The organism is Affinundibacterium fentianense (genome assembly GCF_018139545.1).
GTDB classification, from domain to species: Bacteria; Pseudomonadota; Gammaproteobacteria; order Burkholderiales; family Burkholderiaceae_D; genus Undibacterium; species Undibacterium fentianense.
On the sequence record NZ_JAGSPJ010000003.1, the window covers coordinates 1 to 57,671 of the forward strand.

Genomic DNA, 57,671 nt, shown 5'->3' on the forward strand with positions numbered 1-57,671 from the left:
GCGTGAGCTTGGTCGGTAGCAACTTGATCGTCCCAGCGGGCGTGTCCAGCTTCACGGTCACGGTCGCGACAATTAATGACACGATTGTCGATAGTGCGTCACCAGAAACCTTGCCATTGGTAGTGGGCGGTGTGACAGGCAATGGTGGCATTATTGATGATGACCAACCAACGATTAGTACAGTGGTCAGTGGTGGTAATGTAGTGGAAGGGAATAACCTGACGTACACCGTGTCCTTGACATCGGGTACCACAATTGCGTCGACCTACGCCTATACCTTGGGTGGCGGTACAGCGACTGCAACGAGTGACTACAACACCGCCCCAACGTTCAGCAATGGCGTGAGCTTGGTCGGTAGCAACTTGATCGTCCCAGCGGGCGTGTCCAGCTTCACGGTGACGGTAGGAACAGTCGACGACACAATCTTGGAATCGGCGACAGCAGAAACGGTGCCGTTGGTGATAGCAGGTGTGACAGGGACAGGCGGCATTATCGATAACGACAAGCCAGCGGTTTCCACAGTTGAACCAGGCGCACCGGGTGTGGGTGACAATAATGTGGTCGAAGGTAATAACTTGACCTATACGATCACGTTGACAGGAACGACATCGAATACCTCGACCTATGCCTACACCTTGGGTGGCGGTACAGCGACAGCAACGAGCGACTACAACACCACACCGACATTTAGCAATGGTGTGAGCTTGGTCGGTAGCAACTTGATCGTCCCAGCGGGCGTGTCCAGCTTCACGGTCACGGTTGCGACAATTAATGACACGATTGTCGATAGTGCGTCACCAGAGACCTTGCCATTGGTAGTGGGTGGTGTGACGGGCAATGGTGGCATTATTGATAACGACCAACCTACAATTAGTTTGGTTGAGCCGGGCGCTCCTGGTGTTGGCGATAACAACGTGGTTGAAGGTGCAAACTTGATTTACTCAGTGACGCTGTCTTCAACCACGACGATTGCTTCGACCTACGCCTATGCCTTGGGTGGCGGTACAGCGAGTGCAACGAGTGACTACAACACCACACCGACATTCAGTAATGGCGTGAGCCTAGTGGGTAGTAATTTGATCGTGCCAGCGGGTGTCTCCAGCTTCACCGTGACGGTCGCGACGATTGATGACACGATTCTGGAATCTGCGACTGCGGAGACTTTACCATTGGTTATTGGTGGTATCACCGGTGCAGGTGGCATTTTGGATAATGAGAAACCTGCTGTATCGACTGTTGAACCGGGCGCACCTGGAGTGGGTGACAACAATGTGGTCGAGGGTAGTGACTTGGTTTACACGATTACTTTGGCTGGAACCACATCGAATACGTCAACCTACGCTTACACCTTAGGTGGTGGCACTGCGACGGCAACAAGTGATTACGCGACAACACCGACTTTCAGTAATGGAGTAAGTCTTGTTGGAAGTAATCTGATTGTCCCAGCGGGTGTGTCAAGTTTTACTATTACTGTGGCAACAGTTGACGATACGCTCTTAGAATCATCGACCGCTGAGACTTTGCCATTGGCGGTGGCAGGCATCACTGGTACAGGCGGCATTCTCGATAATGACAAGCCAACGGTGATTTCTGTTGAACCGGGTGCCGCAGGTACGGGTGACAATAATGTGGTCGAAGGTAATAATTTAGTCTACACAGTGAGTTTGTCAGCTGCAACCTCGAATGCCTCAACTTATGCCTACACTTTAGGAGGAGGTACAGCAACGGGAACCAGCGACTTCAACACGACGCCCACATTTAGCAATGGTGTTAGTTTGGTCGGAGGTAATTTGATTGTGCCAGTTGGTGTAAGCACTTTCACTGTGACTGTAGCGACAATTGATGACACGATTCTCGATTCAGCAGCGACAGAAACCTTGCCGCTAGTGATTTCAGGGGTAACGGGCGCTGGCGGTATTACTGATAACGAATTCGCACCAGTCGCCACCTCGAAAGCGATCACAATTACCGAAGATGCGGCTTCAGTTATAACAGGTGGCGGTAGCGTGAGCGGTGCAACTTATCGTTTGGGCTGGGCTGACTTTGGTATCACGGACGCGAACGCTGGGGATACGTTGAGCGTGAAAATTTTGACTGCCCCGACGGCCGGTGTTTTGCAGTTCTTTAATGGAATATCTTGGGTGAGTGCTGTTGGCTTGACGATCACTCAGGCTCAAGTGGTCGGGAATAACTTACGATTTGTTCCTGGTGCGAATGAGTCAGGTGATAGTAGTTTCGCGACACCAGGCGTCGGCAATAAGTTTAATGATTATGCAAACTTCACATTCCAAGGTGTGGATAATGGAGGAAATCTAAGTAATACCGGTACATTGACGATCGACGTTCGGCCAGTCGTGGACACCGCAACCTTAACTGTTACTAATGTTACGGCAAGTACGAAATTCTCTACATCTTGGGAAGCGACCGATGCAGGGATTGGTTTGACACAAGATCAATTAAATATCGATAACTCGTCGACTGGTGTGGATCAAACAATACTTAGTGGATGGACACGTATCGATACGCCAGATAATTATGGTGCAGGAAGCAATCGATTTGAAATATGGTCAACTGGCGACACGATGACATCACAAAGCGGCACGACACCCACAGTCAATGCCATGACTGGCAATGGGACCAATTGGCTTGAACTAAATAATGCAAATTCTATTGTTCAAACATTAGGGATCGAGCGAGCTGTCACAACGGTTGCTGGTCGTGCTTATGATCTAACTTTCGACTATGCGGGTCGCAACGGATATTCGAATGACTTTACTTTTATTACGGTGTTGGTGGATGGTGTCAAAGTGGCGTCCTATTCAAATATAAGTACACAAGGATCATTAAATTGGCAGAGTTTGAAATTTAGTTTCATAGGAACGGGTGGATCGCAGAATATCACGATCATCTCAGACGCAACACAGTATGAAGCGGGTGGTCGTGGTGCGATGATCGACGATATTGTATTGACCGAACGGCAAGGTGTGATCGCTGGCAACGCAGGATCGGGAAGTTTGACTCAACTTTCTTTGGCCACCTATGTTAGTGCGACTCTCGCCGATACCGATGGTTCCGAAACTTTGAGTTATAAATTCTCAAGTTTGCCTGCGGGATCAACGATCGTGACCGATGCCCATCCCTCTGGAATTGCTGCGGTGGGTGGCGTAGTGACTGTGCCGGCAATTGAGTTTGCCTCTGCTAAGTTGCAAATGTTGGCTAGCACGGTTGGGGATATTTCAATCGGGGTCACCGCGACGACAACAGAGACCGGTGGTACGACATTTACAAGCGCGTCACAAAATCTGAACTTCACCGTTCTGAATGGAATGAGTACTAACGGTTATAGTCAAGTAATTGGTAATGGTAATCCCAACACGATGAATGGAACTGTGGACAATGATTCGATGCTTGGTGGCGCTGGTAATGATTCTTTGGCTGGTGGTAGTGGTGCAGATATTCTTACTGGAGGCACAGGCTCGGACACCTTGACTGGTGGGGCAGGTGCCGATACATTCAAATGGGCTTTGAACGATAACGGAACGACAGGTGCTCCAGCAATTGATCAAATTACTGACTTTGGAAATGGTTCATTTGCAAGTGGAGGCGATCGCTTGGATTTACGTGATCTCCTAGTTGGCGAATCGAGCGCGACGCTTGACAAGTTCTTGCACTTTAACTGGGATGGCGCGAATACAACCGTGTACATCAGCACGAGCGGGGCATTTACTGCTGGCAACGTTGTTGCAAGCAATCCGACTAATGTCACTAGTAATGATGTTCAGCAAATTGTCATCGCTGGTGTGAATTTAACTACAGGATTCACGACAGACTTGCAACTCATTAACGACTTGATTGCGAAAGGGAAAATTGTCACTGACTAATTGACTTCAAGTTAGGAAGACCTATTCAACGTTTTTGATTTGGTGAAATCATGAGGTTGAAGATTTAAAAAAATTTCCCTCCAGAGATCGTTCGTACTCTGGGGGGAATTTTTTTAGGAATAGATTTTTCTGTGTCGCTCGTCTATCGAGCTACTAGTAGGCCAAAAGACAAAAAGAAGTTGCTACATCGCTGGCATTAAATGCTGGGTGCAGCTTGCCCTCATCGAGTAACGCGAAATTATTTTCGATTCTTGGGAGACTCAAGGAAATTGGAGGAAAAGAGGATCTGACTTCAATTGAATTCAGCCCCTCTTTTTAAGTGTTGTTGAATGGATTGTTGACGTGGAGTGATCGAGGTTGAGTCTTCAGGAATTTTCTGAAAAATCGAATGAGCTCAGCAAGCCCCGACCTATTTTCACTTTTCAAGAAGAGGGAATTGTCTACCCACCTCAGGCCCCGTTGCTGCATCGAGTCCGAGTTGACTCAGAGTTCTGAGTTCTGCTGGCGTTGTGACACCCTCCGCAAAGCATTGCAGAGCAAGTCGATGGACAATTGTACATACACCTTTGATGAACGCTTGGTTCCCTTCATTGCTATCAATATTGCGAACAAATCCACTATCGATTTTTACGTAATTCAATTTAAGATCGTGCAGCAAATTAATTTTGTCGAATTGACGCCCAAAATGTTCTAGTCCGAGATGGCAAGAAGTCGGTGCTAAGTCTGCATGGAATTGGCGGAAAGCGTCAATATTCGCGAACACGCCATTTTCAGGAACCTCTAGCCAAAGGTGTTTCGCTGCTGCTGGTTTGCTCGATAAAATCGCTCGCAGTTTGTTACGAAAATCGACGCTTTGAATAGATTGTGCCGATAGGTTGACAGCAATATCGATACTAGAATTTGATTTGCTTAGTTCGTCTAAGGCTAATTTAGCTGCGATCAGATCGAGCTTTTCAGTTAAGCCTAAACGTTCTGCAATCGGCAAAAAACGCGCTGCTGGAAACCATTCTCCACCAAACATAAGACGAAGGGCAGACTCTTTGTGCACGCATGTGCCATCATTTTTGATGACAGGGAAATAAGCTAGCTTGACCCAATTCTGTTCAATTGCGCGCAGGATGAGTTTGGACCATTCTTCTGCACTGCGGGGGGCGTGTTCAATGTTGAGTGGAGCAGATTGACGAACCTCGCTAACTCCCACTGCTTCAGCACTCGCAACAGCGGCATCGACTTGTGCGAGCAAACTGCTGGGTGCAATCCCAAAGTCGAAATGACCAAAACCAATCGATACGACAAATTGCTCTGTCGCGCTGACAAATATCTTCTGTATATCATTCAGTAATTTTTGTGCAATCGGCGCGGCGTCTTCGCGGCGGAATAATAGTGCAAAATCAGTACCATTTAACCGCGCAGCTAAACCATCATTGAGGTGTTTTTGATGGATAAGTAAGAGTTGTCCAACTTGCTTTAATAAATCATCTGTTTTATTTCGTCCTAATCCTTTATTGACAGCAGCAAGTCCACTTAGCCGGATGATAATCAAACTTCCCGACGGTGCGTTTTCTTCCTCAACACTAGCTTGTAATTGGCTAATGAAATGGGTGCGATTTGCTAGGCCGGTGGTTGCATCAGAATTTGCCTGTATTCGCAACGTTTCTAGTCGTTCTGCTTCTTCGGAGAACATCGACTTCAAGAGCAAAACTGTGGAATTCATCGCGGACGATAGCTGCTTTAACTCTGGAACTGTGGACTCCGGAGTAATGATAAAACGGCGTTCAGTCATACCTTTTGCTTGATCAATCACAGCGCGCAGAGGTTGTTTGATGCGACGTAAAATAAGTGCGCCTAAATAACATGCGATGAGCCCAGAAAAAGTAAGTGCTGCGGCCATTTCTTTCACTGATTGCCATAAGGTGGCGTAAGCACCACTACTGTGGCTCACGAGTGAAATTGTTCCTATCTGTTTCCATCCACTGCTTATCTGGGCCTGCCCAGGTGTCGATTGAATAGGAAATAGATCCCTGAACCATGAAGGGACATCAATTTGTTCATTGTTTGCACGTCTATCAATCAACGTCTTTCCATTTGGGTCGGTGACCTTGATGGAAGCGTAATGTCCATTGTCGAAAAGTGATGCGACGATTAATTCCAGTTCAACTGGTTCGATATTCTTTTGACTTAAGGACAATGCAAGTACTGTTGCATTGTCGGAATTTTTCATTCTCAGTTGTTCATTCAAGTACGCTCGGGAGCTCATCGTCGACGCAAACAAGCTTCCGACCAAAGCGATCAGTGTGCTAAGAATAATGGCGAACCAAAGTTGGCGGTACATCGACATGGTCATTCCTTTAATTATTTTGAATGCTTTCTCGAACTGTACTTCGAATAAAGCGATTCATTTTTCAATTGATACTAATACTTACTGTTTCTAAAGGCAGGTATTTGCCTAATCAAAACCTTCTTTTTTCGCGCGCTCGAGCAGATCCTGCCAACGCGATAGACGGCTGGTGCCACCAGGCCCTAAGGTGGCGTTGCTCGCCGCGCCTGCAAAAATACCTTGACCATTAAAACTAAAGATCGGCGATAGGTCTGTGCGTCTTGATGCAGGGCGAATATCTGTAATTAAATTATCTAGAATTAATGGTTCACCGTCCGCTGTCGGATAATATGCGAGCACCATGTGTGCCTGCGTAATAGCGCTGTTACTACCACCAATTCGTGCTTTGACGTAAATTAATCGCAGTTGCGTGTCGGGAATGTTGAGATTGCGCAAGCTAAAATATTTAGCAATCACGAAATCTTCGCAATCACCTTTTTTCTTCGAAAGACTTTCTAATGGTGTTGCCCAATAATCTGACTGTCCCCAAAGTTCTATGTCTTCCGTATAAATTAATTTCCTATTGAAAAATTGATTCACTCGCTGAAGTTTTTGATCTGTACTTGTATCAAGATTGTTGTTGATGAGATTCGTCCATTCACTGAATATTTGTTCATCGCCACCTAGGCTACGCATACTGATTCTCAATCGATCCCAATTGATACCATGAGACACAAAAGAGAGTAAGCCTAGCGCACAAAGCAAAGCGATCTTTGCGATCTGAATGGATGTGCGTCGACCGAAGAATGAAGCAGAGTGCAATCTGAGCTCGACTGTAGAATGTTGAGAAAACTGAACGCCTTGTGCCTTGCCTGTACTGAATGACTAAACGTTGATTGAAGTTTTCGTTAGCCTAACAATGCTGATAAACGAAGTAAACTACGTTCTTGCGATTCCATTCATTCTACAAGAAAATGCTTCTTGCGAGAAACATTCAATATCTTTGTTCCTACTTCAGTCACAAAAAAACCCGCTAGGGACGCCAACGGGTTTCTTTGAATTTAGCACCTCAAATGCGATTGTTTAGATCACCATTGTTTTGCTTTTGGTCCTGACACTGATTCATTAACAATCTGCCATTTTCCATTTGTTTCCTCCCAATAAAGTGTTTTTTGGAGGCTATCCTGATAATTTGCAGAGCGGTAATCTTGTTGAAAACTCGTTGTCGCGTGCTTGCTGTCTTGCATTGTAAATTTAATGTCTGACAGATCAAGACTAATTTTTTGCGCATTCATTAAGCGTGCACGCCGTGCTGTTTTCCATGACTCTCTCGATGTGTATTTTTGAGAATAGAAATTAAAGTAGGCGTCAGCATTCATATTTACCCAGGCATCGCGCCAGCTCTTCAATGAATTTAGAATCGCGGTGCGTGAAACAGCGACATGATCTTTCGTTGGTTCGCTTGCTTTTGCAACTGGGACATTATTTTCAAGCGGTGTTACTTTTGTGGTCGGCTTAATCGGCTCAAGATTAACTAGACCCTCCATTGCTCTTTGATCCAATTGTGCTTTATTGATCGTATAGATTTCTGGCGCTTCAATTGGGCAATTTGCTGCCGCAGCGTTGGCATTTGAGTCGAGTGATTTTAAACTTCCAGCACCATCATCGCGGCGCTCTAGTCCCAGAGCTGCATATAACTTGCCCATACCTGCTTGAGTTCGAGCGTAGGCTAGAAATAAGTCAATTTCTGCATTTGCGAAAGAGCGTTTAGCTTGGAATAGCTCATTTTCGGTATCCAATAAATCTAATAGTGAGCGCTGTCCGATATCAAATTGTTGGCGATAAGCATCGCGCGCCTTCTCAATCGAGAGTTGGTGTTGATCTAGGAAATTCAATTGCTCCGATAATTTCTTTGTATCGTTAAATGCTATAGCAACCGTTTGTCGAACATCGCGGCATGTTTTATCACGTAAATCGCGCGCCAAGTTCAACTGATTAGCCGCCTCTTGTACTCTTGCCTTATCCGAACCGCCGTTAAATATGTTCCACGACATGACGACTTCGGCTGTGTTGTTATTCGTTCGACCTGACACATAGTCAATATTGTTCCCACGCTCAGCTCGGGCTTTGAAATCGAGGCGTGGTTGATAAGCTGATTTGCGTGAGTTAACGCCAAAGTTCACAGATTCTATGTTTTCCAAGCTAGCCATGATTGCTGGGTTGCTGGTGAATGCGGTATTCAGCGCATCTTTGACTGAGCTAGGGCTTGCTTTGATTAAAGTACTCAGGTTTTCTAGGTCTTTTGCTGGCATCGCGCCCACTAAACGTTGGAAGCGCGCACTGACATCATGCAAATTCGATGTTTCCGTAACGAGATTTGCCTCTGCTAAAGCCAAGCGACCTGAAATTTGTTCAAGATCCACTCGGCGACTAACCCCGGCTTTTGACTTCGCTTGGATTTGCTCAAATACGGCACGATGACGGACGTAATTGTCCTCAGATAGACTAACCAATTTACGGAAACGAACCACGTCAGCATAGGCTCGAACCACTTCCAAAGTAATATTTTCTGAAGTGTCTTGAAGTTCAAAGAAACGAACCTGCTTGAGATGGTCCATTTGCTTAACTTGGCTGCTGGTTAAAAAACCGTCGTAAATCATTTGGTTTAAACTGATCGCAGTCGAATTCCGCGTCATTTCTGACTTGCCAAGGCGATTGTCTCGATTATCACGCCCAGCATCCGCGCTAACTGTGACGTTCGGAAGGTAAGCACCAAAAGCTGCGTCGCGGCTGGAACTAGTTGACTGGAAGGCGTGCCATTTAGCTTGAATTTCAGGGTTAGTGAGAATTGCCTTCTGAGCAGCTTCTTTGAGAGTCTGCGTTTGTGCCTGAGCCCAGACTGTCGTTGACGCTAAGCTAATTGCTAGACTAATTTGCTTTAGATTTAGTGACATGTTTTTCTCAAATAGTTCAAGATTAAGTTGATGCGAAAGATAGCAGAACATTATCGACAAGTACAAGAAATCCTTAGTGTATTAATGTCTATTTTTCAAAAGTTCACACATTCAATGCTGTGCGGCAACTTCAGTGAGACTAATTTACATGTCAATTCTTTGTGCTAATTTCCAACAGGGCTTCACGTGCTGCAGCAATGGTTGTTTTTATCACGGATTCAGAGTGGCTTGCTGAGACAAATCCAGCCTCAAATGCAGAAGGAGCAAGATATATGCCACGATCCAACATGGCATGAAAGAATTTCTTAAAACTCTCTGCGTCACACTGCATGACTTCCGCGAAACTAGTTGGTACATTCTTTGAGAAATAAATGCCAAACATACCACCGATGGCATCAGCGCAGAAATCAATACCCAGCTCTTGTCCTAAGCCATTCAAGCCATCTGTCAATAATTTGGTGTGATGGCTGAGCTTGCTATAAAAATCTGATTCTTGAATTAATTTTAACGTTGTTAAGCCACATGCAACCGCAACCGGGTTGCCGGACAATGTTCCAGCTTGGTATACGCCGCCAAGTGGGGCGAGGTGAGCCATGATGTCAGACCTACCCCCAAACGCGGCTACTGGCAAGCCTCCACCGATCACTTTACCCAAGGCAGTCAGATCAGGTTGAATGTTATATATTTCTTGCGCCCCACCTAGTGAGACCCGAAATCCACACATTACTTCATCAAAGATCAAAATACTACTGTGTTCAGTGCATAGTTTACGCATCGTTTCTAAGAATTGTTGCGTAGCACGTATCAGATTCATGTTGCCAGCGACGGGTTCGACAATGACACAGGCAATTTCACTACCAAATTGAGCGAACGCAGCCTCAAGTTGTTCGCAGTTGTTGTAATCCAACACCAATGTGTGTTTGGTAAAGTCATTCGGCACACCAGAGGATGTCGGGTTACCAAAAGTCAGTAGGCCGCTGCCGGCTTTTACGAGCAGTGAATCGGCATGACCGTGGTAGCAACCTTCAAATTTTACAATCTTGTCACGTTTCGTTGCTCCGCGTGCGAGCCGAAGTGCGCTCATCGTCGCCTCAGTGCCACTTGAAACGAGCCGCACCTGCTCAATAGAGGGAACGAGTCGACAGATTTCTTCTGCCATTAAAACTTCCGCCTCGGTGGGGGCGCCAAAACTTAAGCCAAGTGCAGCAGCTTCCTGAACCGCTTCGATAACACTTGGATGCGCATGCCCAAGGATGGCGGGTCCCCAAGATCCAATATAGTCGATGTACTGCTTGTCGTCGGCATCCCAAATATAAGGACCATTTGCTTTTTTTATAAAGCGAGGTGTTCCTCCTACTGAATGGAAAGCTCGAACTGGTGAATTGACACCACCAGGTGTGGAACGTTGAGCACGTTGAAATAAAATTTCATTGGATGACATACTAGGGTACTCGCTACAGAAATGAATTGAATGAATAGAATTAGGGGTAAAAAAGATTTTATTTTTGTGTTAAGTATTATCGTTTCGCCGGCATTGTCGATGTTTGTCTTTTATAAAAATAGCTTCAATCCGATATAAAGAACGCTCCGAAACCCTGGCATTTTTAGTGGAATAAATTGATAACTTTGTTTATTCTTCGATGTTTTCGAAGGAAGAGTGCCGATTACGCTTCTAAATATATTTCGAGAAAAATATAATGCTGATATTAACTCAACACCTATTTAAAGTCGTTATCTAAAAGGAATTTATTTCGTGGAATATAAAACAATGATGTGTTTGATTTGTGGTTGGATTTATGATGAGGCCGCCGGGATGCCAGAAGATGGAATTGCTCCAGGGACAAAATGGGAGGATGTTCCATTGAATTGGACTTGTCCAGAATGTGGCGCGCGGAAAGATGATTTTGATATGGTGCCGGTCTGATCGCAAGTTTGTCTAAGTCCCGGATTGAATGGCAAGGATTAGGGGATGGACTCTATTTTTGCTGAGGTTTTCAAAAGCAGACTCTGGAATTGTTGTTTCATCGTGAAGAAACACTTAAAAATTGGTGCAAGCTTGATAAATTTTGATACAGTGCGATGTAGTAAAAATTCTTCTACTCTGAGATAGTCACATGTCAACTTCCATTGGTAATGAAAATTTAAGAATTATGGTAATCGATGACAGTAGTACTATCCGTCGATCTGCCGAGATTTTTTTGGGGCAAGTTGGATATAAAGTGGTTTTGGCAGAAGACGGGTTTGATGCATTGGCAAAAATCAATGACACGCACCCACATTTGATTTTCTGCGATATTTTGATGCCCCGATTAGATGGCTACCAAACTTGCGCTCTGATCAAAAAAAGCGCCAAGTTTCGTGACACGCCAGTCATTATGCTGTCTTCGAAAGACGGCTTGTTTGATCGGGCGCGCGGTGCCATGGTCGGTTCGGAAGAATATCTCACTAAACCGTTTACAAAGGATAGCCTCTTAAAAACGGTGCGTAAATATACCTCTGAGGCAATTTCAAACACTATTTAAAAAAACTTTTTCGAGGTTGAAAATGGCAATACAAAAGATTTTGATCGTTGACGATTCTCCAACGGAGCGTTATTTCCTCACCGATATTTTGGTAAAGAACGGATTTTCAGTTTCAACAGCAGAAAATGGTGAAGATGCGCTTACCAAGATTAAGGCAGATAAACCTCAATTGATTTTGATGGATGTGGTCATGCCAGGTCAAAATGGATTTCAAATCACTCGTGCGATTTCCCGTGATCCTGAAACGCAAGACGTCCCTGTCATTATTTGCACCAGTAAGAATCAAGAAACGGACAGGATTTGGGGGTTACGCCAAGGTGCTCGCGACTATTTGGTGAAACCGATCGATCCGCAAGAGTTACTGGCGAAAATTGCAGCACTTGGTTAAGTGATTGAGTTTATGACAGAGAAATCGAGTGAGAAGTTAGTCGTTCAGGAAACAGAAACAGGAGTTTCCGCATCAGTGGGAAGACGTGCGCGTCTACGTGATTTTCAGTCACAATTGATGGAACGCATGCAGGCGGCAAAGGCGGGCTCACACGTACGAGCTAACCAGCTTGGCGTCTTAATAGGCAAGCAACGTTACTTAATCGATTTGCGCGAAGCCGGTGAAATCGTGACTTCGGGCAATTTAACAAAAGTGCCTTTGACCAAACCGTGGTATTTGGGCTTATCAAACGTGCGGGGTAGTTTGACAAGCGTTATTGACTATTCACTATTCGAGGGAAATGAAGCAACTTTTCTCGACGCATCGTGCCGTGTTCTGGCATTCTCGAATTCTCTGTCATTCAATAGTGGATTATTGGTTTCTAAGGTCCTCGGCTTGCGAAATGCCGATGAGATGGATTTGATCGATGAAATGGCAAGTTCAGATGAGCCTCAAATTGGGGCGAGAAAGCCTTGGGTATTGAATCGATTTATTGATGCAGATGGACATATTTGGTCGCAATTAAGCTTGTCGTTGCTGGTGCAAGATCAGGAATTTTTGCATATAGGCTTGTAAATAAAAAAAGAAGTGTTTGACGGATAAGTAAAACTGAAAAAGCCTCGCTTTTCAATCGTTTAGGAGATTTTGTAATGGCATTGAATAACCAACCACATTCGTCTGAAGACCAAGAAGTCAAAGATTTAGACTTTGCGAATCAGCCTTCAGAGACATCGACAACGTCGATTGAGAATGAGATTCATCAGCCTGCGGAGACGATAGAGGAGGCGCAAAACGTCAGAATGTTAGAAGAGATTGAAGTTCAAGCAGGTGAGCCCGAGGCTTTGCCATTTGCTGAACCAGAAAAAGAAATTAATTTTGACAGCACGATCAATCGCGTCGATGCAACGATTTTAGGCGATACCCTGGATAAAGGGCGCGACATTCGCTTGCCTTTGATCGGTCATCTTTCTCTGCAAAAACAAATCCGATATTTATTGATTGCGATGGGTTTGTCGCTTGGACTTAGTGCATTGTTCGTTTATTTGAATGCAAGTCAGTCGACTTTGATTTCCACTCAGGCACAAATTTCTGGTGAAATTTTGATGCACTCGCAGCGTATCGGTAAAGCTGCACCGAATGCGATTTATGGAAAACCAGCGGCATTCTCACAATTGGAAGAAAGTCAAAAGACGATCAACGCGAACTTGAAAGTGTTAATGGAAGGCGGAGAATACAAGGGGCGTTCTATTTCGAAACCAAGTTCATCAGTTGAGCCGATTCTGAAAGCAACAAAAGCTGCATGGACTAACTCGAGCAATGCGGCGTCGATTATTACGAAGACAAAAAAAGAATTGGCGGGCTTCCGTGAAGACTTGGAGAATATGAACTTATTGTCATCCGAGTTAGAAATTTTAACGAGCGATATTTCGACTCGCGAAGTGCAAGGTGGCGCCTCAGCGCAAGCGATTTTCGCATCAGGTCAGTTAGTGATGTTGACGCAACGATTAGCACGAAGCGCGAGTGAATTTATGACGACAGAAGGTATCAATCCAGAAAAAGCCTTCTTGTTAGGTAAAGATGCGAATACTTTTTACGAGTTGATTGAAGGATTTTTGAACGGTAGTGAAATTAATAAATTGGCTGCGGTGAAAGACCCTGCAATTCGTGCTTTGCTGACGACATTACAAAAAAAATTCGTAGACTACAAAAAGAGTGTTGATAGTATCTTGGCGAAAAATAATGAATTTATCGAAGCGAAAAAATCAGAACAATTGATTTTTAATGAAAACGAAGAATTAAAGCAAAAAATTTCAACCCTAGAAAAAACATATACAGCACAGCAAGACTCAACCAATCTATCTTTCTGGTTTTTGATGCTGTCAGCTACCTTAGCTTTGGTTTCTGCTGCAGGGATTGCGGTGGTGTTGTTGCAAGACAGTCGTAATCGTGCGAAAGAAGCGAATCAACGTCGTCTAGAGGCCGATGCGCAAATGCAATTGGCGCAGAAACAAGAGGAACAAGCGAACGCCGTGAACGAACAAAATCAGGCCGCGATTTTGCGCTTAATGAATGAATTGCAAGAAGTGGCGGACGGTGACTTGACGGTACAAGCGACGGTTTCCGAAGATATTACTGGTGCGATCGCCGACTCAGTTAATTACACGGTGGAAGAGTTGCGTGGTCTGGTTGGTCGTGTTACGACAACTGCGGTACAAGTTACAACAGCGTCGTCCCAAGCGCAAAATATTTCAGACGAATTGTTGGAGGCTTCGCATCAACAAGCGCGTGAGATTGTGGATGCGGGTAAAGCGATTACCACCATGGCAAACGATATTACAGAAGTTTCCCGTTCTGCGAATGAATCTGCAGAGGTTGCGCGTCAATCAGTTGCTGCGGCAGAGCAAGGTGCATTAGCGGTGGAAAACACGATCAAGGGCATGAACGAGATTCGTGAACAAATTCAAGAAACGTCTAAACGTATTAAGCGTCTCGGTGAATCTTCACAAGAGATTGGTGAGATTACAGAACTGATTTCCGATATTACTGAACAGACCAACGTTTTGGCGTTGAATGCGGCGATTCAGGCGGCATCTGCGGGTGAAGCTGGTCGAGGTTTCTCCGTTGTTGCGGAAGAGGTTCAGCGATTGGCGGAACGTTCCGCTGAAGCGACCAAGCAGATTGGTGCGCTGGTTCGTACGATTCAAACGGATACGCATGATGCGGTTGCCGCGATGGAAAAGTCAACTCAGGGTGTGGTTGAGGGAGCAAAACTGTCAGATGCGGCGGGTACGGCATTGTCTGAAATTCGTAGTGTTTCGAACCGCCTAGCGGAGTTGATTCAAGGTATTTCACTTTCAACCGAACAGCAAGCAACCTCAGCGAATGGTGTTGCACAAAATATTCAACACATTTTGACAATTACGGAAAAAACGCAAAACGGAACGCAGCAGACCTCACTCTCTATTAAAGACTTGTCAAAATTGGCGGAAGAACTGAAAAACTCAGTATCGCGATTCCGCGTGACTGCCTGAGCGTTAGCCACAAGTTAAAGCAGGAAATATACTGCTTTTAAATGCAATGCGGGAAACAAGGTTTCCCGCTTCCAGAGTTTGCGGGGTTTAAGAATGACATCAGGTTCTTCTAAATCGTTGGATTCAGGACATGAGCAATTTGATATTGCACCATTGTCTTGGGTGATGACGGAATTGCGGGAAGCCCTCACGAGTGCGGGCAAGTTGCTGAATGACGCTGTCGGTCAAGATGCAGATACTCAAACAACATCTTTGCTTCAAGCGAAAACTTATTTGCATCAAGCGCATGGTGCTTTGCAAATTGTTGAGGTAGAGGGCGTTTCGATTGTAACGGAAACGGTCGAAGAGTTAATTGAAAGAATTCAGGCCGACAAGCTAGAGATATCAGCGGATGTCGTTCAAAAAGTGACAGAAGCGTTTTATGCCGTACAGCGCTATCTCGAGGATTTGCTGGCAGGTAATCCACAGCAACCCGTACGTCTTTTTCCTGAATACCGAGCCTTGCTTGAGTTAAAGGGGGCAGAACGTATTCATCCAGCGGATCTATTTTTTCCATCGTTATCTGTTCAGGAAAAAATCCCTGAATTAGCTTTGTCGTTGACCCCTGTTGATATTAATTACGGCGCAATTCGATTGCGTTTTGAGAAATTGCTGTTGACAGTATTGACGAGTAAGGATGGCAATGCCAAGAGTGATGCCTGCCTGAAAATGAGTGGGCTGATTCGTGAGATTGAACAGGCGCAGACAACCTCGCAAACCAAAGCATTTTGGTTGGTGATGCGTGCATTTGCAGAGTCGGCTTCTTCAATTGATGCGCGCGATGAGCGGCATATCAAACAAATTTGGGGACGTATTAATCTCCAGATTCGTCGCTTGGTTGAAGGCAATACGAGTGTTCCTGAGCGCCTTTTGCGCGACGCTTTGTTTTTTATTGCACAGGTACGTGAGCCTTCGCCATTTGTAGCGCAAATTCGAAAGGCATACCAACTCGATAATCATGTGCCTGAGGACTATGATCAAAAACGCTATGGTTTGATTGCGCCACAGGTCTTGACTAACGTTAAAGAGCTGCTGGGAAATATTAAAAATTTGTGGGGCAGAATCTCCAACGGTGATCTTGGATTAGCAGAAAAATTTTCACAAAAAATGAAAGATTTGGCGGAGGTCGGTGCTTCATTGCATTCAGCTCCGTTGACGAAGCTGTTGCGCGAATTAAATGGAATCGCAAGTCACGCAGTGCGTGCACAAGACAAGGAGCGGATGGGACTTGAATTGGCAACTTGCTTGTTATTTCTAGAAAATTCATTAGACCAGATTACCCATTTACCAGCGAACTTTTCGGCTCGCGCTGATGAAATTTCAGCACGATTGCTTTCCGTCGTTGGCGGTGAAGTTCCTGATAATCAAGCGACTTGGATCGGTGAAATATCGCGTGAAGCACAACAGCGACAAACCATGGGTGTTCTCGTTGGTGAAATGCAGTTGAGTTTGAAACAAGCCGAAAAAGCACTGGATGAACATTTTAGGGACGTTTCAAACACCGCGATCTTATCGCCGGTAGATGGTATTTTGGCGCAAATTGGTGGTGCGTTGGCGATACTTGATCAGGACGATGCGCTTGCTGCCGTTTCGCATACACGTGAATTGGTGAAGCAGTTTATCGATGGTGAGCATGGTTTAAGTTCGGCAGAGTTAGGTGGCTTACATCAAAAAGTAGCGCAAAATGTTGGCGCCTTGTCATTCTTTATTGAAACGTTGCAGAGTCAGCCAGAATTTGCAAAAAAACGGTTTAGTTTCGATGGTGCAGCGGGTACCTTTCAAACGCGTCTGCTAGAAAAAGCGCCAGAAAAGGAGTTGTTGCCTTCGATACCATTGGAAGCTGATCCTCGCCAAGTGCATGTCGCTACGGCGGAACAAGATTTGATTGAACAGCAAAAAGAATCAGAGCGCTTGCTCGCTTCCTTGGTTCATTCTCCTGCTGACTCGGCATTGCAAGCGAAGTTGAAGGATTCCTTGGATAGTGAACGATCGTTCGCTGCTTTGCTTGACGACACCGAAGCCAGTACTCGGGCAAAAACGGCCATTGATTTGCTAGCACATGCGGATTTGTCGCAAGCGACCGCATTGGATGGCATTGTTGCCGCGACCTCCCATGTGGAAACGACTCCTGAAATTCAGTTAAGTCAAGAGTTACCGGAAACTGAGGAAGCAATTGATGCCGAATTACTTGAAATTTTCTTAACGGAGGCAGATGAGGTTCTTGGCGCAGTTCGTGAAAATATCCCGTTGTCCCGCCATGATTCTGCCAATCAGGAATATCTAATTCGCTTACGTCGTTCTTTCCATACTTTGAAAGGCAGCGGCCGAATGGTCGGCCTGACAGTATTTGGTGAAGGTGCTTGGAATATCGAACAAGTGATGAACTTGTGGTTGTCAGAGTCGCGCTCTGGAACGGAGCCGCTTTACCAATTGCTCGAATACGCGGCAGAGGAAATGTTTGCTTGGGTCGAAGAGTTAAAAGGTAAAGGAAGTTCGAATAGAAATTCTGACGCGATTATTGCAGCAGCGGTACGAGTGAAGGAGGGTCAAGCCTTCAGTCTTGATCAACCGGCTATTGAAGTCGTAACGATCAACGACGAACCTGAGCTTGCTTTAGAATTGGCGCAGCAAAAAACCGAAGTCGCTCCCGAACCACAGCATTCAGATATTGGTGAAACGCAATTAAGTGAAATAATCGAAGAAATACCAGAATTGCCGCTCGGCGAATTTGTTGATGAAGGTTTTGAACTTGAGATTCCAATATTGGAAACTGAGCAGTTCGAGCCTGAATTGGATTCGGCTGTTGGATTGACTCTCGTTGAGCCAACGACAAGTACCAATGTTTTACCAACTGATCCGCATGATGATTTGATTCAATCAGACTCTGCCTTGAATGGGAACAGCAGTGTTTTTGATGATGGAGACGAAATTCTTGATCAGAAGTTTGGTGAACCAGATTCATTCTCTGAGCAAAGTATAGTCGTCGAAGAAACGGATACATTAGATGTTGAGCCAAGTCAGGCGACTGCAAAGATTATTGAGTTCCCTGATTTCTCCATGCCGGTTTCCACCGATTCTGACAATACGAAACGGATTGGCGAAATTGAAATTAGTCTGCCGCTTCACACGATCTACATGGCGGAAACCGATGAAATTGTACGTTTCTTGGCACAGGATTTTGCTGAATGGCGTCATGAGCCTTCTCGACAAGTTTCACGTCACGCTGTGCATGCAGCACATTCATTGGCGGGAAGTTCCGCGACCGTTGGATTATTCCCTGCGCAAGAGTTAGCCCACAGCTTGGAAAATGTTTTGCAGCGATTGGAACGGCATCCGGTTGAACTCGAAAGTACGGAATTTGATTTACTCGATCACGCGGTTGAATGCGTGAAAGCGATGCTGTTGAAGTTCGCTTTGTCTGAAATGGCGGAGCGCGTTCCGCATCAAATTCAAGAGTTGAGCCAGCTACTCGCCGCAGTCATTGCACGTTCCAATGTTGGCGATGATGAGGAGTTCATAACGTCCACGAATGAAAAGCTGGATCCTGATTTACTGGATATCGTGGCGCCACAGAATAGTGTTGACTTTGATCCTGACGTTGACTCCGAACTTGCGCACCAAGAATCGCTAGAGCTGGGTGAGGTCGAGCTAGGTAATAACGCACTGCCTGAACTGAGCGTGACGACCGAATCGTTGCCTAATGACGGTGAGACGACTGCGACTTTGACGGTTGACCATGCAGGCGATAAAGCACTAGATAATTCATTGGAGTTGACTGATTCTGAGGTCGCAAATGCAGCGCCTGCAAGTATTGACGAAGATAGCTCCGCCCCTATTTCTAAAGATGCTGAGTTGGTCGCGGGAGAACAAGCGGATGTAGAAGTAGACCTGACGCGGTCACATGATTCGATATCCGATATGTCTCAGGTGCAGACATTGAATGGGCTAGACGAACCGGCGATCGCAGAGTTGGAATTGGAAAGTGTCGAGACACCTGCTTTAATTGTTGAACGTAGTAGCTCTGAAATTGAGCTGAAAGTTAGCGATGAAATCGACCAAGATTTGTTGCCAGTTTTCCTCGAGGAGGGGAATGATTTATTGCCGATGATAGGTCAATTGCTGCGTTCCTGGCAGCAAAGCCCTGAAGATGATGCTATTCCGCAATCGATTTTGCGGCTCATGCATACAGTGAAGGGTAGTGCACGTATGGCCGGTGCGATGCAACTGGGTCAGCACACGCATGATATGGAAACTCGTATCGAAAACTTAATGCATACCGGGAGTGCGATCCGTCAGCCTCTATTGGAGGATTTGATCGCGCGCCACGATTACGCGATGCATTTATTTGAACGTTTACAAAATCCGGAATTAGCGGCGCAGCTTGCTCCGGAAGATGATTCGAGTAACTTAAGTGCGACTGAAGAATTAAACCGTTATGTGGCGACAGCAGTTTCGGTTGAACCTGAAGCTAGTGCGAAGCCGCAGGAAATCGAAATTGATTCTATTTCTCGTGATAGCTCACCTTCGGAACAAGTTAGATCAGAAGCAGCGAATGATTTAGCTGACTCCGAAAACTCACGCTTGATCCCATCGCCTAGGGATGTGTCTGCGGTCGAAACGTCGGTGAATAAGCCGGCGATTGTCGCGCGCGCTTTAAGGCAAGTTGCACCGCAAGTGGTGACGCAGGCTAGTAATGCACCAGTGCCCTTGGTTCGTGTGCGCGCGGATATTTTGGATCGATTAGTCAATCAAGCGGGTGAGGTTTCGATCTCTCGATCGAAGCTCGAAAATGAGGTCGATACATTAAAGGCATCGTTATCAGAATTAACTGAAAACGTGAGTCGTTTGCGCGATCAATTGCGCGAAGTCGAGATTCAAGCTGAAACGCAAATCACTTCACGAATGGCATTTTCAGGTGATCGTGAATTTGATCCATTGGAGTTTGATCGATTTACGCGCTTACAAGAATTAACACGAATGATGGCAGAAAGTGTCAGCGACGTGGCAACGGTTCAAACTGCTTTGAACCGTACGATTGAAGGGGCGACGAGCGATTTGAATGCGCAAGCACGTTTGACGCGTGAGTTGCAACAAGATTTGATGCGCGTTCGTATGATTCCATTCTCAAGTGTGTCGGAGAGGCTCTATCGAATTGCTCGTCAGACCGCAAAAGAAGTCGACAAGCGTGTAAATTTGGATATTCGTGGTACATCGGTCGAGATTGATCGTAGCGTTTTGGAAAAAATGGTCGCACCTTTCGAGCATATGCTGAGGAACGCGATTGTCCATGGTATCGAATCGAGACAAGATCGAATTGCACGTGGGAAGAATGAAGTTGGTCAGCTGCTAATCGAGATTCGACAAGAGGGTAACGAAGTTGTTATTCATTTCAATGACGATGGCCAAGGATTGAATATCGAGCGCATTCGCGACAAAGCCAAGAACGTTGGCTTGTTGACTGATGAAACTTTCATGCAAGAGTCTGATGTAGTGAATCTTATCTTTGAGGCTGGATTTTCAACTGCGAATGAAGTCACAGAATTAGCAGGGCGAGGCGTCGGCATGGACGTGGTTCGGTCTGAGGCTGCGTCACTCGGTGGTCGTGTGTCGGTCAGTACCGTCGAAGGTCAGGGAGCACATTTCACGATTCATCTGCCTTTGACACTGGCGGTCACCCAAGTTGTGATTTTGAATGCGGGTGGAAAGACATTTGCCGTACCATCTGTTTTGGTCGAGCAAGTGCAACAACTGAAATCGGCGGCATTGGCAACAGCGTATAACGACGGTGCAATTATGTGGCAGGGAAATCGTGTCCCATTGCATTACTTGCCGAGTATGTTGGGTGAGCGCGATGCAACGCCTGATACACAACAATACACACCGATTCTGATTATGAAGAGTGATAACGAACGTGTCGCTATTCATGTTGATCAAATTATTGGTAATCGTGAGGTTGTGGTGAAGAACGTCGGACCTCAGTTAGCGCGGATGATCGGTATCGCAGGTGCGACAGTCTTAGGGTCTGGCAATATAGTTTTGATTCTCAATCCGGTTCCATTGGCGCAAAAAATTGAGTACGAGCGCGCGAAATTGCCCGATACGACGACTGATGCACTATCATTGGAAATGGGCGCGGTTGCTGAAATGGTGGCGCAGGAAAGTGCTCCATCAAATGTAGCGCCGGTCCAAGGCTTGCGTTCCCACCATATCGTTATGGTCGTCGACGATTCATTGACGGTGCGTCGGGTTACACAGCGCTTATTGGTACGCGAGGGCTACCAAGTCGTATTGGCAAAAGATGGCATTGATGCATTGGAGCAATTGCAATCCATTACGCCCGATGTGATGCTCGTCGATATTGAAATGCCACGGATGGATGGCTTTGATTTGACTCGCAATGTTCGCAGTGATACCCGCACACATCATATTCCGATCATTATGATTACCTCCCGAACCGCAGATAAGCATCGAAATTATGCGGCCGAGTTGGGTGTGAATGAGTATTTCGGTAAGCCGTATCGTGAGGACGATTTATTGGCTGCGATTAGTGGATTTGTGAACAAAACCGCGGACCTACCTATTTAAACTGATCTCGATCCGTTTAAAGATAAAAAAGCCCCGACTTATCGGGGCTTTTTTATTCTACGTCGGTTTTTTTACTATGCTATAACGCTCTAATGTTTTTTTTCTTGCGATGTCGTGATCAACGATAGGATAAGGGTAGGTAGATCCGAGTCTGACTCCCGCAGCTTGTAGCTCAAGTTGCCCCAGTTTCCATGGCGCATGGATTTGTTTTGAATTTAAGGCGTGGAGTTCAGGAACATAGCGGCGGATAAATCTTCCTTCCGCGTCAAATTTTTCTGACTGCGTAATCGGGTTGAAAATCCTGAAATAGGGTTGCGCATCGCAACCCGTGGATGCCGCCCATTGCCACCCCCCGTTGTTCGCTGATAAATCGAAATCATTTAAATGTCGTGCGAAATAGTGTTCGCCCCAACGCCAATCGAGTCCCAAATCTTTCACCAGGAAGCTTGCAACGACCATTCGTAGACGATTGTGCATATAACCTGTTTGAATGAGTTGGCGCATTGCTGCATCGACTAAAGGATAGCCCGTGCGTCCCTCGCACCATGCTTGAAAAAGTGATTCAGCAGGCTCGCCGTGTTCCCATTGAATTGCATCGTATTCCGGTTTGAAAGCCTTTTGTATGACTCTGGGATGATGGTGCAAAATCATAAAATAGAAATCGCGCCAAATTAATTCAGATAACCATACGGTTGCGCCATGCGAGTCGCTTGCTGTCCGGATATGTTGAATCGCTTGTCGCACAAGGTAACGAATAGAGACGGTACCAAAACGCAGATGGACTGATAAATACGATGGACCTTTCACAGCGGGAAAATCTCTCGCACTACCATAGAGACTGATGCGTGTTAAAAAATCGGTGAGTAGTTGCATTCCCGCTTGCATGCCACCATTTAATTTCATCGCATCGGATGCGACTCGCTCAAAACCTATTTCTTCCAGACTAGGAATCCTTTGATTTGTGAGCGCGCGTAAGTGATGTTGGTACTTTTCGACTGGATAGCTCTCAAAGAAAAAATCAGGCGGGGCTTCAAGTTCTGACGATAATTTCTTTAACCACGCATTCTTGTAGGGAGTGAAAACCGAAAATGGCTTGCCGGCAAGACTCATGACCTCATCCATCTCAAAAATCACTTGATCTTTGAATGTATGAAAATCACAAGCGAAGCTAGTTAAAGCGTCACGAACGTCCCTATCACGTTGTATCGCAGCGGGTTCATAGTCATGATTAGTAAAAACGGCTTGGGCTTCTAATTCTGCTGCAAGCCGAGGAATTTCATCGCGCGGATCTCCATACCTAACGATGAGATTGCCGCCCATTTTTTCGAGTTCATGGTTGAGTTCAATAATGCTGTCGTGAATGAACTGCACCCTTCGATCTTGTCGCGGTAGATGTTGCAAAATACCATGGTCAAAAATGAAAACGCAGTAACACTTTTGCGATTTTTTTAGGGCATGAAACAACGCAGCGTGGTCAAAGTGTCGGAGATCACGACGGAACCAGACGAGACTTGTTGAATAGTTCATATTTTCTAAAGCGGTTAAATTCTTCGAATCATAAACCGAACCTAAGTTAAATTGGATGAAACTGTTGGGTCACTGGACTCTCGCAACATGGCTCCAGAGTGTTTCTTGGGTAGGCGTCAAGCGATAATCTTGTTCCAAAAATGATAAAATACTGAAATGAAGAAGCAAAAAATAGCCCATATCGAAACGGATGACCTCGACATTGAGGAAATCGAACTGACCGACGAACTCGAGTCGGAAGATTTAGAACGGACAATCAAATTAAGACTGCGTTCCAATGACGGGGATACGTTCGATCAAAAATTCAGTCTGAGCAACCATTTTTTGATTGCAATGCCAACCATGAACGATCCGATTTTCGGTGGAAGTGTGGTGTACATTTGTGAGCACAATGCCCGTGGTGCAATGGGGATGGTGATTAATCGCCCGACCGATATGACAATCGCAGATTTATTCGAAAGGATAGATTTGCAATTAGAGATTATTCCTAATTCGCATCCTTTGGGACAACGAGCCGTTTTGTTTGGTGGTCCAGTACAAAGTGATCGTGGTTTTGTCTTACATGCAAATGCCGGCAAATATTCGTCTTCGCTTCAAGTTAGCGAAGACGTTGCATTTACAACTTCTCGTGATATTTTAGAATCGCTGGCTGCGGGTGAAACTCCCGAACGTCTCTTATTGAGTATCGGGTATGCAGGGTGGGATGCTGGTCAACTTGAGAAAGAGATTTTGGCGAATGGTTGGCTTACTGTGCCTGCCGATTTACGCGTGATGTTTGATATTCCGGTTGAGGATCGATTTGATGAGGCAATGAAGTTATTAGGCTTTGATCCTTTGATGCTTGCTAGTGTTGCGGGGCATGCCTAATCGTGGGACCTGATTTCGCGCAGATTGAATCGAGTATTTTGGCCTTTGATTTTGGTTTGAAGCGAATTGGTGTTGCCGTCGGCAATACCCTGATAATGCGTGCGCAGCCTCTGAAAATTATTCAGGCAGCGAGTAACGATGCGAAGTTTGAGGCGATCAGCCAATTGATACGAGAATGGCAGCCAACGATTTGTGTGGTTGGCTTACCGATGCATCCTGATGGTGCCCCACACGAGATGACGATCCGTTGTCAGCGGTTTGCAAATCAATTACATGGTCGATTCGGCGTTAAGGTCGAATTGGTCGATGAACGCTATTCTTCGGCAGTGCTTTCAGGAAGGCAAGGCGAACGAATCGATGATCAAGCCGCTGCTATTATTTTGCAGCAGTATTTTGACCAAATGGCAGGGTGAGAGCGACGGTTTGTTGGAATGGAGATCAATTTGATCACAGGAATATTGATATAGCGCTGCACAAAACGCGATGACTGAATGAACCGAAATTTCGCTAAATTGAGGGCGAAAGATCAACGATAAAATAAAGAGCGATGATGAAAAATCCACAGTTAAATAAAAACGGCGAGCTTCAACATTTATTGGGAATTGATGGTCTGCCAAAAAAGATTATCAGTCATATCCTAGATACAGCCTCGTCATTTGTTGATATTGGTGAGCGAGAGCTAAAGAAAGTGCCTTTGATGCACGGAAAGAGCGTCTTTAATTTATTCTTTGAAAATTCGACCCGAACCCGCACAACATTTGAAATCGCGGCGAAAAGATTGTCTGCTGATGTGATCAACTTAAATATCGCGGCATCAAGCGCCAGCAAGGGTGAATCTTTGCTCGATACGATTGATAACTTAGCTGCAATGCACGCAGACATGTTCGTCGTACGTCACGCAACTTCGGGTGCGCCATTCTTAATTGCGCAGCATTTAAATGACACGAATCAGCATCATGTGCACGTCGTCAATGCAGGTGATGGCCGGCACGAACATCCAACCCAGGGTTTGTTGGACATGTATACGATCCGACATTACAAAAAAGATTTTTCAAATCTTACGGTAGCGATTGTCGGTGATGTACTGCACAGCCGCGTTGCACGTTCAGATATTCACGCCTTGACAACCTTAGGTGCTGCCGAAGTTAGGGTAATCGGACCAAGAACCTTGTTGCCCAGTGGCTTGGAGCAAATGGGCGTGCGCGTTTTTACTGATATGAATGCGGGCTTGAGAGATGTCGATGTCATTATCATGTTGCGCTTGCAAAATGAACGCATGAATGGCGCCTTGCTGCCATCGACGCAAGAGTACTTCAAACAATATGGACTAACGCTTGAGCGTCTCGCGTTGGCAAAACCAGATGCGATTGTGATGCATCCCGGACCAATGAATCGCGGTGTTGAAATTGACTCTGCTGTTGCAGATGGCCCACAAGCCGTCATATTGTCTCAAGTGACTTTCGGGATTGCTGTGCGGATGGCTGTGATGAGTATCGTGTCGGGTTCGAATACCTAGGTTGTATTTGAATTGATATCGTTGAATACCAATCGAATTTTTTGAAAGTAGTGTGATGAATCTTCATATTAAGAATGGACGCGTGATAGATCCAGCTAGTGGCATCGATCAGATTCAAGATGTATTTATCAGTAATGGACATATTCTTGCATTTGCTGCGGCACCAGTTAATTTCGTCGCAGAACAAACGATTGATGCAACAGGCTTAGTCGTTGTACCGGGTTTAGTTGATCTTAGTGCTCGTTTGCGTGAGCCAGGTTTTGAATATAAGGCGACTTTGGAGTCGGAATTGCAAGCCGCGATGCGAGGTGGCGTGACAAGTTTGATTTGCCCACCCGATACCGATCCTGTATTGGACGAGGCGGGCTTGGTTGAGATGTTGAAGCAGCGAGCGAAAATGCAAGCTAAGGCAAACGTGTATCCACTAGGCGCTCTGACGATTGCATTAAAGGGTGAAAATCTGACCGAGATGGCAGCACTCACGGAAGCAGGCTGCGTTGGATTTTCACAGGCAGAAGTCGCCATTGTCGACACCAATGTCTTGCAGCGCGCTCTTTCGTATGCAGCGACTTTTGGCTACACGGTATGGTTACGTCCCCAAGATCCTTTCATTGGTAAAGGTGGCGTCGCGCATAGTGGTCCACTTGCGTCGCGTCTCGGCTTGTCTGGTTCTCCTGTCATGGCGGAGACGATTGCCCTACATACCTTGTTTGAATTGATGCGATCGACGGGCGCCAAAGTCCATTTGTGCCGAATTTCATCCGCCGCCGGGCTTGAGCTGATTCGACAAGCTAAGCGAGAAGGATTGCCATTAACTTGCGATGTCGGCGTTCATCACGTGCATTTGACAGATAATGATATTGGGTATTTTGACTCAAATGCACGCTTGACACCTCCGTTGCGTAGTCAGCGTGATCGCGATGCAATTTGGGCTGCGCTCGCGGATGGAACCATCGACGCAATTTGTTCAGATCACACTCCAGTTGATGATGATGAAAAAGCTTTGCCCTTTGCAGAGGCATCTCCTGGCGCGACTGGTCTGGAATTATTGCTCTCGCTCGCGGTGAAATGGTCAGAGGACAGTCGTGGTGCGGTTAGTCTTAGTCATGCATTAGCAAAGATCACTGCTTCACCAGCGCAAATGGTCGGTTTGACTGCTGGCCGTTTAGATGTGGGCGCCCCAGCAGATTTGTGCATGTTTGATCTGGACGCTCGTTGGTTCGTTTCGCGTGATGCTTTAGTTAGTCAGGGCAAACATACGCCATTCCTCGGTTATGAGCTTCCGGCAGTGGTCAAAGCGACAATCGTCAATGGACGAGTTGCTTACATTGCCGAGTAGGATAATTAGGAATCCTATTGGTAACTCGATGCAGCAATCTCTTTCTTTGAATATTCCTGTTTGGTTTTTGGTGATGCATGCCTAATTTTCGATTGATACGCGTGCTTCTGCATGTTTTCCAAGGTGTTTTGACTTGTGCGTTAGTATTTCCCTTTAGTTCGGATGCAAGGCGAGCCTCATTGGTTCGCGCATGGTCCACAAAACTTTTGGGTTTATGTCGCGTCGAAGTCAGATTCATCAATCGCAGTGGAGTAGAGAGTACCGAGCATGCTCTGATTGTTGCCAATCATGTTTCATGGATGGACATCTTTGTTATTAATTCATGGCAGGCTTGTCATTTTGTCGCAAAATCAGATATACGCGCTTGGCCTATCGCAGGTTGGTTAAGTGCACAGGCTGGTACGATCTTTTTGGCCCGTGGAAAGCAACGAGATGTACGTCGCATCTATGAAGGCTTGGTTCATCAATTGCGTGAAAATAAAAGAATAGCATTTTTCCCCGAAGGGACGACTGGTGCACAAGGAAGCTTACTTCCCTTTCATGCCAATTTATTTGAAGCCGCGATCGAAGCCAAAGTGCCTGTTCTGCCATTCGCCTTGCGTTATGTTGATCGTCAAGGACGCTTGCATTCGGCAGCGGACTTTATTGGTGAGATGAGTTTTGCTGAGAGTATGAGACTAATATTGAAGCAGGATCACATCATTGCAGAATTGATTCAATTGCCGCAAATATCGGTTGTCGGTATGCATCGTCGCGAATTGGCGCAAGCTGCACACGCAATTGTGGCGCAAGCCCTAGGTCAAAGTGAGGAAGCAAGCATTTCCCCATGTTAAAAAGGGCACTGATGTTGTGGGCTATCAACCTGTAGAATCAATCGATCTTCTAAACGTACTGCACTGAGTTTTCCGCCCCAAACGCAACCTGTGTCCAAACTGATTAGCTTGTCGCGCATTACCAAACCTAAAGTCGACCAATGACCAAAGACGACGGTGCAATTTTGGGTTTGACGGGTTGGAAGATCGAACCATGCATGTAAATGGTCGGGCGCTTTTCCACTACCTTCTTTTAGTTCAAAATCCATTGCACCATTTGCGTTGCAGAATCGCATGCGTGTCAGTCCATTGATGATGCAACGGTAACGATCGTTTGCTTGCCAGTCGTCGCGCCATTCAGCGGGGGAGTTGCCGTACATGGCGCTCAATATTTCACGAAAGTTTTCGCCTTGTAGTTGCTGTTCGACTTCATGCGCTAAACTTAAGGTCATCGCTTTCGTCCAATTGGGATAGACTCCAGCATGCACTAGTAAATGTCCTTTGATATCTAAGGCCAAAGAACGATGGCGTAACCACTCCAATAGTTCATCACGATCGGGTGCATTGAGTATGTCATCTAAGGTATCGCTATGATGCTTCGGACGAAGTTGCTGTGCAACCGCAAGTAAATGTAAATCATGATTACCTAAAACGGCGTTTGCTTTCGCACCTAGATCTCTGATCAATCTGAGTGTGTCGAGTGACTTGGGACCTCGATTCACTAGATCACCAGCAAAATAAAGTTGAGCTGTAGGGTCGACTTGATTGATCCGCTCGATTAATTCTAGCAATTGATCAAAGCAACCCTGCACGTCTCCGATCACAAAGGAATTCGCCATTTTAGTTTTCAGCACCAAGGCGTTTTGCCTCTGAACGACTTATCATGGCATCTTGTTTCAATTGTTCACGTAAACCAGCGGTCATCATGGTTGGCCAGCCAATGAGATGTTGTTCGGCTATCTCAGCGAGCGCGCGCAAACCCTCAGCTGACTCGTTTAAACAAGAGATATAGTGAAATGATTGGCCGCCAGCAGTAAGGAATGCTTGACGCACTTCAATTGCGATTTCCTCCAGGGTCTCAAGACAATCCGCAAGAAAACCTGGGCAAACCACGTCGATTCTCTTTACACCTTGTTTGGCAAGTGCTTGTACCATTGGTTCGGTATATGGCTGTAGCCACTCCGCACGTCCAAGACGAGACTGAAAGGTGACGAGATACTCTTCTTTACTGATTCCTAGCTGTTCCGCTAGCAATCGTGCTGTTTTATAGCATTCGCAGTGATATGGATCTCCACGTACTAAAAAAGCTTTTGGTAAGCCATGAAAACTCATGATAAGTTTCTCGGGCTTTCCATTGATTTCCCACGATTTTAAAATGGAGCTCTTGAGCGCTTGAATGTAGGCGGGATGATCGTGGTAATGTTTGATGAATCGTAGTTCAGGTATGTTTCTAGTTTCTTGATAGTGACGCACGACCGCATCGAAATTGGACGCCGTTGTTGTTGCGGAATACTGTGGATAAGCAGGCAAAATCACAATTCTCTCGCACCCATCTTGCTTTAATTGCGTCAACACACTGGGAATGGACGGTGATCCATACCGCATAGCGTGCACGACACGGACTTCGTGTCCACGTTCGCCTAAGTAACCTTGAAGAAGAAGAGCCTGCTTTTTTGTGTGAACTAGCAGTGGCGATCCTTCATTGGTCCAAATGGATGCGTATTTTTCAGCTGATTTCTTGGAGCGGAAGGGCAAAATGATTAGATTCAAAATCATCCACCAGATTGCTCGTGGTATTTCGACGACACGTTGATCCCACAAAAATTGTTTCAAGTAGGCTCGTACGGCTGACTTGGTAGGCGCGTCAGGTGTACCCAAGTTAATCAAGACGATTGCGGTTTTCGTGATCTTTCCATGCGAAAAATCAGGTTCTTTTAGAAATGCCATTCTATACTTTCATTGTCAATGGTGCTGCCTCTATGGGTTCGCACCAAGCTGTAAGAGATCTCAGGTGCTGTGTTGTTTACAAAGCCAGTAGCTCACGTGCATGTTTGCGCGTGGTTGCAGTAATTTCCAAACCTCCGAGCATTCGTGCAATTTCTTCGACCCGTTGTTTTTGATCGAGAACGGCGATGTGTGATTGCGTTTTTCCATTGGATTGCGTCTTGCTGACTTCGAAGTGTTGGTTTGCTTGACTTGCCACCTGTGCTAAATGGGTAACGCATAAAACTTGACGATCTTGGCCAAGTTGCTTGAGTAATCGACCGACTACCTCTGCAACACCGCCGCCGATTCCACTATCAACCTCATCAAATATTAACGTTGGTGTCGCTGTTGCGCATGAGGTGATTACTGAAATTGCTAGTGCAATTCGGGCCAACTCACCGCCCGATGCAACTTTTGCCAAGGGGCGGGTTTGCACTCCAGCATGTCCCGCTACCATAAACTCAATTTGTTCGAGTCCTGTTGAACTCGGCGTGCAATCGATCAATTCAACTGCAAATCGACCGCCAGTCATGCTGAGATCTTGCATCGCCGCCGTGACCGCCACGCTGAGATCATTCGCGACAGTTTTGCGCTGTTCACTCAGGCTAGTTGCGGCCTTGAGGTATTCTTGCTGTGCCAAGTTTTCTTGAATTTTGAGTGATTCGATGTCAGTTGCACCAGACAGTTGCAACAAGCGTTCGCGCAGTCCTGTCAGTTCATCGATTAGTGAAATAGGTTCGACATGAAAACGTCTCGCTGCACTATGCAAAGTTTCGACGCGTTGTTCGACCTCACGTAACCGAGTGGGATCGAGTTCCACTCTTCCCATATAGTCGCTTAATGTGTAGGAACATTCTTGTAGGTTAATGCGCGCTGAATCGAGTGCTTCAACAACTGGCTGCAATTTAGAATCAAACTCCTCAAGTTTCCTTAACTTATTCAAAAGTCCTGTGACCTGCGACAGTAGTGGTTGTTCAGATTCGGAAATTAATTCGGCCGCCTCTTGCGCACCTTCTAACAAGCTAGCTGCATGGGCAAGACGGCTGTGTTCTTGATTAATTTCATCCCATTCCCCACGTTTTAATTGAAGTTTCTCCAATTCGCCAACTTGCCATTCGAGACGTTCACGTTCTTGCAATATATTCTTTGCGTTGAGTTCGAAATCTTCGCGTTGTTTCACAAGGACACGCCATTGCTTAAAAAGTCTTCCAACTTTTTGCGACTGGTCTTGTAATCTACCTTGCAAGTCAAGTAAATTGCGTTGAGCGTCATTCTTTAACAAGGACTGATGAGCATGTTGACCGTGAATATCAACTAATAATTCTCCAAGCTCTCGTAATTGTGCGGCAGTTGCTGTTACACCGTTGATATAGGCCTTGGATTTGCCTGTATGGTCGATGACACGTCGAATAATCAATTGTGCGTCATCGTTGTGAAAATCGCGGGATTCCAACCATGAGCTGACAGCGGCGTTGCAAGAAAATTCTGCTGAAATGTCGGCTTTTTGCGCGCCTTCCCGCACCATGCTTGCGTCGCCTCGTCCACCTAATGTTAAGGTTAATGCGTCAATCAATATCGATTTCCCAGCACCTGTTTCTCCAGTAAACACGGTAAATCCGGCTGAAAATTCAAGCTCGATGGATTCAACAATGACAAAATCGCGGATAGCAAGCGTACGAAGCATAGGATCTATTCAATAGAATTGAAGGAATGCTTTTATTTTACCCTAGCAGCATGGGTTTTTAGTATAGAACTACTGTATTAATTCACAGGTTTTTTCGGTTCGGCGGACTTGCCAACTGATTCCATTGTGAAAATTAATTCAGCGCACCTTCGACCGATGGGTATTCATTCCAATGAAGTTTTTCGCGCAAGGTGTGGTAGTAGTTCCAATCTTCAGGATGTAGAAAGGTAATATGGTGGGCGGAACGACTGATAATAATTTTATCTTTGTGATTTAAATTGGCAAACGACTGCATGTCGAAATTCACGCTAGCATCGCGTCCAGCAACGATTTCAACACTGATCACGCTTGTTTCAGGTAACACAATGGGACGGTTTGACAATGCGTGTGGCGCGATCGGTACCATTGCGATCCCACCTAAACTGGGATGCAGTAGAGGGCCGCCAGCCGATAGTGCATAAGCGGTTGAACCTGTGGGTGTTGATACAATCAAACCGTCGGAACGTTGGTTATACATAAAGTGTTCGTCGACCTCAACGCGGAGTTCTATCATCCCAGAACCAGGTCCACGTGATAGTACGATATCGTTGAAGGCAACCCCACTAAAAATTTGTTCGCCATCTCGCACAACGATGGCCTGTAACAGACAGCGCTGTTCGGCAATATGTTTGCCTGCGAGAATATTTGCGATTGCTGGGATCATTTGATCGCGCGGAATGTCGGTAATAAAGCCGAGGCGACCTTGATTGATTCCAATCAATGGCACGTCATAGGGAGCGAGTTGTCGCGCAATACCGAGCATGGTGCCATCGCCGCCGAGAACAATCGCAACATCTGCAGTTCTTCCTATATCTGCCACTGACAATGCTGGGAAATCATCGAGTCCTAAGTTTTGTGCAGACTCGTGATCAAATACGACGGCATGGCCAGAATGAGAGAGAAACGTTGCGAGTTCTTGTAAAGATTCACCCATGCCTAAAGCATTAAATTTGCCAATTAGTGCGATGGTTTTTGTCGATGTCATATAAGAACTGCAATGTAAAGAAAATCTAAGATTACACTATTCTATGGGAATTGGATGTATGCCATAGAGGAATGCGTGCTGATTCTTGAATTCCGTCTCAATTTTTATACTTTTCCCAAGCGCAAATGATCGCGGCCTAAAGTGATCTTATCGACTCTACATCTTGTTAGATAGGAAAATGGGGTTGGTTTCGTAAGTCTAAAAAATAATAAAACTCTGGGTTGCGACGGTAGCCCAACGATTCATACAAGGATTGCCCTTCAATATTGTCATGCGCAGTTTCCAAAAATAGGCCTTTGGCATTGTCCGCGATTGCGAATTCTTTTGCACAATTCATCAAACGTTTGGCGATCCCTTGACGGCGTGCCGATTGGGTGACATAGAGATCATTTAAAATCCATAAACGTTGTGCGGAAACAGACGAGAAACTTGGATAGAGTTGTACGAAGCCGAGACCAACTTGGTCATCATTTTGGGCCAAAAATAGTATTGATTCTTGACGGTTGATGCGTTCGGTTAAGAACGATTTGGCCAACTTTAAATCCGAGGTTTGCTGATAAAAGCACCGATATGCATCGAATAAAGGTGCAATCGTATCGATGTCATGCAGATTTGCGCGCTGTATTGAAATGTTCATTTTTTTAGCTTAGTCATTGAAGTCACGGGTGATGGCATTGTAAAACTGTTAGGTTGCTTCAGGTGACTTTAAAAAAATTGGACGTATTCGTCGTCACTTCTTAATGAGGTACTGTCTGAATTACCTTCGCAATTGCTGAACGCCAAGTTTGTCGTCGTCGGTATAATTAAATATCTTTCTATTCGCAAACTTACTATGCCTCATTTTGTGATCGCAGGTGCGGGAATTGGTGGCCTTGCTGCGGCAATTTTTCTGGTTCGCCAAGGGCATCAAGTAACAGTTTTTGAACATGTTGCAGATCCGACGCCGGTTGGCGCAGGGTTACTATTGCAGCCCAGTGGTCAAGAGATGCTGTTTGAATTGGGTTTGCTTGATTCAGTTCGACGTTTAGCCGCAGTGGTGCATAGTTTGGAAGGCTATTCTGGTCGACGCAAAACCTTGGACTTGCATTACCATTCCGTGCATCCTGACTGGTCCGGTTTAGGTGTACATCGGGCCCAATTGCACAGGACGCTTTTGTTTGCCGCGCGAGAGTTGGGAGTGTCAATCAAATTAGGGAATGGTATTGATGATTTTAAGCAGTGTTCCACCCATTTGATCGTTTCTCATCAGCAGGGAGAATGCAATGCAGACGCGTTAATTATCGCGAATGGAACGCGCTCTAAGTTGCGTGAAAATTTGAATGTTAAGCAATCATATCGCCCCTATCCATGGGGAGCCTATTGGGCAGTATTAGATCACGATAGCTGGCCATTTCCGCATCAATTGATGCAACGTTATCGTGGTTCAAGGGTGATGCTTGGGGTATTGCCAACCGGTGTCAATCCCAACACAGGAAAAACATGTTATTCGCTATTTTGGAGTCTACATCGGTCTTTGTTTTCCATTCGCCAAAATGAAGGCTTAGCAGGCTTGGTAGAACAGATTCGGCCAATTTGGCCGGAAGTGGCGGATTGGTTAAGTCAAGCACCGAAAACAGAAATTGCGATTGCAGAATATGCTGATGTCAGAATGTCGTCCTACCATCAGGATCGAGTGTTGGTAATCGGCGACGCTGCACATTCGATGAGTCCACAGCTTGGACAGGGTGCAAATATGGCTTTAATTGATGCAAAAATTCTTGCTGAGTGTGTTGCAGGCAATGCGTCGATCAATCTACACAGCGCGTTTGCACGATACTCAGAGCGACGGCGAAAACATATTGCGTACTATCAAATGGCGAGTCGCATTATGACACCCTTGTATCAATCCTATTTTCCTTATGCGTGGATACGTGATGCGGGAACAATGCTCGGGCGACACCTGCCGCCAATTTATCGTCAATACATGTTGACTTTATGCGGAGCAAAACAAGGAGTTTGGGATCTAAAAGCGCATATTGATGCACTCTAATTGAGAGCGAGCAAGCGGTACCAAAGCCGCAAATTAGAGTAAACTGAAATCCAACACATTCTTATGGCGCGACATGACTATAAAAGCCTTAATTTTTGATCTTGATGATACGCTTTGGCCGGTCGCGCCCTTAATACAAAATGCGGAACGAGTGCTGCATTCTTGGATGGGAGAGCAATCGCGAAGTATCGTTGAACGTTACACGATCGAAAAGTTGCGTGAGCGGCGCCTAGCGTTAGCAACAACAAATCCGCGTTTTGCATACGATTTGTGGGCGCTTAGACATACATTGCTCCAGCAAGTTTTCGCTGAATTTGAGTTTGCGGGCAAATTTGCGCAAGAGCTTGCTGATGAAGGGATGCAGGTTTTTGCAAATGCCCGCAATCAAGTGAACTTCTTTCCTGATGTCCTGCCCGCTTTGGAACGATTGAAACATGAATTTATTTTAGGTTCGATTTCGAATGGCTTTGCCGATGTCAAAGCAATTGGACTCAGCAACTATTTTTCGGTCTCATTGGCGGCGCATACTTTTGGTTGTGCTAAACCCGATCCAGAGATTTTCCGCGCTATGTTAGGGCACTTGAATTTAGCGCCAACGGAAGTCATGTATATTGGTGATGATTTGCTGTTGGACGTTGGTGGGGCTAAAGGGGTGGGAATGGTGGGTGCATTGGTCGATCGCTATGATAAACACAAAACAAATAACGCCCATCAAGTTTTTCAACCAGATCTTATCGTGAAAGACTTGCAAGAGTTGTTGCATGAATTAACATAAGCGTCAAAATGCCTCAGGATAGCCAACAAAAAACGGTGCGTTTCTACGACAGCTAGCCTAAAATTAAAATATGCAACTTGATAATCGCGCTCAAACATTATTAAAGGCTTTGGTCGAACGGTATATTTCCGATGGACAGCCAGTAGGCTCACGGGAGCTTTCCAAAATTTCAGGACTCGAATTGTCGCCGGCGACGATTCGTAATGTCATGTCTGATCTGGAAGACATGGGTTTTGTGACGAGCCCACATACGTCTTCCGGACGTATTCCTACCCCTCGTGGGTATCGTGTATTTGTCGATCAATTGCTGACGGTTCAGGATATCGATGAGTCAGTTTTAGAGTCGACCTTGGGGGCGCGTTTGCAACCCTCGATTATCACTGGCTCTTCCCAGAAAATTATCGCCAATGCAGCACAGGTGCTTTCGTCCTTGTCTCAGTTTGCAGGTGTCGTCATGACGGCCCGTCAGGAGTCGGTCTTCAAGCAGGTGGAATTTCTCCGTTTGTCTGAAAAGAGAATTTTGCTTGTTGTTGTTGCCCCAAACGATGAGGTGCACAATCGTTTGCTATTGACGGATGTGGACTATACCCCGGCACAGTTGGTGCAAGCCGCAAACTATTTGAATCAGCATTTCGGTGGGCAAAGTTTTGAACAAGCTCGCATGTTGATCAATCGAGAGTTGCGTGAATTGCAAGGCGACATGAATCGTTTGATGCAAGCCGCGCTTCAGGCTGGAAGTGAAGCCATTGCCGAAAATACCGAGGAAGTTGTTATTTCTGGTGAACGGAACTTACTGAATGTCAGCGATTTGTCGTCGAATATGCATTCTCTACGTCGTATGTTTGATCTTTTCGAACAAAAAAGTGGTTTAATGCAATTGTTGGACGTCACCAGTAATGCGTCAGGCGTGCGGATTTTCATTGGTGGGGAATCTCAATTGGTGCCAATGGAGGAGATGAGTGTCGTTACGGCGCCATACGAGGTAAATGGCAAGATAGTTGGCACTTTAGGCGTCATTGGTCCGACTCGGATGGCATATGAAAGAGTGATCCCTATCGTGGATATTACCGCTAAACTTCTGTCGAATGCGCTGAACCACTCATTGTAAAGAATACATTTAGAGAATTTTGGAATATTGAATATGGCTGATAATAAAGACATCTCTGTATTGATTGTCGATGACAATGATATGACGCGCGAAACACTCAGAGTCATCTTGCGACATGATGGGTACAACGTGATAGGTGAGGCTCTTGATGGCGATGGTGCATTGGAAATGGCAACACGTCTCAAGCCAGATATTATCTTGCTTGATGTGGTGATGCCGAAAGTCAGTGGGATAGAAGCTTTGAAGAGCATTCGCATGGTGATGCACGATGTGTTTGTCCTGATGGTGACTGCTAATAAAGATCAAGAAACAGTGACAGAGGCGGTCAAAAGCGGGATTAGCGGCTATATTGTGAAACCATTTAATGCAAAAAAAGTTTTGGACACGGTACAAAGTGTCGTGACGAAAGTTCGCGCAGGTCGAAATGCAAAAGCAGCAGCGGCCAATCCACCTCCCGTTGCTTCTTCAGCAACGGTGAACGACGACCCAGTTAAGCCGGTAAATTAAGAATCGTATGATTGTTAGATTTTGTGAGAAAAAGGCGGAAATTTCCGCCTTTTTGTTTATTTTGCAAATGATGAGTGTGACAATTGCGGGTGTGTAACGAGAATTATTTGCGATTTGCGCAATTCGTCTTGGTGCAATTGCCATAAATTGCGAGTGAGTGTTCCGCAATTGCGAAGCCGCGTTCCTCTGCTATCGCATGTTGGCGTTTTTCGATTTGATCATCAAAGAATTCTTCAACGCGGCCGCAGTCGAGACACACCAAGTGATCATGGTGTGAGCCTTCATTTAACTCAAAAATCGCTTTACCAGACTCAAAATGATTGCGGTGCAGAAGGCCAGCTTGTTCAAATTGGGTTAAAACACGGTAGACGGTGGCGAGTCCAACGTCCATATTTTCAGTCAATAAAATCTTATAGACGTCCTCAGCTGTCAGATGGCGAACCGAGCTATTTTGGAAGATTTCAAGAATTTTTAGACGTGGCAAAGTCGCTTTGAGTCCGCTTGCTTTCAGGTCAGGCGTGTTATTTGTCATGTTTTCAGTCAAAAGAAGGCTAAGTGCTTTATGATATAGGGTTTTAGAGCCCAGTTAAGATTTTCTGTTATCTTATCTGAAGTTGGCGGGTTCGACATTCTTGCATGAAAAAATAGAGGTTGTTTATGGCTTTAACTGTGTTTAATAGAATTCCTAGCAAATTGGCATTGTTCAGTTTGGTTTCTTGTGTTGCATTAACTTCGGGGTGTGCCTCTCAAAAGGCCATGGTCGCTGAAACAGAAGCGGCAAGTGCCACGAGTGGTACGCAGATCGTAAAACCAAGTGGTTTCGAGAAACTGTTTGGATTGATTTCGCCGTATCGTATTTCCATTCAACAAGGTAATTTCGTATCGCAAGAAATGGTTTCCCAGCTAAAAGAAGGGATGACTCGTGAGCAGGTGCGTTTTTTGCTGGGTACTGCACTGTTGACGGATATGTTCCACGAAGATCGATGGGATTATCCTTTCCGTATGTTAAAACCTAATGGTGAAGTGATTTCTAGCCGACTTGCGATCTATTTTAAAGACAATACTGTCGCCAAATTTGAAGGAGGTAATTTACCGACTGAGAAAGAGTATTTGGCACACATCACGAATTCAGCGATCGCTTCGCGTTTGGAATCGATGCCAACTGAAACCCAAAAGAAAAAGTAAGTCGAGTTAAATTATGTCTGGTATGAAAATCGCAGTGGCAGGTGCATCTGGCCGCATGGGAAAAATGTTGATTGAAACAATTACGGCGGCTGACGATGCGCAACTTGTTGGTGCGCTCGTTACACCAAAGTCAGCGTTTTTAGGCACTGATGCCGGTAGTTTTTTAGGGAAGAATACAGGGATTCAAATTGAATCAGAGTTTGCCTTAGGTTTGGCTAATGCTGATATTTTGATCGATTTTACGCGCCCCGAAGGTAGTTTGGAACACCTCAAATACTGTGCTGAACATGGCATTAAAATGGTCATCGGCACTACCGGATTTGATGATGCTGGCAAAGCAGCAATTGCTGCTGCAGCAGAGAAGACGGCAATTGTGTTCGCGCCGAATATGAGCGTGGGTGTGAATGTGACCTTGAAACTGTTAGAGATGGCAGCAAAGAGTTTTTCGCACGGTTATGATATCGAAATCGTGGAAGCACATCATCGTTATAAAGTCGATGCTCCTTCAGGTACCGCATTGAAAATGGGTGAAGTCATTGCAGACACTTTAGGCCGAGATTTAAAACAAGTGGGTGTGTTTGCTCGAGAAGGGGTTACTGGTGAACGTGATCCATCTTCGATCGGTTTTGCCACTATACGCGGGGGGGACATTGTGGGCGATCATACTGTGTTATTCGCGGGTATTGGGGAACGCGTTGAAATTTCACATAAGTCTTCCAGCCGCGTGACTTATGCCCATGGCAGTTTGCGCGCAGCACGATTTCTTGCTGACAAATCGACAGGGCTATACGACATGTACGATGTATTGGGATTCAATGCAAAATGACTCGGAATAGTGACATTCAATAATCAAAGAGAATAATACATGCCAATTACGATTAGCCAATATTGGTTGCAACTTGATGATTTGGGTCGGGCGGTCGCTGTAGGTTTGATTTTTATGTCTTTGCTGAGCTGGTTTACGATACTCAGTAAAACTTGGTCGTATTGGCGGATTCGACGCAATCCGTCTGCGCTAAACACATTTTGGAACGCGCCAACCATCGAAGATGCGGTGACGATTTTGGATGTACTTGACCTAGAAGGTATTTACACTCCGTTAGCCAAGCAAAGCTGGTCAGCGGCAATTCCACAACCATCACGACACTCCATCATGGCTAAATCGGAGCTAACTGACGTGCTGACGCGGGTCTTGCGTGAAGAGCTAAACCGAGTGACTGTGCGATTGGAATCGGGGCTCACTTTATTGGCGTCAATTGGTGCGACAGCGCCTTTCGTCGGTTTATTGGGAACGGTTTGGGGAATTTATCATGCGTTGACTGCTGTCTCAGGTTCCAGTGCGATTCAGATTGATTTAGTTGCGGGACCTGTTGGCGAGGCTTTGGTGATGACAGGCTTAGGTTTGATCGTCGCAATCCCAGCCGTACTGGCGTATAACGCATTTAACCGGATGAATCGAATTATTCTTGCCGAGGTAGATGGATTTGCATTTGACTTGCATGCCCATTTCACCAAAGCGAAGCAAGTTTAGGTGTTCTGATTTCTATGGGATTTGGTCAATTTAAGAGTTTGGGAAGACGTTCTGAAGCGTCGCTGGGGTCGATGTCAGAAATTAATGTCACACCGATGGTGGATGTGATGTTGGTTTTGTTAGTTATTTTTATTTTGGCGGCGCCGTTACTCAATCACGCGATTCGGCTCGATTTGCCCGAGGCGCAAAGTGATGCGTTGCCTCAGGATGCAAAACTCATTAGCTTGTCTTTCGATGTCGAAGGACGATTATTTTGGGATACCGAGCTGATCGATTCCGAGATTTTAAAGCAACGACTACTCCTCAGTGCAAAGCAAAAGCCACAGCCGGAAATTCTCATACGTGCTGATAAGTCAACACGTTTCGAAAGAATTGCTGAGGTGATGGCTGCAGCGCAAGAGCAAGGCCTGAAGCAGATTGGTTTTGCGACAGACACTAAAATCAACGGCAAGGCAACAAAAAATTCCGTCGATCATTCCGCTTTAGCCCCTAAAAAGTAAGTAAAAGCTGGCTTTTTGTCCTAGTCTTCCCTCAATTTCCCTGCCTTTAGCCTTATAATCTAAGGCTGTGATTTGCTTCAATGAATTGCTCGCTCGACCTTGAGTTTGCGAGTCTTATGCAAACAAACTAATTTAAATTTTCCTATTTCTTCAATCGAATTGTCATGCAAGAAAAATATAGCCCAGCAGAAGTTGAACAAGCCGCCCAACAACATTGGACCGAGTCTAATGCGTTTAAAACGGTAGAAAACGACCCACGTTTCCCTAAAGGGAAATATTACGCTTGCTCGATGCTGCCATATCCATCTGGCAAGTTACACATGGGCCACGTGCGTAACTACACGATTAACGATATGCTCGCGCGCCAATTGCGCATGAAGGGCTATAACGTCTTGATGCCTATGGGTTGGGATGCGTTCGGTTTGCCCGCAGAGAATGCGGCGATTGCTTACAAAAAATCGCCAGCAGAATGGACTTACGCCAATATCGAAGACATGAAATCGCAAATGCAGCCTTTGGGTTTGGCATTTGATTGGTCACGTGAAGTGGCAACTTGTGATCCAGATTACTACCGTTGGAACCAATGGCTGTTTTTGAAGATGCTGGAAAAAGGCATTGCTTACAAAAAAACCCAAGTAGTGAACTGGGACCCGATCGATCAGACCGTATTGGCGAATGAACAGGTGATTGATGGTCGCGGTTGGCGCTCGGGTGCGATTGTTGAAAAACGTGAAATCCCAGGCTACTACTTCGGCATCACGCAATATGCGGAAGAGCTCTTGTCTAGCATCGATCAACTTGATGGTTGGCCAGATCAAGTTCGTACCATGCAACGTAATTGGATCGGTAAGAGCGAAGGTGTGCGTTTTGCGTTCAGCCACGAGATTAAAGATGACACAGGCGCTTTGGTGCAAGACGGCAAGATGTATGTCTTCACTACACGTCCTGACACCATCATGGGTGTGACTTTCTGTGCCGTCGCTGCAGAGCATCCCATCGCTACTGTCGCTGCGAAGAACAACGCAAAATTGGCTGCATTCATTGAAGAGTGCAAAGCTGGCGGTACTACAGAAGCAGAAATGGCGACCAAAGAAAAAGAAGGTTTGCCAACAGGTTTATTTGTGACGCATCCGTTGACTGGCGAGCAGGTGGAAGTCTGGGTCGGCAACTACGTCTTGATGAGCTATGGCGATGGCGCTGTGATGGGCGTTCCGGCGCATGACGAACGTGATTTCGCGTTTGCGAAGAAATACGGTATCACGATCAAACAAGTCGTCGCGGTGGAAGGCGAAAGTTTCACGACCGATGCTTGGGCAGAATGGTATGGAGATAAACAAAAATGTGTGACGGTCAATTCTGGTAAATACGATGGTTTGAACTACAAAGCCGCTGTCGACGCAGTTGCAGCTGACCTAGTCGCCAAAGGCGTAGGCGAGAAGAAAACTACATGGCGTTTGCGTGATTGGGGTATTTCCCGTCAACGTTATTGGGGGACGCCAATCCCTATCATCCATTGCGATGACTGCGGTGATGTGCCTGTGCCTTACGAAGATTTACCGGTGGTATTGCCGACCGAATGTATTCCAGATGGCTCTGGCAATCCATTGAAAACGCATGCGGGTTTCTTGAACGTTCCTTGCCCGAAATGCGGCAAATCAGCGCATCGTGAAACCGACACCATGGATACCTTCGTCGATTCCAGTTGGTACTTCATGCGTTATACCTGCCCTGATGCGACAACGATGGTTGATGAACGTAACGACTACTGGATGGCGATGGATCAATACATCGGTGGTGTCGAACACGCAGTCTTGCACTTGTTGTATGCACGCTTCTGGACTAAGGCGATGCGTGATATGGGCTTGGTGAAAATTGATGAGCCGTTCAAAAACTTGTTCACGCAAGGCATGTTATTGAATGAGTCTTACTACCGTGAAGATGCGAGCGGCAAAAAAGTATGGTTCTACCCGAACGAAGTGGAAGTGCAGCATGATGACAAAGGTCGTCCAATTTCCGCCAGTTTGAAGAGCGATGGACAGCCTGTGCAAATGGGTGGCATTGAGAAAATGTCCAAGTCCAAAAACAATGTGGTTGAGCCAAAAGATATTATCAGTCAATTTGGTGCAGATACCGCACGTTTGTTCACCATGTTCGCAGGTCCACCAGATCAAAGTGCCGCATGGAGTAGCAGCGGTGTTGAGGGTGCATCACGTTATCTGCGTCGTCTGTGGGCGACGGCGTTGAAATTCTCTGCAACGATTGCCGCTGGCGTAACACCTGCAGCGAACTATGCAGCGGATGTCAAAGCTTTGCGTTTTGAAGTGCATAGCACCTTGAAGCAAATCGATGGCGATTATGATCGTTTGCAGTACAACACGGTGGTTTCTGGTGCGATGAAATTGTTGAATACAATTGAATCGTTTAAATCGGAAGCGGAAGGTTCAGCTACCGCAATGCGTGAAGCCTTCGGCATTTTGTTGCGCGCTTTGTATCCTGTTTGTCCGCATATTACGCATGCTTTGTGGAATGAGCTTGGCTATGCAAAAGACCTCGGTGGCATCATTGACGCACCGTGGCCGCAAGTCGATGCAGCAGCCTTGGTGCAAGATGAAATCGAATTGATGGTGCAAGTGAACGGCAAATTGCGCGGTAGTATCAAGGTGGCTAAAGATGCTGACAAAGCGACGATAGAAGCGGCAGCTGTAGCGAATGAAAGTGCGGCGCGTTTCATCGAAGGTGCACCGAAGAAGATTATTGTGGTGCCGGGTAAATTGGTGAATATTGTTGTTTGAGTTTGCATAGTATTGCAGACGCAAAGTACGTGGATGTCTTGTAGACTAGTTCCCTCTCCCGCAAGCGGGAGAGGGTTAGGGTGAGGGTGGTTCAGAAGTGATAAAGTCGTCGAAAGGCATAGGATGGCGGAAAGCCCCTGTCATTTGTTTTCAATAATTTTATTCGAAGTTGAACCACCCTCATCCCCGACCCTTCTCCCGCTTGCGGGAGAAGGGAGTTTGAAATTCCAAGTTGTTAAGTAGAGTGAAAGCCTCATGAGCATAAAGCGTTCTCTAAAAATTGTTAGTTATCTTGTTTTTATCATGGGTCTTAGCGCTTGCGGATTTGCGCTACGTGGCGCAGTCGCGTTTCCGTTCCAAAGCATTTACGTTGGCTTGCCAGATAGTTCTGCTTTAGGTGGCGAACTTAAACGCAATCTACGTGCTAATGGCAAAACGGAAGTCACTGCTCAAGCAACGACGGCGGATGTGATTTTGGATGTATTAGGTGAGTCGCGTGATAAGTCGATCTTGTCTTTGAACAGCCAAGGTCGTGTGCGTGAATTCAATTTACTGTATAACTTAAAATTTCGTTTGCGCGATAAAGCCGGACGTGAAGTTTTAGAGCCAACCACGATTAGTCTGAAGCGCAATCTCAGTTTTAAAGAAAATGAAGTCCTCGCGAAAGAAGCGGAGGAAGCTTTGTTGTATCGCGATATGCAATCGGAATTGGTACAGCAAATTATGCGTCGTCTCGCCGTCGTGAAGATGGATGCACCTGCTAAAGCAGACTAAGCACACTAAGCACACTAAGCAAACAAAGGTCAAAACTGAATATGCAATTACGCTATGATGCTATTGATGCCCATCTCGCCAAAGGTTTGGCGGCGATGTATGTCATCTCCAGCGATGAGCATTTGCTAGTTCAAGAGACCGCTGACAAAATTCGTAAAGTCTCGAAAGCACAAGGTTTTTTAGAGCGTGAAATTCTCACGGTAGAACGCTATTTTAAGTGGGGCGAACTGCTCGCTGCGAACCAATCGCAATCCTTATTTGGCGATAAAAAGCTGATTGATTTGCGTATTCCGACCGGCAAACCAGGCAAAGACGGCGGTGCAGCTTTACAAGAATATGTGCGAGATCTCTCGCCCGATAACATCACTTTAATTACCCTGCCTAAACTCGATTGGGCAACGCAAAAAGCAGCTTGGGTGACGATGTTGCAGCAGGTTGCTGTCTATATTGACATCCCTTTGATTGAACGCGTTGCCTTGCCGAATTGGATAGGACAACGATTGGCGGCACAAGGCCAAAGTGCCGATCGTCAAAGCTTGGAGTTTATTGCGGATAGGGTGGAAGGTAACTTACTCGCAGCGCATCAAGAAATTCAAAAACTCGGTTTGCTGCACCCACAAGGTAAATTGAGTTTTGACGTGATTCATGACGCAGTCTTAAACGTCGCTCGTTACGATGTATTTAAACTCAACGAAGCGATGCTAGTCGGCGATGTGGCACGCTTGGTCAGAATGTTAGATGGACTCAAAGGTGAGGGCGAAGCGCTACCTTTGGTCTTATGGGCGATGGCAGAAGAGCTACGCACCTTACTCAAATTAAAATCCGGCGTCGCACAAGGACGCCCATTGGGGGCACTCTTGAAAGAGTACCGTATTTGGGGCCCAAGGGAAAAACTCATGGAACCCGCATTACGTCGCGTGAGTTTGGCGACCCTGCAAGCAGCATTACAAGACGCTGCGCAAATCGACAAAATGGTGAAGGGCTTACGTGCGCCAAAATTTGCTGGTGATGCTTGGGATGCTTTATTGCATCTGGGTTTGCGAGTAGCAAAAGCAAATTAACGCTTCTCTAAATCGCTTATTTGTGCGCATCGCGTTGTTGCTCATGCTCGCAATATCGGCGCCATATAGGGTGATTTTGTAACGCTTGCTCAGCACCTAGCGCAGTATCCCAAAAAGCAAATTTGCGATGCTTCGCGCCAACCAATCAATGACACTAATAAAGTTTAGATTAAACAAAAATGAGTATGGATCTCAATACCTACAATATCCAAGATTACATGAAGACATTGGGTCAGCAGGCTCGTGCCGCTTCACGTGCGATGGTTAAAGCCGATACCGCGACCAAAAATAAAGCCTTGCTGGCAATCGCAACAGCAATTCGTCGTGATGCTGCTTCTTTGCGTGCCGCCAATGAACTCGATCTAGCAGCCGCAAAAACTGCAGGCATGGATGCCGCAATGTTAGATCGACTTGCCTTGAGTGATAAAGCGATTGCCACTATGGCAGAAGGCTTAGAACAAATTGCGCGCTTGTCTGATCCGATCGGCGAAATCTCGAATATGAAATATCGTCCATCTGGCATACAAGTTGGACAAATGCGCGTGCCGCTAGGCGTGATCGGCATCATTTATGAAGCGCGTCCCAACGTAACGGTAGATGCCGCGGGTTTGTGCATCAAGAGTGGTAACGCAACGATCTTACGCGGTGGCTCCGAAGCTATTCATTGCAATTGCGCGTTAGCGTTACTGGTGAAAGAAGGCTTAGCTGCGGCTGGTTTGCCGGAGCAAGCGGTGCAAGTAGTTGATACCACCGACCGCGCGGCGGTTGGTGCCTTGATTACCATGCCAGAATATGTCGATGTGATCGTCCCGCGTGGTGGCAAGAGTTTGATAGAACGCTTGATGCGCGAAGCGACTGTGCCGATGATTAAGCATTTAGACGGCATCTGTCATGTTTACATCGACGATAAAGCCGATATCCAAAAAGCCATCGATATAGGATTTAATGCAAAATGCCATCGTTACGGTACGTGCAATACAATGGAAACTCTATTGGTGGCCGAAGCAATTGCACCACAGGTTTTGCCCTTGTTAGCGGAGCGTTATTTGACTGAAAAAGTAGAATTGCGTTGTGATGTACAAGCAGCACAAATCCTACACGCTTATCCTTATTTGGCAGAGGCACAAGAAGTTGATTGGTCCACCGAATATTTAGCGCCGATTTTGGCAATCAAACTGGTGGTCGATATGTATGAAGCAATTGAGCACATCAACCAATATTCGTCCAAGCACACCGAGTCTATCATTACCGAAGATTACAGCCGTGCCATGGCATTTTTGCGTGAAGTTGACTCTGCATCGGTCATGGTGAATGCATCGACCCGATTTGCAGATGGCTTTGAATATGGACTTGGCGCGGAAATTGGCATTTCTAATGATAAACTGCACGCGCGTGGACCCGTTGGTTTGGAAGGATTGACTTCTTTGAAATACGTGGTCTTTGGTCATGGTGAAGTTCGCCAATAACAGAAATATAGTCAAAAATAAGGTCACCCATGCTCTACGTCAAAGCATTTCATATCGTGTTTATCGCCTCTTGGTTCGCTGGCTTATTTTATTTGCCTCGTATTTTTGTCAATTTGGCGATGGAAAGTCATCAACCTAGCGTTGAACGCTTGCTACTAATGGCACGTAAGTTATACCGCTTTATGACCATCTTGATGATTCCTGCATTGGTATTGGGATTGTGGTTATGGCTAGGCTACGGTATCGGCAAAGGGCCAGGTAATGGCTGGATGCATGCGAAGTTAGCGATTGTGGTTTTGTTGATCGGCTATCACCATGCTTGCGGTAGCATCTTGAAAAAATTTGAACGCGGTCAAAACAAACGCAGCCACAAGTGGTTCCGCTTTTTCAATGAAGTACCAGTATTAATGATGATTGCGGCGGTGATTTTGGTCGTGGTGAAGCCGTTTTAGTCGGCTATTTGTAGAAAAGTCGAATGCAGATAACACTCCCTCGCCTGCAAGCGGGAGAGAGCAGGGATGAGGGTAGTTCAGCCGAAACAAAAGTGTTTTGAACAATGAATAGAGATGTGATAACAAGGTTCAAAATCGTATCTCCAAACAACACTAAATTCTGCCAAGCCCAACACCGCCAATAGGTGAATGTTTTGAATAATCAATTTGTGGAGTGTTTTGCATGAGCAAAGTTTGTGATTACTATTTCGCACCCCATTCACCTTGGTCTTATTTAGGTCATCAACGCTTTATCGACATTGCAGCCAAGCACAAAGTAAAAATCGCTTTAAAACCTTGTGACTTAAGTCGTGTTTTTGCAGCGTCTGGCGGCTTACCATTAGCCAAACGCGCACCGCAACGACAAGCTTATCGTCTGATTGAGTTGCAGCGTTGGAGTGATTTTTTGCAAGTCCCTATGCATGTGCAACCACAATTTTTTCCGGTGACGCCCGATCCTGCAGCGCGATTAATCATCGCCGCACAAATCGCGCATGGTAATGAAGTCGCATTGGCTTTATCAACATCGATCATGCGTGCCATGTGGGCAGAGCAAAAAAATATCGCCGATGAAGCAACCTTAATCGGCCTTGCCTGTGATGCTGATTTAGATGGCAAACAATTGTTGAAGTCAGCAGAAACCGCAGCAGTACAAGCTGACTATGAACGCAATACCAATGATGCGATTGCCGCCAATGTTTTTGGCGCCCCTTGGTATGTATACAAAGGTGAAGGCTTTTGGGGACAAGATAGATTAGATTTTCTTGAACGCGCGTTTGCGACTTAGTTCGAAAAAAGTATTTGTATTTAATTTTTAGTAAGCCCTCTGATCACGCAGCGTGTTCAGAGTTTTTAAAACCATGACGGAAAAAAGGTCCCCCATGAAAACACGTTATTCTTATTTTTGCCCATGCCCACGCGGTTTGGAAACGGCTTTAGCCGAAGAGCTCAACGAGATCGCCGATCTCAAATCGCCTAAGACGATACACGTACACACACAAGTGCCAGGTGGCGTGCATTTTTCTGGCGAACTGAATGACGCCTATCGCGTTAACTTGCATTCACGTATTGCTTCCCGGGTCCTGTTGCGTATGGCGCACGGTGGCTACACCAACGAAAACGATATCTACGATTTGACGCTAGAACAGCCGTGGGAAGATTGGTTTGGCTATCACCACACGATACGCGTTGATGTCACTGCGGTGAAGTCGCCACTCAAGAGTTTGGAATTCACCACGCTTAAAATTAAGGACGCGATCTGCGATCGTTTCCGCGATCAATTCACGCAACGTCCATCGGTCGATACCAAACAACCTGACATGCGCATCGTCGGCTTCTTAGATGCACACAACTACACCGTTTATCTCGACACGTCAGGTGAAGCCTTATTCAAACGCGGCTGGCGTTTGGAGACAGGCGATGCGCCTTTGCGAGAAAATTTGGCGGCAGGTTTGCTGCGTACTTCAGGTTGGAAACCGGGTGTACCTTTGTTCGATCCGATGTGCGGGTCGGGTACGATTTTGATTGAAGCTGCGCAAATGGTCGCAGGCATTCCACCCGGCATGCGCCGCGAATTCGCCTTTGAAAAATTTGCTGCCTTCAACGAAGAAGAATGGCAAGACATCAAAAACAGCATACGTGCTAATCCTTTGCCAGTAGAGCCAACTATTTTCGGTAGCGATATTTCTGGCGATATGGTCAGCATGACGCGCAATAATTTGAACAAAGCCGGTATCAAATTCGAAGTGCCTTTAAAACAAATTGAAGCCCAAGAAATCAAAGCACCAACTGAGCATCCAGGTATCTTGTTAACCAACCCACCTTACGGCGAACGTATCGGCGTGCGCGGTGATCAAAGCTTTGAACCTGATGATTTAGCGCGCGAATTTTTCGCCGCGTTCAGTGCCACATTGAAGCAACGCTTTGCAGGTTGGAGCGTGTTCTTATTCACTGCCGATTTGGGTTTGCCAAAACTTTTACGCTTAAAAGAATCACGTAAAACACCATTCTTCAATGGTGCTTTGGAATGTCGTTTGTTTCGCTTTGATATGGTGGCGGGATTTAATCGTCGTGAGGCAGCGAAACCGAAAGACATGTAAGCGGGTGCCAGAGATTATCTCGGGCAGCTTAAGGTAGGCGTCAATAGTGGGGCACATTCATCCCCTTCGTTCTGCCGTCTATCAGCAAAAGTGCGCCGCTATTTGGCAAGGATAGGCGGCGCACTATTTTAGAGTTTGTTCCTCGTTGATTACTTTAGAACAATCTGTTTACTTAATTTTCCACCTTTGACGCTATCGTAGTGCACGGTTAATTCACCGCCATCGCTTTCAATCAGAAAATAGAGCGTTGTATTTCCAAATCCCGGCACGCCGCTGACCATCAAACGCTCGGGACGATGTGTTTGTAAATCAATCTGTCCATTGTATGTATTTCGGACAATGCCACTTGATAGAACTTTGGCGCCTTGTATCGTCGCAAGATCTAAACGATGCAATTTATTCGCAATCACAATACTGGGAATGCTAGGAATGGCTCGTTCGTTGATGAGAGGCACTTCGATTTGCCAAACGCGTGAACCGAGTTTCTTGATACTCGCGTCGAGAAAGCGTAATTTCGGAACATTCATCGCGTTAAATAAGACGAACGCAGCATTCCGATGTGTTTCTTCTTCGAGCATCCAACCTTCTGGCATACGTCCAGTGTCTTGACGCCAGCCACCGATTTCAATCGTACCATACTGTGGATGTTTCGCCTCTTTGAACGGAATGAATTGGCGTCCTAAGCTCAACATATCATTCCACTTCATTGCATCAAATCCCTTTGCATCGTTTGATGGGGGGCGAACAGGATCTCCAACTTTCTGCGGAGGTTCGTAGCGAACAATATTGTTGTCATCCATGACCCGTCCGAAAAGCTCGGGAACAAAGCCAAAGGCTCCAACGATTCCATAGAAATGGTCCGTTGTACTGCCATAGGCTGTGTAGAGGTCACGCCATGTGATCATATAGCGGTATCCCGGCATCATTTTTTCGCCTTCTCGACCCAAGAAATCGAAAGTTCGATTGTCTTGCGCGCTGACAGGTGTTTGAGTTGGGGAGCCAGGGCCACGTAATATCATACGACCTGAATTATGAAAACTGATGACGCTGGAAACCTCTAAATGATCCAGCGCCCAATTGGCAATACTGCGCGTTTCTGGAATTTGTAGAGGATAGTCTGTCGCTCCGTTTTGAATGTAACGTGGTGCCCAATCGTATCCCCAAGTTCTGTTTGGGTCTGCGTAACCTACACTGTCTTCGCCAACGAGCCCGTCACCGTCTTGATCGTATCCTTCTTGCCCAAGAAGGATATAGTCGCCTAATTCTCCCGGCTCAAGCGGAAGCAAAATACGAGAATCCTTGGGATCGAGTTTGCGATTTCCCAAACCAAGTGGGACTTTTTTTCGCATCGTTGTAATCACCCCGTCTTTGTCGATGTCAACGGGACCGTCTTCATCGACCCTTCCATCGCGATCGTCATCAAATGGCCAAGGAGAAGATCTTGGATAACTTGCTGTGGCAGGTTCGTCAAACCATTTCGCACGACTATCTGGGCTGACGCTCGGGACAAAATAGAGTGTGGAGCGATCGACAGTTTCGGTAATTTTGTCGAGCTTACCGTAATTCTTGAGAATGTAATCGATGGTGTAAAGCACTGTGTCAGCGGCTTGGGCTTCGTTCGCGTGAATTGCGCCGTCAATATAGCTTGCAGGTTTATCGCCAGCCTTGCCAGTTTTTTCGTTATTGATCGTCAGCATCCACATTTCTGTCCCAGCTGCCGTCTTCCCCAGACTCTTAAGCGTGACTAAATTCGGATAGGCCGCGGCATATCCCTTCATGTAGTCGACGATCTCTTTATTGTGATGAACACGATTAAAATGTGGCTGTGGAATCTTCGAGTCGCTGGCTAAAGAGATGGGCGAAATACTGATGCTCGCAAGTACGAGGCATATTGCCTTTAATTGAAACCGAATGGATTTACTCATTGCTGCCTCCTAAAGTGATCGTGCGAACTACGCGTCCTGATTGACGATTCCATAGTGCAATCTCGACGGTACTACCTTTACTACCTTTGACTAGCCATTCGTTCTTGATTGTCATCGACGAATCAAGTCGTTCAGCAGTTGCAGCACGGTTTAGCGTGAGACTCTCGACACCTTTTCCTAAACGCATCTCCAGGCGTACAGGTAATTTATTGCGCATCTTGGATGCTATTTTTGTATGGCTTGGAAAACCACCTTGGATACCACCGACGGCATTAATTTGCCAAACATCGTTTCCTTTCGCGATGACCTTGGATTCAAGTAACTCGAGTTCAGCGAGCTTCTCGGTCCAGCTTAAAATTTGTTCTGTATGAACTCTAATAGGAACCTCAAGATCTTTGTATGGTGGAATGAACTCTGCATACGGATCAATCCCGCCGACTTCAACTTCAAGCCCGTCTGGCAGTTTGATTTTTTTCCAGGGAATGATCGCATTAGGATTGTGTTCACTCAAATACGCGAACAAATCACGCTCCGCGTCTGGCGCTAATTTTTTATCGTTGGAGTTTCCCACTGCGTTAGCTAAATTGGCATTCACATTGGCTTGACTCGATTTTTGGCTGGGCGCACCCCAAATATCGAGCTCTAAGGTTTGTACGCCATAGTGAAAGTACAGCCAATTGGCAAAACTGCCTTTACCGGTTTGCCGACCACTCCGCTTATTGTCAAGTCCGGCCTGCTCTAAAGACTTTTTATATGATTCTCCTAGACTCGCCAAAACTTTTAAATCATCATTTTCCGGTTTGTTCGCCTCCGCGGCTGGGGTGGCGCCTGGTGGCGTGATGCGATCAAATCCTGTTGGCGGTGCAAGTAGTTGATTGGCTGGTCCAAACACAACGGCCATCGCAATATTGGGTCGAGCCAATAATGCATCCATGATTGCTTTCGATTCTGGCGCTTGACTTGGCCAGCGCCCGGCATCGCTATCCGCAACCGCGAATCCTGCTGCGAAATTCCGATCTGGCATAATGCCGCCAACGCCGTCTTCGTTGTAAAGACCGTCGTGATCATCGTCCTTTCCTTCGATTACCACGCGATACACGCCACGTTCACCTTTATTGGTATCAGCTTTGACCATCCGTCTTGGATCTTTACTATCAATGATCATATCGCCACTAGCGTCCTTGATGCGCATCGTGCTGATGATCCCATCTCCATTCAAATCATCTGCGCCGTCTTCCGCGATAAGTCCATCCAAATCGTGGTCTAGTTTTCCATCGTTGTAGGCACGTAACTGACGAGGAGATTGAAAATATCCATTGTGGGCGTCAGGATTGAGTACAGGTGTAATATAGACCGTACGCTTGCTTAAGAGTGCATCAATTTTTTGATCTGTTGACGTGGCTAAGGTTTCGATTAGGTTGAGCGCAGCCTCGCTTCCTGCGTTGTGGTAACCCGCGATATTGGCTCCGACGAAGAGTGCAGGGCGATGTTCTGATTTGACTTGACCTTGCCTTTGTAAGGTCGCAAGGTAAATCGGTTTGCCGCCTGCACTTTTTCCTATGTTTTGCAGTTGTAAGCGTTGTGGATATTGCTTCGCCAGCGTTTGTAGGCGCGATTCAATTTGTTCTGCCGTGCGGTATGATTGTTCAGCGGCATTACTTGGGTTGATTGCGATGAGATAAAAATTTGTTGCTCCGACTAAGGTACCGATTGCTAAGCGAAGTTTGGTTCGCCGTGTCCTTGTATTTGATTGCATGTCATCCTCCATTGGTTTACCTGCATCACCTATTTGCGATGAAGTCGGCTTTTTTGACTATTTACTTGCAAAGAAGTTCAGAAAACACCTTGATCTTTGGATAGCTAAGTAAATTCACTTAACCATGTTGACACAATAACGTGAGACATTCCGATTAACAATTCGATATGGATTTTTCCTCGTTTAAAATGCAGGCCTTGCGCTTTTGGCGTATCCTTGATCACACCTCTTGATTTTCTAATTTCACCTTTGCAATAAGCATTCCTAGATGGATTGCCTTGTTGAGATTGGTTTGTTTACCTCTAACTTTTATGACTACCATGATTCGTCCTGCACTGAAGGATCCCTCTTTGATCCGCGAGTACGCCTTAATTGACCAACGTTGGATACAAAGCGATCAAGTATTTCCGGTGCATAATCCTGCAACCGGGGCCTTGATAGCGGAAGTGAGCAATCTCAATATTCAAGATGCGAGCGATGCCATTCTTGCTGCGCGGCGAGCACTATCCAGTTGGTCGGCTTTGACTGGCAAGGAACGCGCAAACATCCTGCGTAAATGGTTTTATTTGATCGTGAATAACGCGGACGACTTGGCGGCTATCATGACCGCTGAACAAGGGAAGCCTTTGGCAGAGGCCAAAGGTGAAGTCCTGTATGGTGCAAGTTTTGTGGAGTGGTTCGCAGAAGAGGCCAAGCGCGTATCGGGTGATGTATTAGCATCGACTTGGATTGATAAGCGTACTTTAGTGTTGAAACAGCCTATTGGCGTTTGTGCTGCAATTACACCATGGAATTTTCCGCTCGCGATGATAACCCGCAAAGTGGCACCCGCTTTAGCTGCCGGTTGTACGATCGTGATTAAGCCGGCAGAACAAACGCCGCTTAGCGCACTCGCTTTGGCGGAGTTGGCGTTGCGTGCTGGTATGCCAGCTGGCGTATTAAACGTGCTTACTGCGGATGCAGAACAATCGATCGCAATCGGTCGTGTTTTGTGTGATAGCCCCGTGGTGCGTCATTTGTCCTTCACAGGCTCCACACCAGTTGGTCGGATTCTGATGCAGCAGTGTGCGCCGACATTGAAAAAATTGTCGTTGGAGTTGGGCGGGCATGCTCCTTTTATTGTCTTTGAGGATGCCGACGTTGATGCCGCAGTGGAAGGGGCGATACAGTCTAAATTTCGCAACGCAGGTCAAACCTGTGTGTGTACAAATCGTTTTTATGTTCACGAATCTATCTATGAAGAATTTTTGAACAAAATGACTCTAGCGAGTAAAAAAATTATTGTTGGAGATGGAACACTCGTCGGCGTTCGCCAAGGACCGTTGATTGAAATGCAGGCGCTAGAAAAAGTCAAAGCCCATGTCAGTGATGCTTTGGAAAAGGGGGCTCGTTTATTGATAGGCGGCAAACCGAGTGAAGTCGGTGGCTTGTTTTATGAGCCAACCATACTCGCAGATGTCAATCATAAAATGTTGGTGATGTGCGAAGAAACTTTTGGCCCAGTCGCTGCGGTGATGCCCTTTAGTAATGAGGATGAAGTCATTGCGGCTGCAAATGAGACCGATTTTGGTTTGGCAGCCTATTTTTATGCTCGCAATATCAGTCGTGTCTGGCGCGTCGCTGAAAAATTGGAATACGGCATGGTTGGGGTGAATACCGGATTGATTGCCAATGAGGTATCGCCTTTTGGTGGAGTCAAACAATCAGGTCTCGGACGAGAAGGGTCGAAATACGGCATGGATGAATATTTGGAGATGAAATACGTTTGTGTCGGAGGGATCTAGTGTTTCTTGATCCTCGTATATTCCTGACATTCTATTCAATATAAAGAAAGATCACATGCGTTCAACTACACCTTTGAGTAATGCTGGATTAGCGACTTTATTGGCAGCGCTGTCGATGCTGGGACCATTTTCAATCGACACTTACTTGCCTGCGTTTGCCTCAATTCAAACCAGCCTGCACGCGTCATCAATAGAAGTTCAGCAAACCTTGACTGCATACATGTTGTCGTTTGCAGTAATGACACTTTGGCACGGTGCTCTTTCGGATTCCTTTGGCCGGCGTAACGTGGTATTGGTTGCTTTGGTTGTGTTCGCGATTGGTTCGTTTGGTTGCGCATCTGCGCATACCGTGCATTATTTATGGGTCTTTCGCATTATGCAGGGTGTGGCAGCAGGGGCGGGAATGGTCATCGGTCGCGCAATTGTCCGTGATCTTTACGAGGGAGCGCCAGCCGAACGTCTATTGTCGATGGTCACCATGATTTTTTCTATCGCGCCTGCGATTGCGCCAATTATTGGTGGTTGGGTGGTGTATCACTCCGATTGGCGTACTATTTTTCTGCTCTTATTCGTTTACACGGTGCTTTTGCTGATTGCTTGTTATCGTTATTTGCCGGAGTCGTTACCAATGGAAAAGCGTCAGGCGTTCAATGTTGATTTTTTGTGGAATAGTTATCGAGATGTTTTTAAATCACCCGGTTTCCATTTCATGGCAGGTACGATCGCTTGCAATTTTGCAGGGCTATTTCTTTTCATTTCTTCTGCACCGGCGTTTATTACGCAACATTTGAAACTCGATGCGCAGAGTTTTGGTTGGCAATTTATTCCCATGGTTGGCGGTATATTTTTGGGTTCCTTGGTTGCTAATCGTTTAGCAGGTCGATTGAAGATTGCGCGTCAAGTTGCGATTGGGTTCGGATTTCTCATTACTGCGGCAAGTGTGAATTTAATTTTTCATTTCTTTTCGGCTCCGATGCTGCCGTGGTCAGTTGTACCGATTTTCTTCTACGCTTTTGGCATGTCGATCGTCTTTCCGGGCGCGACTTTAATGGTGTTGGAGTTATTCCCCCATATTCGCGGGATTGTTGCCTCATGTCAGTCGGCATCCGTCACTTTGTTGAGTGCTTTTGTTGCAGGAGTCATGGCGCCTGCATTGGATCACTCCGTCTTGTCGCTCGCATTAGGTCAATTTGGTTTTGCATTGACGGCTTTAATTTTATGGTACGCAGGGCGAGCCTATTATCGCGGCCGCAGTGCGGCGGGACATCCAACAACTTAAATGGGGATTAACTGATCATCTTGATTTTGCTGTCATATTGGATGCGCATTTGTTTTTTCTATTGCCATCGTTAGCTTGTCCCTTTTTCTATTTTTTTCTTTTCACTCGATGAATCGATTGTTCTCGCGGTACTGAATGGCGATGCCTTGCATTGTCATGCATAGATGAGACGCGATTGAAAAATTTGTTGCGTCGTCATCAAGTTGTCATTTTTCTTGCATACACTGCGCCCTGTCGTTGGATCGCTGTGTTGGTTCAGGGCTTTAAATGAGACTTGTAAACCGTTTTTGCCGCAACGAAAACTTACGGCGAAAAACAAATTTTTATCTTCAGGAAAGAAACTATGAAAAAATCAATTCTTGCACTGGCATTGTTGGGTGCATTCTCAAGTGCAGCAATGGCGCAATCTTCAGTCACGATTTACGGCATCGTTGATGCGGGCGTCGCGTACAAAGATGCAGGTGCAGGCAAACTGACTTCCTTGGACAGCGGTTTGAATTCCACATCACGTCTGGGCTTTAAGGGAACAGAGGCATTATCAGGTGGATTGAAAGCGAACTTCAATTTGGAAATGGGCCTGAAATCCGATACGGGCGCAAATGACGCTGCCATTTTTGCTCGTGGCGCATGGGTAGGCTTGTCTGGTGACGAATTTGGCTCAGTTAATTTTGGTCGTCATAAATCTTTGACCTACATCTACGGCGCGCAAATCGATCCATTCATGGACGGTTTGTTAGGTAAAACAGATTTGATGTTTAAGATTAATAACGTACGTGATAACTCTATCACTTACACATCCAATAGTTTCAGCGGATTTTCCGTTGCTGCTCAATACGGCTTTGGTGAAAAAGCTGGTGATGCCACTGCAAATCGCGTGACCAGCGTTGCGGCGTCCTATGTGAATGGCCCATTGAACGCCAATATCGTTTGGGATCAATTGAAAGATGCGAATGGAAATACAGCGGTTGGCGGTGAAAAATTGCTGGCTGGCGCATCCTATGACTTTGGTAAAGATTTCTTCGGCGTGAAATTAAATGCGATGTATGAAGAAATTAAAGGGACAACGAGCCTGACCAATTTGAAAGAGACGAAAGAACAGTTGTACATGATTGGTGGTTCTATCAAAGACGGCGCGAATACTTTTATCCTTAGCTACACTGATTCGAATGTCAAGACGAGTGTCAATGCTAACTCTAACCGTGTTGCTTTAGGCTACACCTACGATTTGTCTAAACGCACGAATTTGTACGCATCTATCGCCAACGTAAAAAATGAAAAATCTGTAAAAACCTTGGCAGATGTCAACGGTGCAACAGCGCGCTTGTTTAACGTTGGTATCCGCCACAAGTTTTAAATGTTCCATCAATCTCGAATTCGCGAAAGCGGTTCGTGATTGTGTTCTTGATGAGAAAGCTGTCTCGATTATTCGGACAGCTTTTTTGTATTTGATTGTATGAAAATTTTGTGGATTTGTAATAGGGCTTGCTCAGTTGGTCTTTTCGACTACAATGCAGTCGTTAAATATTGCTTCGACGAGGAGACATCATGAAAAAATTATTGTTGGCGACTTTGTTACTTGGTTCACTTTCTCACACTGCCTTGGCTGGTGAGGCGAAAGTCAGCTGGGGAAAGCTCGATAACTTTTCGGATATCCATCCGGGTCATTCTGAAAACAAAGATCAATTTCGCGCGCGTTTAATGCAAGAATTTGCTGATGTGTTTAACGGCTTCGCGCAAAAACTGCCAGAGGGATTTGTACTGCAAATCGATGTGTCGGATTTGGATTTGGCAGGTGATATTCGCCCTGGAATTTGGTTGCAAGGAACACAAATTCGACTTATGCGCGAAATTTACTGGCCAAAGATGAGTTTTACTTATGAGTTGAGGAACGCTCAACAAGAAGTTGTGGCGAAAGGTAAAGAAGAGTTGAATGATATGGATTACTTACATAGAGTGAAAATTCCTTCTGGTAAGACGAGTTTCGATTATGAAGAAAAAATGTTACAAACCTGGTTTAAGCGACAAGTTGCAACTGGTCAGTTTCCGTCAAAAGACAGTAAAGCAATCGCAGGCAATCCATAGATAGAAATAATTCTC

General features: G+C 45.9%; 44 protein-coding genes. 31 read left to right on the forward strand and 13 right to left on the reverse strand.

From position 1 onward, the window contains the following. Positions 1 to 3,881: beta strand repeat-containing protein (locus KDM90_RS07795; protein WP_212675060.1), on the forward strand; the 3,881-nt coding region annotated here is incomplete at its 5' end. 415 nt (positions 3,882 to 4,296) lie between these two features. Here KDM90_RS07795 and KDM90_RS07800 read toward each other — a convergent pair. The 4 genes from KDM90_RS07800 to hemL all read right to left on the reverse strand — a co-directional run bounded on the left by KDM90_RS07800 (position 4,297) and on the right by hemL (position 10,593). After that, positions 4,297 to 6,219, reverse strand: a complete 1,923-nt coding sequence (locus tag KDM90_RS07800) for a bifunctional diguanylate cyclase/phosphodiesterase (protein WP_212675061.1) — start codon at positions 6,217 to 6,219, stop codon at positions 4,297 to 4,299. Positions 6,220 to 6,327: 108 nt separating this feature from the next. Beyond that, the gene (locus KDM90_RS07805; RefSeq protein ID WP_212675062.1) at positions 6,328 to 6,894 is read right to left on the reverse strand and encodes a transglutaminase-like cysteine peptidase; all 567 of its coding nucleotides are present in this window, start codon (positions 6,892 to 6,894) and stop codon (positions 6,328 to 6,330) included. A 392-nt stretch (positions 6,895 to 7,286) separates the two neighbouring features. After that, positions 7,287 to 9,152, reverse strand: a complete 1,866-nt coding sequence (locus KDM90_RS07810; RefSeq protein ID WP_212675063.1) for a TolC family outer membrane protein — start codon at positions 9,150 to 9,152, stop codon at positions 7,287 to 7,289. A gap of 151 nt (positions 9,153 to 9,303) precedes the next feature. Further along, positions 9,304 to 10,593 carry a glutamate-1-semialdehyde 2,1-aminomutase gene (gene hemL / locus KDM90_RS07815; protein WP_212675064.1) on the reverse strand — a complete coding sequence of 430 codons (1,290 nt, stop codon included), beginning with the start codon at positions 10,591 to 10,593 and terminating at the stop codon, positions 9,304 to 9,306. 312 nt (positions 10,594 to 10,905) lie between these two features. Here hemL and KDM90_RS07820 point away from each other — a divergent pair, with 312 nt between their 5' ends. The 6 genes from KDM90_RS07820 (at position 10,906) to KDM90_RS07845 (ending at position 21,757) form a co-directional block, all read left to right on the forward strand. After that, positions 10,906 to 11,076 carry a rubredoxin gene (locus KDM90_RS07820; protein WP_189344643.1) on the forward strand — a complete coding sequence of 57 codons (171 nt, stop codon included), beginning with the start codon at positions 10,906 to 10,908 and terminating at the stop codon, positions 11,074 to 11,076. Positions 11,077 to 11,266: 190 nt separating this feature from the next. Beyond that, a complete protein-coding gene (locus KDM90_RS07825) occupies positions 11,267 to 11,674 on the forward strand; it encodes a response regulator (protein ID WP_212675065.1) in 408 nt (135 codons plus the stop codon). Between the two features lie 22 nt (positions 11,675 to 11,696). Further along, positions 11,697 to 12,062, forward strand: a complete 366-nt coding sequence (locus tag KDM90_RS07830; RefSeq protein WP_186943644.1) for a response regulator — start codon at positions 11,697 to 11,699, stop codon at positions 12,060 to 12,062. Between the two features lie 12 nt (positions 12,063 to 12,074). After that, positions 12,075 to 12,677 (forward strand): chemotaxis protein CheW, encoded by a 603-nt coding sequence (locus KDM90_RS07835; protein ID WP_212675066.1) that lies wholly within the window; start codon positions 12,075 to 12,077, stop codon positions 12,675 to 12,677. 74 nt (positions 12,678 to 12,751) lie between these two features. Next, a complete protein-coding gene (locus KDM90_RS07840) occupies positions 12,752 to 15,133 on the forward strand; it encodes a methyl-accepting chemotaxis protein (RefSeq protein ID WP_230409685.1) in 2,382 nt (793 codons plus the stop codon). 93 nt (positions 15,134 to 15,226) lie between these two features. Beyond that, positions 15,227 to 21,757 carry a hybrid sensor histidine kinase/response regulator gene (locus tag KDM90_RS07845; protein WP_212675067.1) on the forward strand — a complete coding sequence of 2,177 codons (6,531 nt, stop codon included), beginning with the start codon at positions 15,227 to 15,229 and terminating at the stop codon, positions 21,755 to 21,757. A 57-nt stretch (positions 21,758 to 21,814) separates the two neighbouring features. On the opposite strand, the gene KDM90_RS07850 is transcribed toward KDM90_RS07845, so the two are convergent. Then, positions 21,815 to 23,284, reverse strand: coding sequence for a cryptochrome/photolyase family protein (locus tag KDM90_RS07850; protein WP_212675068.1), 1,470 nt, complete (start codon positions 23,282 to 23,284; stop codon positions 21,815 to 21,817). A 156-nt stretch (positions 23,285 to 23,440) separates the two neighbouring features. Between KDM90_RS07850 and KDM90_RS07855 the strand changes: the two genes are divergently transcribed. The 5 genes from KDM90_RS07855 to KDM90_RS07875 all read left to right on the forward strand — a co-directional run bounded on the left by KDM90_RS07855 (position 23,441) and on the right by KDM90_RS07875 (position 27,839). Next, entirely contained in the window at positions 23,441 to 24,151 is a 711-nt protein-coding gene (locus tag KDM90_RS07855) for a YqgE/AlgH family protein (RefSeq protein ID WP_212675069.1), read from the forward strand. 2 nt (positions 24,152 to 24,153) lie between these two features. Continuing rightward, positions 24,154 to 24,564: a Holliday junction resolvase RuvX gene (gene ruvX, locus KDM90_RS07860; protein ID WP_329605307.1), complete on the forward strand. Its 411-nt coding sequence runs from the start codon at positions 24,154 to 24,156 to the stop codon at positions 24,562 to 24,564. Between the two features lie 137 nt (positions 24,565 to 24,701). Then, positions 24,702 to 25,667 carry an aspartate carbamoyltransferase catalytic subunit gene (locus KDM90_RS07865; RefSeq protein ID WP_212675427.1) on the forward strand — a complete coding sequence of 322 codons (966 nt, stop codon included), beginning with the start codon at positions 24,702 to 24,704 and terminating at the stop codon, positions 25,665 to 25,667. A 55-nt stretch (positions 25,668 to 25,722) separates the two neighbouring features. Then, positions 25,723 to 27,006, forward strand: coding sequence for a dihydroorotase (locus tag KDM90_RS07870; RefSeq protein WP_212675070.1), 1,284 nt, complete (start codon positions 25,723 to 25,725; stop codon positions 27,004 to 27,006). Positions 27,007 to 27,083: 77 nt separating this feature from the next. Next, positions 27,084 to 27,839, forward strand: a complete 756-nt coding sequence (locus KDM90_RS07875; RefSeq protein ID WP_212675071.1) for a lysophospholipid acyltransferase family protein — start codon at positions 27,084 to 27,086, stop codon at positions 27,837 to 27,839. Here the strand turns inward: KDM90_RS07875 and KDM90_RS07880 are convergent. From KDM90_RS07880 to KDM90_RS07900, 5 genes are all read right to left on the reverse strand, one after another. After that, a complete protein-coding gene (locus tag KDM90_RS07880; protein WP_212675072.1) occupies positions 27,836 to 28,657 on the reverse strand; it encodes a symmetrical bis(5'-nucleosyl)-tetraphosphatase in 822 nt (273 codons plus the stop codon). The genes KDM90_RS07875 and KDM90_RS07880 overlap by 4 nt on opposite strands. Position 28,658: 1 nt before the next feature. Then, on the reverse strand, positions 28,659 to 29,765 hold the full coding sequence (gene hemH, locus KDM90_RS07885) for a ferrochelatase (RefSeq protein ID WP_212675073.1): 1,107 nt from the start codon (positions 29,763 to 29,765) through the stop codon (positions 28,659 to 28,661). A 76-nt stretch (positions 29,766 to 29,841) separates the two neighbouring features. Continuing rightward, positions 29,842 to 31,488: a DNA repair protein RecN gene (gene recN / locus KDM90_RS07890; RefSeq protein ID WP_212675074.1), complete on the reverse strand. Its 1,647-nt coding sequence runs from the start codon at positions 31,486 to 31,488 to the stop codon at positions 29,842 to 29,844. Positions 31,489 to 31,621: 133 nt separating this feature from the next. Further along, positions 31,622 to 32,512 (reverse strand): NAD kinase, encoded by an 891-nt coding sequence (locus tag KDM90_RS07895; RefSeq protein WP_212675075.1) that lies wholly within the window; start codon positions 32,510 to 32,512, stop codon positions 31,622 to 31,624. A gap of 166 nt (positions 32,513 to 32,678) precedes the next feature. After that, positions 32,679 to 33,149, reverse strand: a complete 471-nt coding sequence (locus KDM90_RS07900) for a GNAT family N-acetyltransferase (protein WP_212675076.1) — start codon at positions 33,147 to 33,149, stop codon at positions 32,679 to 32,681. A 195-nt stretch (positions 33,150 to 33,344) separates the two neighbouring features. Between KDM90_RS07900 and KDM90_RS07905 the strand changes: the two genes are divergently transcribed. The 4 genes from KDM90_RS07905 (at position 33,345) to KDM90_RS07920 (ending at position 36,931) form a co-directional block, all read left to right on the forward strand. Next, positions 33,345 to 34,541: an FAD-dependent oxidoreductase gene (locus KDM90_RS07905; RefSeq protein WP_212675077.1), complete on the forward strand. Its 1,197-nt coding sequence runs from the start codon at positions 33,345 to 33,347 to the stop codon at positions 34,539 to 34,541. Between the two features lie 73 nt (positions 34,542 to 34,614). Continuing rightward, a complete protein-coding gene (locus KDM90_RS07910; protein ID WP_212675078.1) occupies positions 34,615 to 35,316 on the forward strand; it encodes an HAD family hydrolase in 702 nt (233 codons plus the stop codon). Between the two features lie 70 nt (positions 35,317 to 35,386). Next, positions 35,387 to 36,424 (forward strand): heat-inducible transcriptional repressor HrcA, encoded by a 1,038-nt coding sequence (hrcA, locus tag KDM90_RS07915; protein WP_212675079.1) that lies wholly within the window; start codon positions 35,387 to 35,389, stop codon positions 36,422 to 36,424. Positions 36,425 to 36,457: 33 nt separating this feature from the next. Beyond that, positions 36,458 to 36,931: a response regulator gene (locus KDM90_RS07920; RefSeq protein ID WP_230409686.1), complete on the forward strand. Its 474-nt coding sequence runs from the start codon at positions 36,458 to 36,460 to the stop codon at positions 36,929 to 36,931. Between the two features lie 103 nt (positions 36,932 to 37,034). Here the strand turns inward: KDM90_RS07920 and fur are convergent, their stop codons facing one another. After that, positions 37,035 to 37,463 carry a ferric iron uptake transcriptional regulator gene (fur, locus tag KDM90_RS07925; RefSeq protein ID WP_212675080.1) on the reverse strand — a complete coding sequence of 143 codons (429 nt, stop codon included), beginning with the start codon at positions 37,461 to 37,463 and terminating at the stop codon, positions 37,035 to 37,037. Between the two features lie 125 nt (positions 37,464 to 37,588). On the opposite strand from fur, the gene KDM90_RS07930 reads away from it, so the two are divergent. The 11 genes from KDM90_RS07930 (at position 37,589) to KDM90_RS07980 (ending at position 48,830) form a co-directional block, all read left to right on the forward strand. Further along, entirely contained in the window at positions 37,589 to 38,116 is a 528-nt protein-coding gene (locus tag KDM90_RS07930) for an outer membrane protein assembly factor BamE (RefSeq protein ID WP_212675081.1), read from the forward strand. Positions 38,117 to 38,129: 13 nt separating this feature from the next. Then, complete coding sequence (gene dapB / locus KDM90_RS07935; protein WP_212675082.1) at positions 38,130 to 38,942, forward strand: 4-hydroxy-tetrahydrodipicolinate reductase; 813 nt, start codon at positions 38,130 to 38,132, stop codon at positions 38,940 to 38,942. Positions 38,943 to 38,981: 39 nt separating this feature from the next. Continuing rightward, a complete protein-coding gene (locus tag KDM90_RS07940; RefSeq protein WP_212675083.1) occupies positions 38,982 to 39,647 on the forward strand; it encodes a MotA/TolQ/ExbB proton channel family protein in 666 nt (221 codons plus the stop codon). A gap of 14 nt (positions 39,648 to 39,661) precedes the next feature. Then, positions 39,662 to 40,147 (forward strand): ExbD/TolR family protein, encoded by a 486-nt coding sequence (locus KDM90_RS07945; protein WP_230409687.1) that lies wholly within the window; start codon positions 39,662 to 39,664, stop codon positions 40,145 to 40,147. A gap of 164 nt (positions 40,148 to 40,311) precedes the next feature. Beyond that, positions 40,312 to 42,939: a leucine--tRNA ligase gene (gene leuS / locus KDM90_RS07950; protein WP_212675084.1), complete on the forward strand. Its 2,628-nt coding sequence runs from the start codon at positions 40,312 to 40,314 to the stop codon at positions 42,937 to 42,939. Between the two features lie 255 nt (positions 42,940 to 43,194). Beyond that, positions 43,195 to 43,713: an LPS-assembly lipoprotein LptE gene (locus tag KDM90_RS07955; protein WP_212675085.1), complete on the forward strand. Its 519-nt coding sequence runs from the start codon at positions 43,195 to 43,197 to the stop codon at positions 43,711 to 43,713. Between the two features lie 41 nt (positions 43,714 to 43,754). After that, positions 43,755 to 44,774, forward strand: coding sequence for a DNA polymerase III subunit delta (gene holA / locus KDM90_RS07960; protein ID WP_189344621.1), 1,020 nt, complete (start codon positions 43,755 to 43,757; stop codon positions 44,772 to 44,774). Between the two features lie 179 nt (positions 44,775 to 44,953). Beyond that, positions 44,954 to 46,240: a glutamate-5-semialdehyde dehydrogenase gene (locus tag KDM90_RS07965; protein WP_230409688.1), complete on the forward strand. Its 1,287-nt coding sequence runs from the start codon at positions 44,954 to 44,956 to the stop codon at positions 46,238 to 46,240. A 29-nt stretch (positions 46,241 to 46,269) separates the two neighbouring features. After that, complete coding sequence (locus tag KDM90_RS07970) at positions 46,270 to 46,692, forward strand: CopD family protein (RefSeq protein WP_212675086.1); 423 nt, start codon at positions 46,270 to 46,272, stop codon at positions 46,690 to 46,692. Positions 46,693 to 46,915: 223 nt separating this feature from the next. Then, positions 46,916 to 47,518, forward strand: coding sequence for a 2-hydroxychromene-2-carboxylate isomerase (locus KDM90_RS07975; RefSeq protein WP_212675087.1), 603 nt, complete (start codon positions 46,916 to 46,918; stop codon positions 47,516 to 47,518). 94 nt (positions 47,519 to 47,612) lie between these two features. Then, the gene (locus KDM90_RS07980) at positions 47,613 to 48,830 is read left to right on the forward strand and encodes a THUMP domain-containing class I SAM-dependent RNA methyltransferase (RefSeq protein WP_212675088.1); all 1,218 of its coding nucleotides are present in this window, start codon (positions 47,613 to 47,615) and stop codon (positions 48,828 to 48,830) included. 149 nt (positions 48,831 to 48,979) lie between these two features. Here KDM90_RS07980 and KDM90_RS07985 read toward each other — a convergent pair whose 3' ends face one another. Together KDM90_RS07985 and KDM90_RS07990 are read right to left on the reverse strand one after the other, a co-directional pair. Continuing rightward, positions 48,980 to 50,755, reverse strand: coding sequence for a M14 family metallopeptidase (locus KDM90_RS07985; protein WP_212675089.1), 1,776 nt, complete (start codon positions 50,753 to 50,755; stop codon positions 48,980 to 48,982). Then, the gene (locus tag KDM90_RS07990) at positions 50,748 to 52,511 is read right to left on the reverse strand and encodes a M14 family metallopeptidase (protein WP_212675090.1); all 1,764 of its coding nucleotides are present in this window, start codon (positions 52,509 to 52,511) and stop codon (positions 50,748 to 50,750) included. The genes KDM90_RS07985 and KDM90_RS07990 overlap by 8 nt, the downstream gene beginning before the upstream one ends. Positions 52,512 to 52,822: 311 nt before the next feature. Between KDM90_RS07990 and KDM90_RS07995 the strand changes: the two genes are divergently transcribed. The 4 genes from KDM90_RS07995 (at position 52,823) to KDM90_RS08010 (ending at position 57,656) form a co-directional block, all read left to right on the forward strand. Beyond that, complete coding sequence (locus KDM90_RS07995; protein ID WP_212675091.1) at positions 52,823 to 54,295, forward strand: NAD-dependent succinate-semialdehyde dehydrogenase; 1,473 nt, start codon at positions 52,823 to 52,825, stop codon at positions 54,293 to 54,295. 55 nt (positions 54,296 to 54,350) lie between these two features. Then, positions 54,351 to 55,574: a multidrug effflux MFS transporter gene (locus tag KDM90_RS08000; protein ID WP_212675092.1), complete on the forward strand. Its 1,224-nt coding sequence runs from the start codon at positions 54,351 to 54,353 to the stop codon at positions 55,572 to 55,574. 343 nt (positions 55,575 to 55,917) lie between these two features. Next, positions 55,918 to 56,928, forward strand: coding sequence for a porin (locus KDM90_RS08005; protein ID WP_212675093.1), 1,011 nt, complete (start codon positions 55,918 to 55,920; stop codon positions 56,926 to 56,928). A gap of 191 nt (positions 56,929 to 57,119) precedes the next feature. Further along, complete coding sequence (locus KDM90_RS08010; protein ID WP_212675094.1) at positions 57,120 to 57,656, forward strand: DUF3016 domain-containing protein; 537 nt, start codon at positions 57,120 to 57,122, stop codon at positions 57,654 to 57,656. The last annotated feature ends 15 nt before the right edge of the window (positions 57,657 to 57,671 follow it).

Excerpts from the sequence above, each read along its gene's own strand:
- KDM90_RS07800 (WP_212675061.1), bottom strand. The coding sequence starts at position 6,219 with ATGTCGATGTACCGCCAACTTTGGTTCGCCATTATTCTTAGCACACTG.
- KDM90_RS07805 (WP_212675062.1), bottom strand. The coding sequence starts at position 6,894 with ATGCGTAGCCTAGGTGGCGATGAACAAATATTCAGTGAATGGACGAAT.
- KDM90_RS07810 (WP_212675063.1), bottom strand. The coding sequence starts at position 9,152 with ATGTCACTAAATCTAAAGCAAATTAGTCTAGCAATTAGCTTAGCGTCA.
- hemL (WP_212675064.1), bottom strand. The coding sequence starts at position 10,593 with ATGTCATCCAATGAAATTTTATTTCAACGTGCTCAACGTTCCACACCT.
- KDM90_RS07825 (WP_212675065.1), top strand. The coding sequence starts at position 11,267 with ATGTCAACTTCCATTGGTAATGAAAATTTAAGAATTATGGTAATCGAT.
- KDM90_RS07830 (WP_186943644.1), top strand. The coding sequence starts at position 11,697 with ATGGCAATACAAAAGATTTTGATCGTTGACGATTCTCCAACGGAGCGT.
- KDM90_RS07835 (WP_212675066.1), top strand. The coding sequence starts at position 12,075 with ATGACAGAGAAATCGAGTGAGAAGTTAGTCGTTCAGGAAACAGAAACA.
- KDM90_RS07840 (WP_230409685.1), top strand. The coding sequence starts at position 12,752 with ATGGCATTGAATAACCAACCACATTCGTCTGAAGACCAAGAAGTCAAA.
- KDM90_RS07845 (WP_212675067.1), top strand. The coding sequence starts at position 15,227 with ATGACATCAGGTTCTTCTAAATCGTTGGATTCAGGACATGAGCAATTT.
- KDM90_RS07850 (WP_212675068.1), bottom strand. The coding sequence starts at position 23,284 with ATGAACTATTCAACAAGTCTCGTCTGGTTCCGTCGTGATCTCCGACAC.
- KDM90_RS07855 (WP_212675069.1), top strand. The coding sequence starts at position 23,441 with ATGAAGAAGCAAAAAATAGCCCATATCGAAACGGATGACCTCGACATT.
- KDM90_RS07865 (WP_212675427.1), top strand. The coding sequence starts at position 24,702 with ATGAAAAATCCACAGTTAAATAAAAACGGCGAGCTTCAACATTTATTG.
- KDM90_RS07870 (WP_212675070.1), top strand. The coding sequence starts at position 25,723 with ATGAATCTTCATATTAAGAATGGACGCGTGATAGATCCAGCTAGTGGC.
- KDM90_RS07875 (WP_212675071.1), top strand. The coding sequence starts at position 27,084 with ATGCCTAATTTTCGATTGATACGCGTGCTTCTGCATGTTTTCCAAGGT.
- KDM90_RS07880 (WP_212675072.1), bottom strand. The coding sequence starts at position 28,657 with ATGGCGAATTCCTTTGTGATCGGAGACGTGCAGGGTTGCTTTGATCAA.
- hemH (WP_212675073.1), bottom strand. The coding sequence starts at position 29,765 with ATGGCATTTCTAAAAGAACCTGATTTTTCGCATGGAAAGATCACGAAA.
- recN (WP_212675074.1), bottom strand. The coding sequence starts at position 31,488 with ATGCTTCGTACGCTTGCTATCCGCGATTTTGTCATTGTTGAATCCATC.
- KDM90_RS07895 (WP_212675075.1), bottom strand. The coding sequence starts at position 32,512 with ATGACATCGACAAAAACCATCGCACTAATTGGCAAATTTAATGCTTTA.
- KDM90_RS07900 (WP_212675076.1), bottom strand. The coding sequence starts at position 33,149 with ATGAACATTTCAATACAGCGCGCAAATCTGCATGACATCGATACGATT.
- KDM90_RS07905 (WP_212675077.1), top strand. The coding sequence starts at position 33,345 with ATGCCTCATTTTGTGATCGCAGGTGCGGGAATTGGTGGCCTTGCTGCG.
- KDM90_RS07910 (WP_212675078.1), top strand. The coding sequence starts at position 34,615 with ATGACTATAAAAGCCTTAATTTTTGATCTTGATGATACGCTTTGGCCG.
- hrcA (WP_212675079.1), top strand. The coding sequence starts at position 35,387 with ATGCAACTTGATAATCGCGCTCAAACATTATTAAAGGCTTTGGTCGAA.
- KDM90_RS07920 (WP_230409686.1), top strand. The coding sequence starts at position 36,458 with ATGGCTGATAATAAAGACATCTCTGTATTGATTGTCGATGACAATGAT.
- fur (WP_212675080.1), bottom strand. The coding sequence starts at position 37,463 with ATGACAAATAACACGCCTGACCTGAAAGCAAGCGGACTCAAAGCGACT.
- KDM90_RS07930 (WP_212675081.1), top strand. The coding sequence starts at position 37,589 with ATGGCTTTAACTGTGTTTAATAGAATTCCTAGCAAATTGGCATTGTTC.
- dapB (WP_212675082.1), top strand. The coding sequence starts at position 38,130 with ATGTCTGGTATGAAAATCGCAGTGGCAGGTGCATCTGGCCGCATGGGA.
- KDM90_RS07940 (WP_212675083.1), top strand. The coding sequence starts at position 38,982 with ATGCCAATTACGATTAGCCAATATTGGTTGCAACTTGATGATTTGGGT.
- KDM90_RS07945 (WP_230409687.1), top strand. The coding sequence starts at position 39,662 with ATGGGATTTGGTCAATTTAAGAGTTTGGGAAGACGTTCTGAAGCGTCG.
- leuS (WP_212675084.1), top strand. The coding sequence starts at position 40,312 with ATGCAAGAAAAATATAGCCCAGCAGAAGTTGAACAAGCCGCCCAACAA.
- KDM90_RS07955 (WP_212675085.1), top strand. The coding sequence starts at position 43,195 with ATGAGCATAAAGCGTTCTCTAAAAATTGTTAGTTATCTTGTTTTTATC.
- holA (WP_189344621.1), top strand. The coding sequence starts at position 43,755 with ATGCAATTACGCTATGATGCTATTGATGCCCATCTCGCCAAAGGTTTG.
- KDM90_RS07965 (WP_230409688.1), top strand. The coding sequence starts at position 44,954 with ATGAGTATGGATCTCAATACCTACAATATCCAAGATTACATGAAGACA.
- KDM90_RS07970 (WP_212675086.1), top strand. The coding sequence starts at position 46,270 with ATGCTCTACGTCAAAGCATTTCATATCGTGTTTATCGCCTCTTGGTTC.
- KDM90_RS07975 (WP_212675087.1), top strand. The coding sequence starts at position 46,916 with ATGAGCAAAGTTTGTGATTACTATTTCGCACCCCATTCACCTTGGTCT.
- KDM90_RS07980 (WP_212675088.1), top strand. The coding sequence starts at position 47,613 with ATGAAAACACGTTATTCTTATTTTTGCCCATGCCCACGCGGTTTGGAA.
- KDM90_RS07985 (WP_212675089.1), bottom strand. The coding sequence starts at position 50,755 with ATGAGTAAATCCATTCGGTTTCAATTAAAGGCAATATGCCTCGTACTT.
- KDM90_RS07990 (WP_212675090.1), bottom strand. The coding sequence starts at position 52,511 with ATGCAATCAAATACAAGGACACGGCGAACCAAACTTCGCTTAGCAATC.
- KDM90_RS07995 (WP_212675091.1), top strand. The coding sequence starts at position 52,823 with ATGACTACCATGATTCGTCCTGCACTGAAGGATCCCTCTTTGATCCGC.
- KDM90_RS08000 (WP_212675092.1), top strand. The coding sequence starts at position 54,351 with ATGCGTTCAACTACACCTTTGAGTAATGCTGGATTAGCGACTTTATTG.
- KDM90_RS08005 (WP_212675093.1), top strand. The coding sequence starts at position 55,918 with ATGAAAAAATCAATTCTTGCACTGGCATTGTTGGGTGCATTCTCAAGT.
- KDM90_RS08010 (WP_212675094.1), top strand. The coding sequence starts at position 57,120 with ATGAAAAAATTATTGTTGGCGACTTTGTTACTTGGTTCACTTTCTCAC.